At 67.2% G+C, this 55,919-nt stretch carries 48 protein-coding genes and 1 pseudogene (1 of these 49 cut by a window edge); 23 read left to right on the top strand and 26 right to left on the bottom strand.

What is annotated here, in order from left to right:
• Positions 1-62 carry the 5' end (the start) of an IclR family transcriptional regulator gene (locus tag A9Z05_RS22730; RefSeq protein WP_069620052.1) on the bottom strand. The gene continues 667 nt to the left of window position 1, outside the view, so the window shows 62 of its 729 coding nt (coding positions 1-62); the start codon lies at positions 60-62; the stop codon falls past the left edge of the window.
• Positions 63-375: 313 nt separating this feature from the next.
• On the opposite strand from A9Z05_RS22730, the gene A9Z05_RS22735 reads away from it, so the two are divergent.
• The gene (locus A9Z05_RS22735; protein ID WP_069620128.1) at positions 376-1,431 is read left to right on the top strand and encodes a porin; all 1,056 of its coding nucleotides are present in this window, start codon (positions 376-378) and stop codon (positions 1,429-1,431) included.
• A gap of 63 nt (positions 1,432-1,494) precedes the next feature.
• Here the strand turns inward: A9Z05_RS22735 and A9Z05_RS22740 are convergent, their stop codons facing one another.
• From A9Z05_RS22740 to A9Z05_RS22760, 5 genes are all read right to left on the bottom strand, one after another.
• Positions 1,495-2,643 (bottom strand): porin, encoded by a 1,149-nt coding sequence (locus tag A9Z05_RS22740; RefSeq protein ID WP_069620053.1) that lies wholly within the window; start codon positions 2,641-2,643, stop codon positions 1,495-1,497.
• Positions 2,644-2,839: 196 nt separating this feature from the next.
• Positions 2,840-3,403 (bottom strand): cytochrome b, encoded by a 564-nt coding sequence (locus tag A9Z05_RS22745; RefSeq protein WP_069620054.1) that lies wholly within the window; start codon positions 3,401-3,403, stop codon positions 2,840-2,842.
• A gap of 151 nt (positions 3,404-3,554) precedes the next feature.
• Positions 3,555-4,919 (bottom strand): aspartate aminotransferase family protein, encoded by a 1,365-nt coding sequence (locus A9Z05_RS22750; RefSeq protein WP_069620055.1) that lies wholly within the window; start codon positions 4,917-4,919, stop codon positions 3,555-3,557.
• Between the two features lie 62 nt (positions 4,920-4,981).
• Positions 4,982-6,424, bottom strand: a complete 1,443-nt coding sequence (locus tag A9Z05_RS22755; protein WP_069620056.1) for an aldehyde dehydrogenase — start codon at positions 6,422-6,424, stop codon at positions 4,982-4,984.
• Between the two features lie 265 nt (positions 6,425-6,689).
• Positions 6,690-8,129, bottom strand: coding sequence for an APC family permease (locus A9Z05_RS22760; RefSeq protein WP_069620057.1), 1,440 nt, complete (start codon positions 8,127-8,129; stop codon positions 6,690-6,692).
• A 92-nt stretch (positions 8,130-8,221) separates the two neighbouring features.
• On the opposite strand from A9Z05_RS22760, the pseudogene A9Z05_RS38460 reads away from it, so the two are divergent.
• A pseudogene (locus tag A9Z05_RS38460) lies at positions 8,222-8,422 on the top strand (RNA-guided endonuclease TnpB family protein); the annotation flags it as partial.
• A gap of 125 nt (positions 8,423-8,547) precedes the next feature.
• On the opposite strand, the gene A9Z05_RS22765 reads toward A9Z05_RS38460, so the two are convergent.
• Positions 8,548-9,492 (bottom strand): helix-turn-helix domain-containing protein, encoded by a 945-nt coding sequence (locus A9Z05_RS22765; protein ID WP_043887960.1) that lies wholly within the window; start codon positions 9,490-9,492, stop codon positions 8,548-8,550.
• Positions 9,493-10,068: 576 nt separating this feature from the next.
• On the opposite strand from A9Z05_RS22765, the gene A9Z05_RS22770 reads away from it, so the two are divergent.
• On the top strand, positions 10,069-11,397 hold the full coding sequence (locus A9Z05_RS22770) for an MFS transporter (RefSeq protein ID WP_069620058.1): 1,329 nt from the start codon (positions 10,069-10,071) through the stop codon (positions 11,395-11,397).
• Positions 11,398-11,448: 51 nt separating this feature from the next.
• Here A9Z05_RS22770 and A9Z05_RS22775 read toward each other — a convergent pair whose 3' ends face one another.
• Positions 11,449-12,150: a FadR/GntR family transcriptional regulator gene (locus A9Z05_RS22775; protein ID WP_034209092.1), complete on the bottom strand. Its 702-nt coding sequence runs from the start codon at positions 12,148-12,150 to the stop codon at positions 11,449-11,451.
• Positions 12,151-12,383: 233 nt separating this feature from the next.
• Here A9Z05_RS22775 and A9Z05_RS22780 point away from each other — a divergent pair, with 233 nt between their 5' ends.
• Genes A9Z05_RS22780 through A9Z05_RS22820 form a run of 9 tightly spaced genes read left to right on the top strand, consistent with a single transcriptional unit; the run spans position 12,384 to position 21,957 of the window.
• Positions 12,384-13,928, top strand: a complete 1,545-nt coding sequence (locus A9Z05_RS22780; protein WP_069620059.1) for a sugar ABC transporter ATP-binding protein — start codon at positions 12,384-12,386, stop codon at positions 13,926-13,928.
• Positions 13,921-14,952: an ABC transporter permease gene (locus A9Z05_RS22785; protein ID WP_069620060.1), complete on the top strand. Its 1,032-nt coding sequence runs from the start codon at positions 13,921-13,923 to the stop codon at positions 14,950-14,952. Before A9Z05_RS22780 ends, A9Z05_RS22785 begins: the two co-directional genes overlap by 8 nt.
• Positions 14,953-14,990: 38 nt before the next feature.
• Positions 14,991-15,938 (top strand): ABC transporter substrate-binding protein, encoded by a 948-nt coding sequence (locus A9Z05_RS22790; protein ID WP_069620061.1) that lies wholly within the window; start codon positions 14,991-14,993, stop codon positions 15,936-15,938.
• 30 nt (positions 15,939-15,968) lie between these two features.
• Entirely contained in the window at positions 15,969-16,985 is a 1,017-nt protein-coding gene (locus tag A9Z05_RS22795) for an aldo/keto reductase (RefSeq protein ID WP_069620062.1), read from the top strand.
• Positions 16,982-17,857: an amidohydrolase gene (locus tag A9Z05_RS22800; protein ID WP_069620063.1), complete on the top strand. Its 876-nt coding sequence runs from the start codon at positions 16,982-16,984 to the stop codon at positions 17,855-17,857. Before A9Z05_RS22795 ends, A9Z05_RS22800 begins: the two co-directional genes overlap by 4 nt.
• Before the next feature lie 22 nt (positions 17,858-17,879).
• Complete coding sequence (locus A9Z05_RS22805) at positions 17,880-18,890, top strand: zinc-binding alcohol dehydrogenase family protein (protein ID WP_069620064.1); 1,011 nt, start codon at positions 17,880-17,882, stop codon at positions 18,888-18,890.
• Positions 18,891-18,921: 31 nt separating this feature from the next.
• Complete coding sequence (locus tag A9Z05_RS22810) at positions 18,922-20,103, top strand: D-mannonate oxidoreductase (protein WP_069620065.1); 1,182 nt, start codon at positions 18,922-18,924, stop codon at positions 20,101-20,103.
• On the top strand, positions 20,100-21,623 hold the full coding sequence (locus A9Z05_RS22815) for a UxaA family hydrolase (protein WP_069620066.1): 1,524 nt from the start codon (positions 20,100-20,102) through the stop codon (positions 21,621-21,623). Before A9Z05_RS22810 ends, A9Z05_RS22815 begins: the two co-directional genes overlap by 4 nt.
• Before the next feature lie 55 nt (positions 21,624-21,678).
• On the top strand, positions 21,679-21,957 hold the full coding sequence (locus A9Z05_RS22820; RefSeq protein WP_069620067.1) for a hypothetical protein: 279 nt from the start codon (positions 21,679-21,681) through the stop codon (positions 21,955-21,957).
• A gap of 62 nt (positions 21,958-22,019) precedes the next feature.
• Here A9Z05_RS22820 and A9Z05_RS22825 read toward each other — a convergent pair whose 3' ends face one another.
• Together A9Z05_RS22825 and A9Z05_RS22830 are read right to left on the bottom strand one after the other, a co-directional pair.
• A complete protein-coding gene (locus A9Z05_RS22825) occupies positions 22,020-23,981 on the bottom strand; it encodes a phosphatase PAP2 family protein (RefSeq protein ID WP_069620068.1) in 1,962 nt (653 codons plus the stop codon).
• A gap of 182 nt (positions 23,982-24,163) precedes the next feature.
• A complete protein-coding gene (locus tag A9Z05_RS22830) occupies positions 24,164-25,750 on the bottom strand; it encodes a methyl-accepting chemotaxis protein (protein ID WP_069620069.1) in 1,587 nt (528 codons plus the stop codon).
• A 356-nt stretch (positions 25,751-26,106) separates the two neighbouring features.
• On the opposite strand from A9Z05_RS22830, the gene A9Z05_RS22835 reads away from it, so the two are divergent.
• The gene (locus A9Z05_RS22835) at positions 26,107-27,924 is read left to right on the top strand and encodes a methyl-accepting chemotaxis protein (RefSeq protein WP_069620070.1); all 1,818 of its coding nucleotides are present in this window, start codon (positions 26,107-26,109) and stop codon (positions 27,922-27,924) included.
• 153 nt (positions 27,925-28,077) lie between these two features.
• Here A9Z05_RS22835 and A9Z05_RS22840 read toward each other — a convergent pair whose 3' ends face one another.
• From A9Z05_RS22840 to A9Z05_RS22850, 3 genes are all read right to left on the bottom strand, one after another.
• Positions 28,078-29,256, bottom strand: coding sequence for a fumarylacetoacetate hydrolase family protein (locus A9Z05_RS22840; RefSeq protein WP_069620071.1), 1,179 nt, complete (start codon positions 29,254-29,256; stop codon positions 28,078-28,080).
• Between the two features lie 32 nt (positions 29,257-29,288).
• A complete protein-coding gene (locus A9Z05_RS22845; RefSeq protein WP_069620072.1) occupies positions 29,289-31,070 on the bottom strand; it encodes an IlvD/Edd family dehydratase in 1,782 nt (593 codons plus the stop codon).
• 188 nt (positions 31,071-31,258) lie between these two features.
• The gene (locus tag A9Z05_RS22850; protein WP_084044394.1) at positions 31,259-32,296 is read right to left on the bottom strand and encodes a LacI family DNA-binding transcriptional regulator; all 1,038 of its coding nucleotides are present in this window, start codon (positions 32,294-32,296) and stop codon (positions 31,259-31,261) included.
• 298 nt (positions 32,297-32,594) lie between these two features.
• On the opposite strand from A9Z05_RS22850, the gene A9Z05_RS22855 reads away from it, so the two are divergent.
• Positions 32,595-33,941 carry an MFS transporter gene (locus A9Z05_RS22855; RefSeq protein WP_069620074.1) on the top strand — a complete coding sequence of 449 codons (1,347 nt, stop codon included), beginning with the start codon at positions 32,595-32,597 and terminating at the stop codon, positions 33,939-33,941.
• A gap of 177 nt (positions 33,942-34,118) precedes the next feature.
• Here A9Z05_RS22855 and A9Z05_RS22860 read toward each other — a convergent pair whose 3' ends face one another.
• Positions 34,119-35,285 (bottom strand): pyridoxal phosphate-dependent aminotransferase, encoded by a 1,167-nt coding sequence (locus tag A9Z05_RS22860; RefSeq protein WP_069620075.1) that lies wholly within the window; start codon positions 35,283-35,285, stop codon positions 34,119-34,121.
• Positions 35,286-35,337: 52 nt separating this feature from the next.
• Between A9Z05_RS22860 and A9Z05_RS22865 the strand changes: the two genes are divergently transcribed.
• From A9Z05_RS22865 to A9Z05_RS22875, 3 genes are all read left to right on the top strand, one after another.
• Complete coding sequence (locus A9Z05_RS22865; RefSeq protein ID WP_256122073.1) at positions 35,338-35,988, top strand: GntR family transcriptional regulator; 651 nt, start codon at positions 35,338-35,340, stop codon at positions 35,986-35,988.
• A gap of 277 nt (positions 35,989-36,265) precedes the next feature.
• A complete protein-coding gene (locus A9Z05_RS22870) occupies positions 36,266-36,832 on the top strand; it encodes a TetR/AcrR family transcriptional regulator (RefSeq protein ID WP_069620077.1) in 567 nt (188 codons plus the stop codon).
• 49 nt (positions 36,833-36,881) lie between these two features.
• On the top strand, positions 36,882-37,850 hold the full coding sequence (locus tag A9Z05_RS22875) for a quinone oxidoreductase (RefSeq protein ID WP_069620129.1): 969 nt from the start codon (positions 36,882-36,884) through the stop codon (positions 37,848-37,850).
• A gap of 409 nt (positions 37,851-38,259) precedes the next feature.
• Here A9Z05_RS22875 and A9Z05_RS22880 read toward each other — a convergent pair whose 3' ends face one another.
• Positions 38,260-38,835, bottom strand: a complete 576-nt coding sequence (locus A9Z05_RS22880; RefSeq protein ID WP_069620078.1) for a DUF308 domain-containing protein — start codon at positions 38,833-38,835, stop codon at positions 38,260-38,262.
• Between the two features lie 12 nt (positions 38,836-38,847).
• Positions 38,848-39,231, bottom strand: a complete 384-nt coding sequence (locus tag A9Z05_RS37020) for a hypothetical protein (RefSeq protein ID WP_176730231.1) — start codon at positions 39,229-39,231, stop codon at positions 38,848-38,850.
• Between A9Z05_RS37020 and A9Z05_RS22885 the strand changes: the two genes are divergently transcribed.
• Positions 39,130-40,605 carry an HD domain-containing phosphohydrolase gene (locus A9Z05_RS22885; protein WP_069620079.1) on the top strand — a complete coding sequence of 492 codons (1,476 nt, stop codon included), beginning with the start codon at positions 39,130-39,132 and terminating at the stop codon, positions 40,603-40,605. The genes A9Z05_RS37020 and A9Z05_RS22885 overlap by 102 nt on opposite strands.
• A 122-nt stretch (positions 40,606-40,727) precedes the next feature.
• Here the strand turns inward: A9Z05_RS22885 and A9Z05_RS22890 are convergent, their stop codons facing one another.
• The 9 genes from A9Z05_RS22890 to A9Z05_RS22930 all read right to left on the bottom strand — a co-directional run bounded on the left by A9Z05_RS22890 (position 40,728) and on the right by A9Z05_RS22930 (position 49,312).
• Entirely contained in the window at positions 40,728-40,997 is a 270-nt protein-coding gene (locus tag A9Z05_RS22890; protein ID WP_256122074.1) for a hypothetical protein, read from the bottom strand.
• Between the two features lie 158 nt (positions 40,998-41,155).
• Positions 41,156-41,464 (bottom strand): EthD family reductase, encoded by a 309-nt coding sequence (locus tag A9Z05_RS22895; RefSeq protein ID WP_069620081.1) that lies wholly within the window; start codon positions 41,462-41,464, stop codon positions 41,156-41,158.
• Between the two features lie 60 nt (positions 41,465-41,524).
• Complete coding sequence (locus A9Z05_RS22900; RefSeq protein WP_069620082.1) at positions 41,525-43,006, bottom strand: MFS transporter; 1,482 nt, start codon at positions 43,004-43,006, stop codon at positions 41,525-41,527.
• A 50-nt stretch (positions 43,007-43,056) separates the two neighbouring features.
• On the bottom strand, positions 43,057-43,653 hold the full coding sequence (locus A9Z05_RS22905) for a TetR/AcrR family transcriptional regulator (RefSeq protein ID WP_069620083.1): 597 nt from the start codon (positions 43,651-43,653) through the stop codon (positions 43,057-43,059).
• A gap of 132 nt (positions 43,654-43,785) precedes the next feature.
• Positions 43,786-45,258 (bottom strand): NAD-dependent succinate-semialdehyde dehydrogenase, encoded by a 1,473-nt coding sequence (locus A9Z05_RS22910; RefSeq protein WP_069620084.1) that lies wholly within the window; start codon positions 45,256-45,258, stop codon positions 43,786-43,788.
• A gap of 113 nt (positions 45,259-45,371) precedes the next feature.
• Positions 45,372-45,863 (bottom strand): Lrp/AsnC family transcriptional regulator, encoded by a 492-nt coding sequence (locus A9Z05_RS22915; RefSeq protein WP_006749694.1) that lies wholly within the window; start codon positions 45,861-45,863, stop codon positions 45,372-45,374.
• An 85-nt stretch (positions 45,864-45,948) separates the two neighbouring features.
• On the bottom strand, positions 45,949-47,349 hold the full coding sequence (locus A9Z05_RS22920; protein ID WP_069620085.1) for an aspartate aminotransferase family protein: 1,401 nt from the start codon (positions 47,347-47,349) through the stop codon (positions 45,949-45,951).
• 163 nt (positions 47,350-47,512) lie between these two features.
• The gene (locus A9Z05_RS22925) at positions 47,513-48,439 is read right to left on the bottom strand and encodes a glyoxylate/hydroxypyruvate reductase A (RefSeq protein WP_069620086.1); all 927 of its coding nucleotides are present in this window, start codon (positions 48,437-48,439) and stop codon (positions 47,513-47,515) included.
• 12 nt (positions 48,440-48,451) lie between these two features.
• Entirely contained in the window at positions 48,452-49,312 is an 861-nt protein-coding gene (locus A9Z05_RS22930) for a GNAT family N-acetyltransferase (protein ID WP_069620087.1), read from the bottom strand.
• A 22-nt stretch (positions 49,313-49,334) separates the two neighbouring features.
• On the opposite strand from A9Z05_RS22930, the gene A9Z05_RS36390 reads away from it, so the two are divergent.
• From A9Z05_RS36390 to A9Z05_RS22955, 5 genes are all read left to right on the top strand, one after another.
• Positions 49,335-49,727 (top strand): hypothetical protein, encoded by a 393-nt coding sequence (locus tag A9Z05_RS36390; RefSeq protein WP_141723466.1) that lies wholly within the window; start codon positions 49,335-49,337, stop codon positions 49,725-49,727.
• 51 nt (positions 49,728-49,778) lie between these two features.
• On the top strand, positions 49,779-50,447 hold the full coding sequence (locus A9Z05_RS22940) for a haloacid dehalogenase type II (RefSeq protein ID WP_069620089.1): 669 nt from the start codon (positions 49,779-49,781) through the stop codon (positions 50,445-50,447).
• 175 nt (positions 50,448-50,622) lie between these two features.
• Positions 50,623-52,161 carry a methyl-accepting chemotaxis protein gene (locus A9Z05_RS22945; RefSeq protein WP_069620090.1) on the top strand — a complete coding sequence of 513 codons (1,539 nt, stop codon included), beginning with the start codon at positions 50,623-50,625 and terminating at the stop codon, positions 52,159-52,161.
• Positions 52,162-52,855: 694 nt separating this feature from the next.
• Positions 52,856-54,439: an ABC transporter substrate-binding protein gene (locus A9Z05_RS22950; RefSeq protein ID WP_069620091.1), complete on the top strand. Its 1,584-nt coding sequence runs from the start codon at positions 52,856-52,858 to the stop codon at positions 54,437-54,439.
• Positions 54,440-54,518: 79 nt separating this feature from the next.
• The gene (locus A9Z05_RS22955; protein ID WP_069620092.1) at positions 54,519-55,472 is read left to right on the top strand and encodes an ABC transporter permease; all 954 of its coding nucleotides are present in this window, start codon (positions 54,519-54,521) and stop codon (positions 55,470-55,472) included.
• A 183-nt stretch (positions 55,473-55,655) separates the two neighbouring features.
• Here the strand turns inward: A9Z05_RS22955 and A9Z05_RS22960 are convergent.
• On the bottom strand, positions 55,656-55,919 hold a 264-nt coding region (locus A9Z05_RS22960), incomplete at its 5' end, for an ABC transporter permease (protein WP_141723467.1).

Here is a 55,919-nt window from a genome sequence, read left to right on the forward strand (position 1 = left end):
ATCGACGTCGCGGACGAAGAGAAGACGTCGAGGATGGACAGCATTTTGGTGAGGCTCGACATGACGTAATCCGGGATCAGACGGCTTGCGGCTATGGAACGTGAACGACGAATGCGGTTTCGGGTTGCCGCGCTGCGGCACGGCATGCAGCGCCGCGGGCGACAGGCCGTAGTCTAACTTAAGTCGTGCGGGCGGCTACCGGAGCCGCATCCGTGCATGCGCGGCAAGCGCGCGGGCCGCGTCGACGTGGTTCGTTTCGACATCCATTGATATGGATTCCTATTTTAAACGATGAAATCACACTGGATCGACGTTGCTGCCGCGCCGGTCGGTTCACGCGCGCATCGGCCGGTGAAATTCGATGAGGAGAAGCAGATGAAAGGGTGGTTCCGGATGGTGGCATGGTGCGGCTGCGGTGCCGTCGCACCGGCGTTCGCGCAATCGAGCGTGACGTTCTACGGCTCGCTGGACACGGGCGTGACCTATACGAGCGACGTGGCGTCCGCGCCACGTGGCGGGCGTCAGCTCGCGTTGCAGGCCGGCGTGTCGCGCAACGACGTGTGGGGCCTCACAGGCAGGGAGGATCTCGGCGGCGCCAATTTCGCGGTGTTCCGGCTCGAAAGCCAGTTCCAGACCTCCGACGGCGCGCTGACCGTGCCCGGCTCCGCGTTCAGTTCGCAAGCCTACGTCGGGCTCGGCGGCGACTGGGGGACCGTGACGCTCGGGCGCCAGTTCGACTTCGTCGGCGATCTCATGCCGGCCTTCGCGACTGGCGCGAACACGCCGGCCGGCCTGCTCGCGTGGGGTTTGCCGGCGAACGCATCGGCGGGCGGTGCGCTCGACAACCGCGTGTGGGGCGTCCAGGTGAACAATGCGGTGAAGTACGTGAGCCCGACATTCGGCGGTGTGGCGTTCGGCGGCCTGTGGGGGTTCGGCAACGTGCCCGGCACGGTCGCGCGCAGCAGCGTGCAAAGCGCGATGCTGTCCTACACGCGAGGCGCGTTCAGCGCCGCGCTCGCTTATTTCGGCCAGCACGACGTGACGGCCGGCGGCAATCTGCGCAATGTCTCGGGTGGTGCCGGCTACAACGTCGGGCCGTTTCGCGTCTTCGGCATGGTGTCGGACGTGCGGATCAGCGCCGCCGCGCCGCTGCGGGCCACGACCTACGACGCCGGGCTGACCTATTCGGTCACGCCGTCGTTGCAACTGGGTGGCGGCTTCCAGTACCAGCAGCGCGGCGGCGACATCGGCTCGGCCAACCAGATCACGTTGAGCGCCGACTATTCGCTGTCGAAACGGTCCGGCCTTTACGTGGTATTCGCACGCGGGCACGACAGTGCGTATGGCGCACAGGTCGAGGCGGCGCTCGGCGGGGCGGCGACCGGCTCGACGCAGACCGCGGTTCGGCTCGGCCTGCGGCATCAGTTCTGACGACGCGCGAAAAACACGGGCTGCCGGGTACGCCGCGCGCGAGCCCGTGTTTTTCCGCCACGTTCAGAACCGATGCATCATCCCGACGCGCAACGCCAGCTGGTTGCGGCCCGACGATTGTCCGGCCGTGCCGAGCACGTGCGCGTAGTCGAAGTCGGTGCCGGTATGGCCGGTTGCATGCTGGTACGCGCCCTGGATGTACGTCGAGGTCCGCTTGCTCAGATCGTAGTCGAGCATCATCGATGCCTGGTGCCAATTCGGCGACGCATCGCCCGCCGCCGTCGCGACATGCGCATGCGTGTACGTATAGGCGGCGCCGAGCCAGAAGTCCGGCCGGAAGAAATACTGGCCGCTGACCTCGAAGTTGTCGAATTTCCACGCGTTCTGCGAGCCTGCCGCCGGCTGGTTCGCGAAGTACAGATTCGACTCGGGGTGGGTCACGTCGACGTGCGAATACGCGGCGGACAACGTCAGCTTGTCGCTGAACTTGTACGATGCCCCGGCGTCGATGTTCTGCTGCGAGCGGCCGCTGAAGACCGTATCGTCGCTCGACAATGCACCGCCCGCGGTTGCGCCGCCGTTGTTGGCCTTCAGGTACGCGACGGCGGCGGAGAACGCGCCCGCCTGGTACTGCACAGCGGCGCTGTAGACGCGGTTCCGCGCGAAGCCGCCCGCCTGGTTGGCGAGTCCGTAGAGCACTTCGCCCTTGAAGCCGGCGTATGAGGGCGACACGTACTTGACGCTGTTCTGGATGCGGTAGTCCCAATCGGCGTTGTCGTTGTCGTACGGGTGCGCGCCGAAGTCGCCGAGCCAGTTGCCGGTGGCCGTGAACGGGCTCCACATGTCGAGCGTGGGGTCGTACTGGCGGCCGAACGTGAGCGTGCCGAACCGGTCGGAATCGAGCCCGACGTAGGCTTGCCTGCCGAACATCCGCGACGTCACGCCGAGCGCGCCGGTGCTCGCATTGAAGCCGTTCTCGAGCTGGAACAGCGCTCTCAGCCCGCCGCCGAGATCCTCGGTGCCTTTCAGCCCCCAGTTGCTGCCGACGGTATCGCCGCTGACCATCTGGTAAGCCTTGCTGCCGCCCGCGTTGCTCGTGAAATTGACGCCTTCGTCGATCAGGCCGTACAGCGTCACGGTGCTTTGCGCATGGGCCGTCAGGCCGAATCCCATGGCGCTCGCGGCCGATACGGCCGCCATCATCTTCTTCATCGTCGATCTCCAGGTGTGGACGGCCCACGCGGCGCGGCGCGGTTTCCGACGGCGTGCGTCGGCACCGGACGCGTGCAGCGTGTCCGCTTGTAGTTAGTAAAACGAAATATGAAATTTGAAGAAAGGAGGCCCGCCGCGATCGCGGCGGACCGAATACGGAACCTCGCCGGGCGCGCGGTTCCGCGTGGCGGCGGCGTTACAGCATCCGCCGCAGCACGTCGTTTTCCGGGTTGCGGTCGAAGAACCGGTGTTTCAGCGCGCCAAGCACATGCAGCACGATGAGCGCGAGCAACGTATAGGCGAGCGTTTTGTGCAACCACTGAAACGCCTCGAACCAATGGTCGTTCTTCGGCAACAGCTCGGGTACGCGGAAAAAGAAGAACGGCACGCCGTCGCTCTGCGTATACGTGCTGGACATCGAATAGCCCATCAGCGGCACCACGATCGCCAGCGTGTACAGCAGGTAGTGGCCGATCCTGGCGAGCGTGCGGTCGAGCGTCGGCAGCGTGGAAGGCAGCGGCGGCAACGGTTTCATCGAGCGAATCGCCAGTTGCGTGACGACCACCAGCAGCGTGAGCACGCCGAACTCCTTGTGCGTCGGGTAATACCAGTCGAACTTGGCCGGCAGGTTGTCGTCGAGCCGGACCATCGTCCATCCGGTCCAGAGCTGCGCACCGATCAGGATCGCCCTGACCCAGTGCAGCAGCCGAAGTGCGAGCGGGTATTTCACCACCGTGTATGCAATGGCCTGGTTTTCCATTTGACTTGTCTTCCTTTGAAACGACACTGCGACAGGCGGGACGCCGACCGTCTATTTCGACGTACCGCACCGATCTTCGTCGAACCGAGGCCGGATGGCGACGCGCACGAGCCTTCGGCGAAAAGTCCGTGCGCCGGGCGGGTTCGCGCGCTCAGGCGATCGCCAGCGAATCCGCGCAGCATTCCTGCAGCGCTTCGCGCAGGGTCACCGCGATGAAGTCGGCTTCGTCCTGCCGCAGTGTCAACGGCGGCGACATCACGACCTTGTTCGCGATCGCTCGGACCAGCACGCCGCGCCTGCGTGCGGCATCGGCCACGCGGGCGGCGAACCCCTGGCCCGGATCGAGCGGCGTGCGGCTGGCCTTGTCGGTCACCAGGTCGAGCGCCAGCATCAGCCCCTTGCCGCGGACGTCGCCGACGGTCTCGAAGTCGGCCTTCAGCGGCAGCAACTGCTCGAGCAGGCGCTGGCCGACCCGCGCGGCATTGCCCGGCAGATCCTCGGCCTCGACGATGTCGAGCACCGCGAGCGACGCGGCGCACGCGAGCGGATGCCCGCTGTACGTATAGCCGTGCATGACCACGTGCGAGAAGCCCGCGCCATGCTCGATCGCGTCGGCGATGCGCCCGTTGTACAGCGTCGCGCCAAGCGGCACGTAGCCGGCGGAAATGCCCTTGGCGACGCACAGGATGTCGGCGGCGACGCCCCAGCCGCGGCTGCCGAGCAGGCTGCCGGTGCGGCCGAAGCCGGTGACCACCTCGTCGGCGATCAGCAGGATGCCGTTGCGGTCGCACACGGCCCGCACGCGCGGCCAGTAATCGGCTGGCGGGACGATCAGGCCGCCCGCGCCCTGCACCGGCTCGGCGACGAACGCGGCAATGGTCTGCGGGCCGTGGAACGCGATCGTTTCCTCGAGTTGCCGGATGCAGTGCTCGACGAGCTGGTGCGGATCGTCGCAATTCCACGGATTGCGATAAAGCCACGGCGTGTCGAGCAGCACGCAGCCGGGCAGCAGCGGACCGTGATTGTAATGGTAGACGCCGTTGCCGCCGATCGACGTGCCGCCCATGTGCACGCCGTGATAGCCGTTGCGCAGCGACAGGAATTTCGTGCGCGACGGCTCGCCCGCGGCGACCCAGTACTGGCGCGCCATCTTGAGCGCGGTCTCGATCGCGTCGGAGCCGCCGCTGCCGAACATCACCCGCTGCATGTCTTCCTGCGCGAACATCGCGCACAGGCGGTCGGCCAGATCGTAGACGCGCGGATGGGCGACGCCGTCGAAAGTCTGGTAGTACGACAGCTCGTCCATCTGGCGCGCGATCGCGCTTTTCACCTCCGGCCGGTTATGGCCGACGTTGACGTTCCACAGTCCGCCGACGCCGTCGAGCATGCGGTGGCCGTCGACGTCGTACACGTAGTTGCCGTCGCCGCGCGCGATGATCACGGTGGGGGTCGTATGTCCGGCGGCCGCCGAGCTCATCGGGTGCCAGAATCGCTTTTGACGCTTTTGATAGTCCATGGTGTCTCTCGTCTCTCTTACGAAGTGCTTGAACAGATGGCGGCGCGGTGTGCGCCGCGGGATCACAGGGCTGCGGTGACGATCTTTTCCTCGAGGTACGAATCGAGCGCGGCCTTCGACAGGTCGCGCCCGATCCCGCTTTGCTTGGTGCCGCCCCACGGCAGGCGTGCGTCGATCGGGCTCCATGCATTGATCGCGACCGCGCCGACGTCGAGCCGCTCGGCGACGCGGTGCGCGGTGCCGACGTCCTGCGTCCACACCGAAGCGGACAGGCCGAACGGCGTGTCGTTGGCGATGCGAATCGCGTCGTCCTCGGTCTCGAACGGCATCACCATGCCGACCGGGCCGAACACCTCGTCGCGGGCGATCCGCATGCCCGGATGGACGCCGCCCAGAATCGTCGGGCGCATGAAGCAGCCGCGCGGCGGCACCTGTTCGTCGCCGGCAAGCATCACCGCTCCTTCGGCGAGCGCGCCGTCGACGAGCGCACGCACGCGCGCGAGGTGACGCGGATTGATCAGCGCGCCCATCTGCACGCCGGGCTCCGATGGCGGACCGATGCGCATCGCCCGGGCCGCGTCGGCAAGCCGTTCCTCGAGTGCCTGGGCGATCGAGCGGTGCGCGAGCACGCGCGAGCCGGCCGCGCACGTCTGTCCCTGGTTCGCGAACATGCCGGCCATCAGCGACGGAATCGCGCGGTCGAGATCGGCATCCGCGAACACGATCTGCGCGGCCTTTCCGCCGAGTTCGAGCGTGACGCGCTTGAAGGTCTTGGCAGCCACGCCCGCGATCGCGCGGCCGACTTCGGTGCTGCCGGTGAAGCTGATCTTGTTCACGAGCGGGTGCGCGACCAGCGCGGCGCCGACTTCCGCGCCCACGCCGTGGACGATGTTGACGACCCCGGCGGGCAGGCCGGCTTCGCAGACGAGCTCGCCGAGCCGGGCGACGGCCAGCGGCGTGTCCTCCGACGGCTTGATGACCACCGGGCAGCCGGCCGCCAGCGCCGGCGCGAGCTTCCACACGGCGATCATCAACGGCGCGTTCCACGGGATGATCAGACCGGCGACGCCGACCGGCGCACGCCGCGTGTAGCTGAGCGTCGGGCGGCCCATGAAGCCGTCGGTCGGAATCGTGCGGCCCTCGAGCTTGTCGGCCCAGCCGGCGAAGTAGCGCAGCGTGTCGATGCACATCGGGAGATCCATCATGCGCATCTCGGCGAGCGGGCGCCCCTGTTCGACGGCCAGGCATTCCACCAGTGCGTCAAGGTCGCGCTCGACCAGGTCCGCCAGCCGAAGCAGCCAGCGAGCCCGGGCCGAGCCGCCCGCGCGTGCCCACGCGTCGCCGTGCAGCGCGGCGTGTGCGGCACGCACCGCGCGATCGACGTCTTCGGCGGTCGATGCGGGCACGGCGGCAACATGGTCGCCGGTCGCCGGCGCCAGCTTTTCGAAGGTACGGCCGGCCGCTGCGTCGCAATGCCTGCCGTCGATCAGATTCTGAATTTTCATCGTGGTGTTCCGTGTTTCCCAGGGGCGAATCGTCGGGCCGAACGGGTGAGGGCGATGGCAACTGCCCGTGGTCCGGCTTCGACGTCGCATTCACTGTATGTCGATGAAAACGCGCGCCTTGTCCGCTATCGGCAATCGTTGAGGCGCGATCGGGATAGGGAATACCCGTGCCGGCGCGACGCATGGCGCGTCGCGTCGGCAGCGGGAAATGCGCGGGGAGTGAACAACGAGACGACGGTGCGGCGCGGCACCGTCCGGGCAGCGACTACTGGGCGGCGCGCCCGAGTTCGCGATACAGGTCGGGGTCGCTGCGCTTCAAGCGCAGCGCGGCGCGGATGCCGAGCGCGCCGACGGCGACGAGGAAATACGGAAACATCGCGACGAAGGTCGAATCCGATCCGCTCAGCACGGACAGGTTGCGCACGACCAGCACGAGGCACGCGCCGAGCGCGATCACGCTGACGAGCGGCGCGATCAGCCGGTGCACGACGCCGGCGTCCCGATGATCGCGCGCGAAGAACACGATCACCGACGCCGCCACCAGGATCTGCACCGCGATGATGCCGATCGTGGCCAGCGCGCTCATCCACGAGAACACGACCGCGAACGGATCCAGGCGGAACGCGGCCGATCCGGCGATGGCCGCGAGCGCGATCAGCGTCTGCACCTTGCCGGCGACGTCCGGGCAATGATGCACGGGGCACGTATGGCCGAGCTTGCGCCACAGCACGCGTTCGCGGCCCATCGCGTAGAAATAGCGCGTGATCGTGTTGTGGAACGACAGGATGGCCGCGAACAGGCTCGTGACGAGCAGCACGTTCATCGCGTCCGTCGCGATGCCGCCGAGCAGCCGGCCGCTGACGGCAAACCAGAGATTGGCCGGATCGCGCGCGGCCTGCGCGGCGATCGCGTGCTCGCCCCAGGCCTCGACGATCGCCCACGACGACAGCGCGTAGAACGCCATGATGAGGATCACGGCCAGGTAGGTGGCGCGCGGAATCGTGCGCTTCGGGTCGCGCGCCTCCTCGGAGAAGATCGCCGTCGCCTCGAAGCCCATGTACGAGCCGAGCACGAATACGAGCGCGGTGCCGAGCCCGGGCGCGAACACCATCGCGGGGCTGAACGGTTTCGCGCTGAAGCCGCCGGCGCTCGCGCCGTGCACGACGATCGCGAGATCGAGCAGCATCACGATCGCGATTTCGCCGATCATCAGCATGCCGAGCAGCCGGCCGCTGAACTCGATGCGTCGCGCGCCGCAGAAGTGGACCGCGACGACGCACGCGAGCGCGAACGCCCACCACGGCACGTCGACGCCGTAGTGCCGCTGGATGCTGTCGTTCAGGAAGAAGCCGAACATGCAGTAGATCGCGATCTGCACCGCGTTGTACGCGACGATCGCGACGAATGCGCCGCCCACGCCGGCGGGGCGTCCGAGCCCGTTCGCGATGTACGCGTAGAACGCGCCCGCATTGGAGATGTGTCGGCTCATCGCGGCATAGCCGATGCTGAAGATCAGGTACATGACGCCCGCCAGCACGAATACGCCGGGCACGCCGGGGCCGTTGCCGAGCGAGAACGCGGCGGGCGTCGCGCCGACCATCGCGGTGAGCGGCGCGGCCGCGGCAACGACGAAGAAGACGATATGGGAGAGTCCGACGGCGTTCTTGCTGAGCCCCGCTTCGGACCGGGGTGACGATTCGTTCATCAGAATTTGCTCCGGGAAACTCCGCCATTGATGGCGGGAAGGAAAGGCGTGCGGTTGACAGGCAGCGTCTTCCACGGGTCAGGATCACCGGCATGATCCTTGTCTGCCGCTACCGGGTGAAATCGCTCAACGGACTGCTCAACAAGCAGAGCCGTGCGGTGAACTACGTCCGGAACTGCTGCAATGACACGCAGAAGCACGCGCGCAAGTGGAGCAAGAAGTAGCCGCCGGGATTCGATCTGAACACGGGTGTGCGCCTGGACGGCCGCTCGATGCGGTGCAGCGCGCATGCGCGCAGGGCCGACGACAAAAATTTACGGTGCCGAAAAAACGGGCGTTGTCCGTAATCGGCAATCCGCATGCGCGGGAGCGGCAGGGGATTACCCGGATGCGACGCCGCCATGCGGTTGTCGCGCACTCAGCTCAGGCGCGGCGTGTGCGACGGCAGCTCGTGGAAATGCTGCTGGTAGTACGCGGAGAAGCGCCCGAAGTGGCAAAAGCCGAATTGCGCCGCCGCGTCGCCGATCCGCATCGTGTCGGGCGTCGTCATCAGGAAGCGGCGCACGGCGTTCAGCCGGATCGAGCGGAGATAGGCGGTCGGCGTGGTGCCGACCACGTTCTGGAAGCTGTATTGCAGCGTGCGGCGGCTGATCCGCAGGTGGTGACAGAGATCGATCACCGTCGGCACGTCGTCGGATTCCAGTGCGATTTCCTGGCTGCGGCGCACGATGTAGCTTTGCGTCGATGCCGACGGCAGTGCACCCGCATCCGGATCGTCGGACTGCACGAGATCGAGCAGGATGCCGACGACACTGTGCGCGAGCACGCGTTCGTCGAACGCATCGCGCGCGGTGAGCGAACCGCTGTCGAGCGCCTGGCCCAGCACGCGTTCGAGGCCGTCCAGTGCGCTGCGGTAGCGCGCGGGCGAGATCGGCAGCACCGGCTGCTTCAGGATGCGGGCGGGCAGGTTCGCGAGTTCGTCCAGCTCGCGATCGGCGGTGAGCGTGCGGTCGATCGTGAACGCGAGCACCTCGGTGTCGCACGGCAGATGGGCGACGAACTCCTCGCCGCCGCGCAGCGTCAGCAGGCTCGGGCGCTCGACGGTGCGCCCCTGGACCACCGGCGCGACCGCACTGGCGATGGGCAGCGCGAAGCAAAGCCGGTCGCGCGGCGCGAGGCCGTGCTGCATCACGCGCTGGTTGATGCGTTCGCGAAAGACGTGAAAGCGCTGGGCGGCGACCTGGCGCAGCGTGGTCGTCGCGGTGCCCGGACTGATCTGGTCGTAGTGCTGCGACCAGTTCACGATCGCCTGGGAATGGAGGAACACATCCGAGAAGCACAGTGTTTCAGCGCGCAGGTTCATGGCGTGGCGAATGCATTCCGTTTCAAATTCGATGCCGGCCGAAGCCGGCTCATGCTGCGGGCGCGGGCAACGCGACCGCGCCATGCGCGCGCCACCCGGACGGCTTTCCGAAGGCGCGTGCGACACCGTCAGTCCTGCCGACGATCATATCCAGAAAAAAACACTGCGTGACGCGATCGAAAAGCCCGCGGGTGCTTGTCGAGCGAGCACCGTGCGGAAGGCGACGGAGCGTAACCGAACCGAAAGAAATTCGGGGGCAGCTATGTCGACAAACGACTGTTGTTGGCAATCGTATTTTTATGAATCTCATTATAAGGGATTAAGTTTATTTTTGAGGTGGGGTTTACACATGGCGGCGCGCGTGACCTGGTAACGCGGGCTGCACGGTCAAGGCGATCGAGCAAGATCGAGGTTTGATTACAAAACTGACGAATGAAGGCCGGCAGCATGGCGCAGGCGACACCCAAAGGCTTCTCTCATGTTAACTACCAATAAATCCCGAAATACGGGATTTGTATAATTGCCCCGCAACGCCTCGCTTGTTCGTGACGCATGTCCACATACCGGGAGCAGTCCATGTCCGAGTCACCCCCTGCCTTGTTGTATCGTCGGATCGCGCTGCGCGTGATTCCGTTTCTGTTCGTCTGCTACGTGATCAACTTCATCGATCGCGTCAACATCGGCTTCGCCAAGCTGCAGTTCCTGCAGGACCTCGGCTTGAGCGAAGCCGTATTCGGCTCCGCGACGGCCATCTTCTTCATCAGTTACGCCGCATTCGAGGTGCCGAGCAATCTAGTGCTGGCGCGCATCGGCGCGAGCCGCACGCTGATGCGGATCATGGTGCTGTGGGGCCTGTGCACGGTAGCGCAGATGTTCGTGACCGGCAGCGTGTCGCTGTACGTGGTGCGCTTTCTGCTCGGCGCCGCCGAGGCCGGCTTCTTTCCGGGCCTGATCCTGTACCTGTCTTACTGGTTTCCGGATGCGGTGCGCGCCCGTGTCAACAGCGTGCTGCTGCTCGCCGTTCCGGTCGCGGGGATGATCGGCGGGCCGTTGTCCGGCTGGATCATGGCGCACCTGCAGGACACGATGGGGTTGCGCGGATGGCAGTGGCTGTTCCTGATCGAGGGGTTGCCGGCGATCGCGCTCGGGCTGGTTGCGCCGCTGATGCTGAGCGACCGGCCGGAACGGGCGGCATGGCTGTCGCCTGCGGACCGGCAGGCGCTCTTGCGCGATCTGGACGCGGAGCGGGCGTCGGCCGTGGTCGGCCATGACCGGGCGGGCGTGCTCGACATCGTTCGCAACGCGCGTGTGCTGGGGCTTGCGGCGATCTATTTCTGCGTCTACGTCGGGATGGGAACGGTGACGTTCTGGTCGCCGACGGTGCTGAAGGCGGCCGGGGTGGCGAGCGTCAGCGGAATCGGTTGGTTGTCCGGACTGATTTCCGTCTTCACGATGATCGGCAACGTGGCGATCGCATGGAGTTCCGACCGATCCGGCGAGCGCCGCTGGCATACGGTGGCCTGCATGCTCGTCACCGCGTGCAGCCTGCTGCTCCTGCGCTTCTCGGTCGGCCATGTAGGGATCACCGTGGCCTTGCTTGCGATTGCGCAGCTGTGCGCGTTCACCGTGCCGATCGTGTTCTGGACGATTCCGGCTGCCCAGCTGACCGGCCGGGCGGCGGCCGCGGGCATCGCGGTGATCAGCATGCTGGGTTCGCTCGGCGGCGCGTTCAGTTCGTGGCTGGTCGGCGTCCTGTTCGCACGTACCGGCGCGCCGTATGCCGGGTTCGCGGTGGTCGCGGGGCTGCTGGTGGTCGGCTCGGTGCTGGTGACCAGCCTGGTGCCGCGCACGCTGCCGTCGCGCCGCACGGCGAGCGAGCGGGCGGCGTTGCAGGGCGTCGAATAGCGCGTGGGCGGGGCTGCGCGCTCGCCGGCGCGTGCCCGCGCCCGCGCACGCTCAATCCGGATCGGCTTTCAGCCCACCCTCGATCCACCGCGCTTCGGACGCGCGAAGGTGCGCGCGAATGGCCGTCTGGGCCGCGATCGGATCGCCGGCCTGCAACGCGAGGAGCACGTCCTCGTGCTCGCGCACGGCGGCGGTCCACGTCTGCGGATTCTCCGCGTGGCCGCGCATCGCGGTCGCGATCGGGTCGTGGCGGCTGTCGAATAGCTCGCCGACGAAGCGGGTGAGCACCGAATTGCCGGCGGCTTCCGCGATCAGCATGTGGAACTGCCGGTCGGCTTCGACCGGCGATTTGCCGGCCTCCGCGAGCCGCTTCATGCGCTGCACCGTGCGGCGCAGGCGCTCGAGCATCGCGGCCGTCATCCGTGCGGCGGCCAGCGCGGCGACGCTGCCTTCGACGGCCGCGCGAGCCTGCATCAATTCCGACGGACTGTCGCCGAGCGTGGCCATCGGGCCGACAGCGTCGGCCGCCGTGTCGCGGACATACACGCCGGAGCCCATCCGGATCTCGATCTGGCCGCCGATTTCCAGCGCGATCAACGCCTCGCGAAGCGATGGGCGCGATACGCCGAGCGTCAGCGCCAGCTCGCGCTCCGGCGGTAGCCGCTCGCCGATCGCGAATTCGCCCTGACGAATCAACGCGACGATCTGGGCCGCGACCGATTGGTAAAGCCGCTTGGGTTCTGTCGATTTCATCCGATTGATAGGGATCAATGCGCTTTCGGCGCAAGCGCGTGTCGCGGAGTCTATCACGCCTCCGGCTTTGCCCCGTGTGGCGGCGGGTTCATCCGGATGTCGGGGTTTCCACTATTGGTAAGATCAGATGGAGATAGCTAAATTGGCTTGACCAAGATGGGTTTGATTGCTGTAATTCATCCAAATTGGACTGACCGGATAGTGCCGCGGTCGATCCATCCCAAGGAGACGCAATGGCAATGCCTCGCAATCTGCCCGGTCAGGCCGCGCACGACGAAGCGGACCGGGAGATCCTGCGCCTGGACGGAATTCGCAAGCGCTTCCCGGGCGTCCTCGCGCTCGACGGGATTCGCCTCGACCTGCGCCGCGGCGAGGTGCATGCGGTGTGCGGCGAGAACGGCGCGGGCAAGTCGACGCTGATGAAGATCATCAGCGGCCAGTACCTGCCCGACGACGGCGTCGTTCACTATCGCGGCGCACCGGTGCGGTTTCGTTCGGCATCCGAAGCGCAGGCGGCGGGCATCGCGATCATTCACCAGGAACTCAATCTCGTCCCGCACCTGAGCGTGGCGGAGAACCTGTTCCTCGCACGCGAGCCGCGGCGCGGGCCGTTCGTCGATGCGAAGCGCATGAATGCGGATGCGGCGCGCTGCATCGCGCGCATCGGTCTGAACGTGGCCCCGACGACGAAGGTCGGCGTGCTGTCCATCGCGCAGCAGCAAATGGTCGAGATCGCGAAGGCGCTGTCGCTCGACGCGCGCGTGCTGATCATGGACGAGCCCACGTCGTCGCTGACGGAAGCGGAAACGGCGCAGCTCTTTCGCATCATCGCGGAACTGCGCGCCGACGGCGTGGCGATTCTGTATATCTCGCACCGGCTCGACGAAATGGCGCAGATCGTCGATCGCGTGACCGTGCTGCGCGACGGGCGCCACATCTCGACGGACGATTTCGCCGACGTGAGCATCGACGACATCGTCGCGCGCATGGTCGGACGTACGCTCGACGACGCCTATCCGTCACGGCAGTCGGTGCCGACCGACGACGTGCTGCTCGACGTGCGGGACCTGCGCCGCGATGGCGTGTTCGGGCCGGTGTCGTTCGCGCTGCGCCGCGGCGAGATCCTCGGTTTCGCGGGATTGATGGGCGCCGGGCGCACCGAGATCGCCCGCGCGATCTTCGGCGCGGATCGTCCCGACGGCGGCACGATCGCGCTGCACGGCCGGCCCGTGACGATCCGCTCGCCGCGCGAGGCGATCCGGCACGGCATCGCGTATCTGTCGGAGGACCGCAAGGAGGAGGGGCTCGCGCTGTCGATGCCCGTCGCGGCGAACCTCACGCTCGCGAACGTGCGCGGCATTACATCGCGCTTCGGGTTCCTGCGCTTCGACGACGAGCTCGACGTCGCGCGCCGCTACGTGCAGGACCTCGCGATTCGCACGCCGTCCGTGCACCAGCGCGTGCGCAACCTGTCCGGCGGCAATCAGCAGAAGGTCGTCATCGGTAAATGGCTGTACCGCGGCTCGAAGATCCTGTTCTTCGACGAGCCGACGCGCGGCATCGACGTCGGTGCGAAGTTCGCGATCTACGGGCTGATGGACCGGCTCGCCGCCGACGGCGTCGGCGTGGTGCTGATCAGTTCGGAATTGCCCGAACTGCTCGGCATGACCGACCGGATCGCCGTGTTTCACGAAGGTCGATTGACCGCGGTTCTCGACACTCAACACACCAGTCAGGAGGAGATCATGCACTACGCGTCGGGGCGTTCCCATGCTTGAAATGACATCCGATCGAAGCCAGGCCGACGAGCGGGCGGCGCGACAGCGGCGACGCGACCTGATCCAGAAGTTCGCGGCGCTGGGCAGCCTCGTCGTGCTCGTGTCCGCGTTCTCGATATCGAGCGCGGCGTTCTTCTCGGTCGACAACCTGATGACGGTCGGCCTGCAGGTCACATCGATCGCCTATCTGGGCGTGGCCGCCACCTGCGTGATCATCACGGGCGGCATCGACCTGTCGGTCGGCTCGGTGCTCGCGCTGGCCGGCGTGTGCGCGGCGCTGCTGGTCAAGGCCGGCGTGCCGGTGCCCGCGGCGATGGCGGCCGGCATCCTGGTCGGCGCGCTGTGCGGGCTCGTCAACGGCGTCTGCGTGACGCAGATGGGCCTGCCGCCGTTCATCGCGACGCTCGGCATGATGCTCGTCGCGCGCGGCATCGCGCTGCAGATCACCGGCGCCCGGCCGGTATCAGATCTCGGCGACGCGTTCGGCGCGCTCGGCAACGGCGCGCTGCTGAGGATCTCGCGCATCGGCGCGGACGGGTTCCCCGATACGACCTTTCCCGGCATCCCGTATCCGGTCGTGATCATGGTCGTGCTGTTCGTCGTGGTGTCCGTGCTGCTGTCGAGAACGTCGCTCGGCCGTCATATCTACGCGGTCGGGTCGAACGCGGAAGCGGCTCGGCTGTCGGGCGTGAACGTGCAGGGCGTGAAGCTGTTCACCTACGTGCTGTCCGGCGCGCTCGCGGGCGTGACCGGCTGCGTGCTGATGTCGCGGCTCGTCACCGGGCAGCCGAACGAAGGCGTGATGTACGAGCTCGACGCGATCGCCAGCTCGGTCATCGGCGGCACGTCGCTGATGGGCGGCGTCGGCACGATCTCCGGCACGGCGATCGGCGCGTTCGTGATCGGCGTGCTGCGCAACGGCCTGAACATGAACGGCGTATCGAGCTTCATCCAGCAGATCATCATCGGCGTCGTGATCCTCGGCACGGTGTGGATCGACCAGTTGCGCAATCGCCGGCCCTGACCGGCAGCAGTCCCTACCCACGAGAAGCGGAGCGAGACATGAACAAATCCATCCTGCCGGCGGTATCGGCGTGCGTGTTCGCGGTATGCAGCAGCGGCGCGTATGCGGCCGGCGGCGAGATCGCGGTGATCGTCAAGACGGTCAATTCGAATTACTGGCAGAACGTGCAGAAGGGCGCGAAGTCGGCGCTCGACGGCGCCAAGGGCTACACGATGACGTTCCAGGGCCCGGCGGCCGAGTCCGACATCAGCGGACAGGTCAACATGGTCGACAACGCGGTCACACGTCACGTGGCGGGCATCGTGCTCGCGCCGTCCGATCCCGATGCGCTCGTGCCCGCGATCAAGAAGGCGTGGGAAGCGCACATTCCCGTCGTGCTGATCGACTCGGCGATCGCGGACGCGGGCAAGCCGTACTACCAGGCGTTCCTGTCGACCGACAACGAGAAGGCGGGCGCGCTGTGCGCGAAGGCGCTGATCGACCGCGTCGGGCAGTCCGGCAAGATCGCGATCATGTCGTACGTGCCGGGCGCGGGGTCCGAGGTCAGCCGCGTCGGCGGGTTCCGGAAATACATCGAGAGCCATTCGAAGCTGCAGATCGTCGGCCCGTACTACTCGCAATCGCAAATGGCGACCGCGCTGAACCAGACGACCGACGTGCTGTCGGCGAACCCTGACCTGAAGGGCATCTTCGGCGCGAACGAGCCGACTGCGGTCGGGATGGGCCGTGCGCTGAAGCAGTCGGGCAAGGCGGGCAAGGTGGTGGCGATCGGGTTCGACGGCAACGAGGACCTGCAGGGCTTCGTGCGCGACGGCACCGTGCAGGCGATCGCCGTGCAGGGCTCGTGGCAGATGGGGAATCAGGGCGTGCGCACGGCGCTCGACGTCATCGAGCGCAAGCCCGCGCCGAAGCTGATCGATACCGGCGTCGTGATGGTCGACAAGCAGAACCTCGATTCGCAAGCGGCGAAGAACGTCTTGTACTGATTCCTTTTCCCCCGCATCCAGTCACGCCTCATGAACGCAAACGATACGCGCATCTTGCCGCGCAGCGGGCTGACGGTGTCCGTGCTCGGCCTCGGCTGCTCGCAGCTCGGCGGTCTTTATCGGCCGATGTCGGGTGCCGACGCCGCCGCGCTCGTCGACGCCGCGTGGACGGCCGGCCTGCGCTATTTCGACACCGCGCCGTATTACGGCTACACGCTGTCCGAGCGGCGCGTGGGGGCCGGGCTCGCCGCGCGCGAGCGCCGCGCGTTCACGCTCAGCACGAAGGTCGGGCGGCTGATGCGCGCCGACCCGAGCGTACAGCCGGGCGACGACGGCTGGGCCGAGCCGCTGCCGTTCCGGCCGGTCTACGACTACAGCTACGACGGCATCATGCGTTCGCACGACGACAGCCGGCAACGGCTCGGGCTCGCGCGCGTCGACATGCTGTACGTGCACGACATCGGCGCGATGACGCATGGCGATCGTCACGCGCACTACTGGGAACAGTTGACCCGCGGCGGCGGGTTTCGCGCGCTCGACGCATTGCGCTCGGATGGCGAGATCGGCGCGTTCGGTCTCGGCGTGAACGAATGGGAAGTCGCGGCCGACGCGCTGAACGAAGCGGCGCTCGATGCGGTGCTGCTCGCCGGCCGCTATACGCTGCTCGAACAGACGGCGCTCGCACCGCTGCTCGACGCGTGCGCCCGTGACGGGACGGCGATCGTGATCGGCGGCGTGTTCAATTCCGGCCTGCTCGCCGGCAACGGCAAGTTCGACTATGCGGACGCGAGCGCCGACGTGATCGACAAGGCGACGCGGCTCGGCGCGCTGTGCAACCGCTTCGACGTGCCGCTTCCCGCCGCTGCGTTGCAGTTTCCGTTCGGCCATCCGGCCGTCGTGTCGTGCGTGGTGGGCGCGCGCAGCGTGGCCCAGTTGAAGCAGAACATCGATTGGTTCGAGCGCCCCGCGCCGGCCGAGCTGTGGGATGCGCTGCGCGACGAAGGTCTGATCGACGCGCACGCGCCGGTGCCGGGAGCACGCGCATGACCGCACGGATCGACGCTCATCAGCATTACTGGCGAATCGGTGCGCGAGCCGGCTGCTGGCCGCCGGCCGAACTCGATGCGATTCACCGGGACTTCGGCCCGGCCGATTTGGCACCGCTGCTCGATGCGGCGCGCATCGATACCACCGTCCTCGTGCAGTCGCTGCCGAGCGAAGCCGATACGCGCTTTCTGCTCGATCTCGCGGATGAAACGCCGACCGTCGGCGCGGTGGTCGGCTGGGTCGACCTGAAGGCCGACGACGCACCGGCCCGAATCGCGGCGTTTGCATCCGCGCCGAAGGCGCGCGGTTTGCGACCGATGCTGCAGGATCTGCCCGACGACGCGTGGATCGACGATCCGCGGCTGGATCGCGCGGTCGCCGCGATGCGCAAGCATGCGCTGGGTTTCGATGCGCTGGTGATGCCGCGCCATCTCGATGCGCTGCATGCGTTCGCGCGACGCCATCCGGATCTGCCGATCGTGATCGACCACGGCGCGAAGCCGTTCGTCGAGCGCGGCGAATTGCAGCCGTGGCTGTCCGCGATGAGCCGGCTCGCGCGCCTGCCGAACCTTCACTGCAAGCTGTCCGGCCTCTGGACGGAGGCCGGGCCGACGGCCGGCCCGGATGCCGTACGCGCGCGCACGCGGCCGTATGTCCACGCGCTGGCCGAGTTGTTCGGGCCGACGCGCTTGATGTGGGGTAGCGACTGGCCGGTGCTGCGGCTGGCGTCGGCGTGCGGCGGCTATGGCGAATGGCTGGCCGCGTGCGAGGACGATTGTGCGCGGTGGCTCGGCGCCGCGGCGCTGGACGGCCTCTTCGGCGGCAACGCGCGCCGCTTCTACCGGATCGATACCGCACGCCACGACGAATGAACCAGAACGAAAGGAAACCGACATGCTCAGCGTGATTTGCGAATCCCCCGGCGTGCTGCGCGTGCAGCATCGCGAACCGCCCGTGCGCGGCAGCGGCGAAGTGCTGTTGCGCGTGCAACGGGTCGGCATCTGCGGCACCGACCTGCACATCTTCACCGGCAACCAGCCGTACCTCGACTATCCGCGCGTGATGGGTCACGAGCTTTCCGCGGTCGTCGTGGAGGCCGAGCCGGAGTCGGGGCTCGGCGCCGGGGACGCGGTATACGTGATGCCGTATCTGTCGTGCGGACACTGCGTCGCATGCCGTCACGGCAACACGAACTGCTGCGTGAACATCAAGGTGCTCGGCGTGCATCGCGACGGAGCGTTGACCGAATATCTGAGCGTACCCGCGCAGTTCGTTCACAAGGCCGACGGCATTTCGCTCGACCAGGCGGCGATGCTGGAATTTCTCGCGATCGGCGCGCATGCGGTGCGGCGCGCGGACGTCCGCGCTGGACAGCGCGTGCTGGTCGTCGGCGCCGGGCCGATCGGCATGGCCGCGATGATCTTCGCGAAGCTGCGCGGCGCCGATGTCACGTGCCTCGACACGCGGGCCGACCGGCTGGCGTTTTGCCGCCAGCATCTGGCGGTCGATGCGGCGGTGGAGGTGGGGGAAGGCGACGCGGCGCGTCTCGCAGCGTTGACGAACGGCGAGTATTTCGATGCGGTGTTCGATGCGACCGGCAACCTCGATGCGATGAATCGCGGTTTCGAATTCGTCGCGCACGGCGGCAAATACACATTGATCTCGATCGTGCGTGGGCACGTCGCGTTTTCGGATCCCGAATTCCACAAGCGCGAAACCACGCTGCTCGCGAGCCGTAATGCGACGGCCGAGGATTTCGCGACGGTGCTCGACGCGATGCGTGCAGGGCGCATTCCGGATCGCGCGCTGAACACGCACCGGATGCGGCTCGAGGAGGTGCCGGACGCGCTGCCGCGTTTGCTGGATGCGGGGCAGACCGTCGTGAAGGCGCTCGTCGAATGCTGATCCAGCGAATCCGGCACGCGGGGCGCCCACGATGACGCCGCCGATCCTGCAGTTCGGCACGAGCCGCTTCCTGCTCGCGCACGTCGATCTGTTCGTCTCCCAGGCGCTGGATGACGGCAACGCGATGGGCGGCATCGGCATCGTGCAGACGACCGGTCATCCGTCCAGCCGCGCCCGCATCGACGCGTTGCGCGCCACCGGTCGCTATCCGGTACGGATTCGCGGGCGCGACCGCGGCGGCGTGGTCGACGAAGTCGTCGAGTGTCACGCCGTGCATCGCGCATGGGACGCCGAGCGCGACTGGGCGGAGATACGCGGCGCCGCGATCGAGACGGTGCGCGTCATCGTGTCGAATACCGGCGACGCAGGCTATCGTGCCGATCCGCGCGACACCGTGGACCTGCTGGCCCAGCCCGGGCACGCGCCGCACGGTTTTCCGGCGAAGCTGCTCGCGCTGCTGCATGCGCGCTGGCAGGTGCGGCCTGATGACGGCGTTTCCGTCCTGCCTTGCGAACTGGTGACGGACAACGGCGACACGCTGCGCGACATCGTGCTGGGCCTCGCACATCAGTGGCGGCTGCCCGACGCGTTCGCCGACTATCTGCGCAACCGCTGCATCTGGGTCAACTCGCTTGTCGACCGCATCGTGTCCGAGCCGCTCGATCCGGTCGGCGCGATCGCGGAGCCCTACGCGCTATGGGCGATCGAACGGCGGGTGGGCATGGCGCTGCCGTGCCGGCACGCGCAGATCGTCGTCACCGACGATCTGCGCAGCCACGAGCGCCTGAAGCTGTTCTTCCTCAATCTCGGACACAGCTGGCTCGCGGAGCAGTGGCTCGCGGCCGGGCGCGATGTGTCGGAAACGGTGCTGGACGCGATGAACGATGGGCAGCTGCGCGACGGTCTCGAGGCCGTGTGGCGAGACGAAGTCGCGCCGGTATTCGTTGCGCTGGGCTTGCGGGAAACGGCGGAACGCTACGTCGACAGCGTGCGCGAGCGCTTTCTCAATCCGTTTCTCGCGCATCGCATTGCCGATATCGCGGTCAACCATCGCGAGAAGGTGGCGCGGCGGATCGAGCCGTTGCTCGCGCTCGCGGATTCGCTGGCGCTGCCGGCCGAACAGCCGCGGTTGCGGCAACTCGTCGCCCGCTATGAGCCGGTGGCCGGCGCTTCGGCGGCCGGCATCGCAACCACAGGGAGAAGACCATCGTGAAGCAACCGGCAATCGTGATCCTTCACGGCAACGACAACGTCGCCGTCGCGCTCGACGCGCTGGCGCCGGATGTGCCGATCGACGTGCGCGGTGCACCGTTGCGACTGGCGGATGCGGTGCCGGCCGGGCACAAGGTCGCCACAGCGCCGATCGCGCGCGGCGGCTCGATCATCAAATGCGGGCAGCCGATCGGCGTCGCGCTGCGCGACATCGCTGCGGGCGAGCACGTGCACGTGCACAACGTCGGGATGCCCGATCGGCATGCGCACGGCGACGGGCCTGTCGGCGGTGCGCACGACGTCGCGACGGATCGCCGCGATACCTTCGACGGATTCGTGCGGCCCGACGGCAGCGTGGGGACCCGCAACTACGTCGGCGTGATTGCGAGCGTCAACTGTTCGGCGAGCGTCTGTCATGCGATCGCCGATGCATACCGGCACGGCGCGCTCGATGCGTTCGGTCACGTGGACGGCGTCGTCGCGATTACCCATCAGAGCGGCTGCGGGATGTCCGCGACCGGGGACGGCATCGAACTGCTGCGGCGCACGCTCGTCGGCTATGCACGGAACCCGAATTTCGCCGGCGTGCTGCTCGTCGGCCTCGGCTGCGAGGTCAACCAGGTCGGCGCGCTCGCGGAACGGCTCGACGCGGCGGCGCCCGGCACCGTGCGCACGCTGGTGATCCAGGACGAGGGCGGCGTGCGCGACACGATTGCCAAAGGCGTGTCGATCGTGCGCGAATTGGTGGAGGCGGCCGACGGCGCGCGTCGGAGCACCGTGCCGGCAGCGCGGCTGACGGTCGGCCTGCAATGCGGCGGCTCCGACGGCTACTCGGGCATCACCGCGAACCCGGCGCTCGGCGCGGCCGTCGACTTGCTGGTCCGCAACGGCGGCACCGCGATTCTGTCCGAGACGCCCGAGATCTACGGCGCCGAGCATTTGCTGATTGCGCGGGCGGCGTCGCGCGACGTGGCCGAGCGCCTGCTCGGCCGGCTGCAGTGGTGGGAGCGCTACGTCGCCGACAACGGCGGCGAAATGAACAACAACCCGTCGCCCGGCAACCTCGCCGGCGGCATCACGACGATTCTCGAGAAATCGCTCGGCGCGGTGTCGAAGGGCGGCCGCTCGCCGCTGCGCGCGGTCTACGACTATGCGGAGCCGGTGCGGCAAGCCGGGCTCGTGTTCATGGACACGCCCGGTTACGACCCGGTGTCGGCCACCGGGCAGATCGCCGGCGGCGCGAATCTCGTGTGCTTCACGACGGGCCGCGGTTCGGTGTTCGGCTCGAAGCCGGTGCCGACGATCAAGATCGCGACGACGAGCGGCCTGTTCGAGCGGATGCAATCGGACATGGATTTCGACAGCGGCGGGATCGTCGCCGGTTCGCTTTCGGTCGGCGAAGCGGGCGAGCGGCTGTTCCGGCTGATGCTCGACGTCGCGTCAGGACGCAGATCCCGCAGCGAGGACAACGGCATCGGCGAACGCGAGTTCGTGCCGTGGCTGCGCGGCGCGGTCATGTGACGCTCGACGCGGCATGCGGCCGCGTGCGCAATTGGACAGCGAAGGAGAAGCCGCGATGGAAACCCGCATGAGCGAGCCGACGATCGGCGAAACCGGTCACGATGGCGTGCTGTCGGAACTGGAGAAGGGCTTGCTGGGCGAGGCGCTGAGGTTGCTCGCCGAGACGCGCGCGCGTGCGCTGGAACTCTGTGTCGAGGTCAGCCGGCGGCAGGGCGGCGCCGCGCCGGACGTCCACGATTTCAACCTGCCGACGATCATCGAGCTGCAACGGCGCTTCGGTACGCGGCCTCGCCCGGACGGCGCCGGTATGGCCGCCGCCGGTCGCCTCGCGTAGCGCAAGCCGAAGCCGAAGCCGCCCGTAGGCGGCGCCGTCGCAGGATCGATCTTCGCTGCCGGTTACGCTGCCGACAGCGTGATCGACACGCCCGTCGCGGTGTAGACCGGCGTGGCCTTGAACCCGTCGACCGTCACCGTCGCGAACTTCGCGGCAGCCGCCGCGCCGTCGATCAGCGCGATCGTGTCGCCGGCCTTCGGCGCGTAGCCGTTCACGAATTTCACGTGCAGCGTGCCGCCCGCGACGGTGAGCGGCCCGCCCACGCGCAGCCGTCCGCCCCCGTTGCCGTCGATGTCGAGTTCGAGCGTCGTGTTGTCGAGCTGCGTGTAACGGGTGGCGATCGTCACCGGCGCGGCGGCCGCGATCCGCACGCTGCCGCCCGAGCCGACGTACACGTCGCCTTTGCCGAACGCCGTCGGCGACGCGGCCGCCAGCGTGCCGCCGCTCACCTGGGTGCCGCCCGTGTAGGCGTTGTTGCCCGCCAGCGTCAGCGTGCCGCTGCCTTGCAGCGTCAGCTTGCCGGCGCCCGCGACGTCGTTGCGCCACAGGTCGGCGGCATTGAGCCCGCCCTGCGACGCATCCATCGACACGATCACGTTGCCGTTGAACGCGCCGTAGCCGTCGGCCGCCGCGAACAGGTTCAGGCGGCCCCAGCCTTCCGCGTCGTCCATGACCGGATAGCCGGACGGCAGTTCGGTCGTCTTCAGCACGACGCGCCGCTGGTCGGCGCTCAGGTACGGAAAGCGCGTCTGCAGCAGAATCTCCGCGCCCTTCGGCACGACCGGCGGCGCGTTCGTCGATTCGATCGCGCCGAAGCCGAACGTCATGCGGCGCAGGAACGCGGCCTTGTTCGTCGTGTAGTCGGCGAACCGGTCGGTGGCCGCCGTGCCCGAGTGCGCGAATGCGGAGAACGTCGTCGCGCTCGTTCCCGTCAGTTGCTGCAGCGTCTGATGGGCTTGCGTGTAGGCAGCCTGCGCATCGCCGGCGTACGCGGTCAGGTTCGCCGCGCTGACGGCCAGCGCGAGCATGCGGCCGCCGATCACGTCGAGCGGCGAGTGCATGCCGGCGAGAATCCGGTTCTCGCCCAGTTCGAGGCCGCGGCTGACCATTTCCTGAAAGCGTTCCGGCACGAGCCACGCCATCGTCGTCGCATCGCGCACAGCCTCGGCCGTGTGGCCGCTGATGAAGCCGCCGTCGGTCGCGGGCGTCGTGCTTTCGGCCGGCACGAGCGTCGGCGCGACGACCACGCTCGTGCTCCAGCGGTACGGGCGTGCGTATTTGAAGAAGCGCTTCGACGGTTCGGTCGACGCGTTGTTGCCCATTTCGTTGAGCAGGTCGACGACCTTCCCGAAGCCGGCGTTGCCGCTGCTGCTGCCGACGCCGACGTTGTTGCCGGTGTCGTTGTACAGCACGGTGGTTGCATCGGCGGGCACGCTGGTGATGCTGGTCGTCTGCTGGGCCGCGGTGCGCCACGCGGCGGTGAGCGGGCCCATGCCGTCGGTCACGCTGTATCCCTTGCCGCGCCGGTCGTCGTAGTACGCGGCATCGGCCTGCTGCGTCGTACGGGCGGTCGTCGCGTTGATCACGTACTGCACGTTGGCCGACAGCACCGCATCGTTCAGAATCGTGCCGCACGCAACGCCGCTGTTCGGCAGTCCGGAGCAGGTCGACGGCGAGATGGCTGGGAACGGGCCGTTCGCGGGCGCGGTCACGCCCGCGTCGACCAGCATCGTCGACGGTTGCCACAGATCGAGGAAACGGCTCAGCACGCGCACCGCGGCGTTGGTCGACAGCGTCGCATAGCGCGCATCGCCGCGCTGGTTGGTCGCGACGTTGTCGACGAAAGCGGGCGCGCTCGGGATCGGCGCGCTGTCGACGAAGCCTGGGTCGGCGGGCGGCGCCGGAACGGCCGCGGCGATCGTGGCGGTCGACGCGACGTCGTCGCCGCCGCCGCACGCGGCCAATACGATCGCACTCGACAATGCCGCGACGTGCAGCGGGAAACGGCTTCGTGACGCAAACATGCAAGACTCCATCCTGAGGGTAGAAGACGGAGGATTGTGGTGAGCGATCGTGACGCGGTCGTTACGGAATTGTTTCGCGTCGTATGCGGCTGCTGGAAATTCCCACTATTTGGTTAATTTCCGGTACTGAACATGACGGACGCCGGAATTCATGTGTCGTCCGTCATCGTCAGGAGGGCGGCCTACGCGCCTACCCTGCGCGCATCCAGCCGGAACAGCGAGACGGCCTCGGCAAGCCGGTTTCCCTGTTCCTCGAGCGACTTCGACGCGGCGGCCGCCTGCTCGACGAGCGCCGCATTCTGCTGGGTGACCTCGTCCATTTGCGTGATGGCGAGATTGACCTGCTCGATGCCGCGGCTCTGCTCGCTCGACGCCGCGGCGATCTCGCCCATGATGTCGGTCACGCGCGAGATCGCATGCGTGACCTGGCTCATCGTGTCGCCCGCGTTGTTCGCGATATGCGAACCGTCCTGGATTTTCCGGACCGATTGCGAGATCAGCTCGCGGATTTCCTTCGCGGCGCTCGACGAACGCTGCGCAAGACTTCTGACTTCGCTCGCCACCACCGCGAAGCCGCGACCCTGTTCGCCGGCGCGGGCGGCCTCCACGGCCGCGTTGAGCGCGAGAATGTTGGTCTGGAACGCGATCCCTTCGATGATCCCGGTGATCTCGGCGATCTTGGCGGAGCTCGCGCTGATGTCGGTCATCGTGTCGACCATCAGGCCGACGGCCGTGCTGCCGCGCTGCGCGACCTCCGATGCGTTGTTGGCCAGGCCGCTTGCCTGTTGCGCATTGTCGGCGTTCAGGCGCACGGTGGATGTCAGTTGCTCCATGCTCGACGCGGTTTCCTGCAACGACGCGGCCTGCTGTTCGGTGCGGGACGACAGGTCCTGGTTGCCGGACGCGATTTCGCCGGCCCCTGTCGCGACGTTGCCCGATGCGGTACGGACTTCCGAGATCAGGCGGATCAGGTTCGCCTGCATGTCGCGCATCGAAGCCAGCACGCTGCCGGCCGGCGCGGCGCCGGTCGTGGATTCGGCGCCGAGATCGCCGGCGGCGATATGGCCGGCGATGTCGCTGAGCACGGCGGGCTCGGTGCCCAGCGCGCGCAGCAGGCCGCGGGTGATGAAGAGGCCCGAGATCGCGGCCGCGGCGGCGGCCGCGATGCAGATGGCGATCAGCATCAGTCGGCGCGACGTATAACGGTCGTCCGATTCCTTCACCAGTTGGTCGGCCCGCGAGCGCGAGTACTTCGCATACGTGTCGGTGGCCGCGACAAGCTGCGCCAGCAGCGGTCGACACTGTTCGTTGATCATCGTGATCGCCTGATCGCGCCGGTTGTTCGCCGCCGCGTCGACGATGGCGCGCGCCACGGGGCCGTACTGCGTCTCGACCGCCCCGATTTGCCGAACCAGTTCGCGAGACTTGTCGGACGCGCCGCTTCCCTCGCGGACCGCATTCGTCAGTTCGCTCATCAGCATGCCGACTTCGCGGTCGGCTTGCAGCGCCGCTTCCTTCTCTATGTCCGCATCGCGCGGGCTGGCCGCGAGGACCTGGTTGCGGGCGGCGATCGCGCGCCGGTCGACGGCGAAGCGAATCTTGTCCGCCAGGTTCGCGCGGGCGTTGGTGCCGTTGACGTAATTCTCGAAGGCATCGTTTGCGTTGCCGAGCGAGATGATGCCGAGGAGCGAGACGAGCACGACCAGGCACGTAAGAATCCCGAAAGCCATGATCAGCTTCGTGCGAACCGTTAATCGTCGATCATTCATAGGAGGAATCTCGTTGTGAATATAAAATAGATTTCCTGATTAACGGAATGGTGAACGAACAGTTTAGGACCGGCTCTCCGGGGCAATCGTTTGCGGGTTGCCTGACGTCAAAAAAATCCGGCAGCGCTCCGCATTCGTCACGCCCAACGGACCAACGGCTCCGTTTTCTCACGCCGCGACCGGTTTCCGCGTTCGCGCTTCGCGCGACAGCGCGCCTTGCGGCCCCCTGCGTGCCCGTGCCGGTCGCCGTCCTTCCGGCATCGCTCAACTTCCCGCCGACGCTGCCGTTAAACGGATCAGGGTCGCTCTTTTCAGCGATCCATTTCAATCACGCGGTAACGGAGACCGAAGTCATCATGCTGTCATCAATTCGCGCACGGATACTGGCGACGTGTGTCGCCATCGTAGTGACGGCGCTGGCCGTAACCGGGGGGCTCGTCTATTACGTCGTCAAGACCCACAACGACGAGGCCATCGACCAGAATCACAAATCGATCCTCGCCGGCCACGCGCTGGCGATCGACGAATGGGTGGCCAGCCGGTCGCGCGAAACCCAGGCGCTCGCGGACACGATCGCGATCGGCGAGGGCGACCCGGTCCCGGCGTTGAAGCTGCTCGGCAAGTCGGGCGGCTTCGAGGTGCTGACGCTCGGCCTGCCGGACAAGACCGCATTCTCGAACGTACCGCTTGCCCCCGGCTACGATCCGACCGCGCGGCCCTGGTACAAGCAGGCCGTCGGCGCGGGCCATCTGGTCGTGACGGCGCTCTACCGCGATGCGACGAGCGGCAAGCCGGCCGTCGCGTTCGCGGTGCCCGTGGTGCGCGACGGCGCAGTGAAGGGCGTACTGGCAGCCAGCCTGTTCATGGAGAACGTGAGCTCGATCGTGACTTCCGTTCACCCGACACCGGCGAGCTTCGCGTTTCTGGTGGACAAGGGCGGTCGCGTGATCGCGTCGGCCAAGACCGACCTGATCATGAAGCCGGCCACCGGTCTGTCGCCCGAACTCGATGCCGATCGCCTCGGCGCGCTGCAGGCGGCGTCCGCGCCGGTCGCGGTCGATATCGACGGCGCCGCCAAGCTGATGCGCGCACGACCGATCGCCGGCACCGACTGGTCGCTGGTGCTCGCGCTCGACAAGGGCGACGTGACGGCCGGCATGCGCGCGGTCGCGACGACGACGCTGCTGGCGATCGTGATCGTCGCCGGCATCGCCGCCGCGCTCGTCGGCGCGATGACGAACGCGGCCTTCAAGCGCATCCTGATGGTGCGCGACGCGCTCACGGACGTCTCGAGCGGCAGCGGCGACCTGACGAAGCGCCTGCCCGCCGACGGCGCGGACGAAGCCGCGCAGATCGCGCGAGCGTTCAACGCGTTCGCCGAGAAGATCAGTGCGATCCTGCTGCAGATCCGCGCGTTCAGCACGTCCGTCAACCTCGCGAGCGCCGAGATCGCCCAGGGCAACCAGGATCTGTCGGCCCGCACCGAACACGCTGCGTCGAGCCTGCAGGAAACGGCCGCCGCGCTCGAGGAGATCGCCGGCACGGCCCGCAATTCGGCCGATGCGGCGAGCCAGGTGAACCGTCTGGCGGAATCGGCGTCGGATGTCGCGCTGCGGGGCGGCACGGTCGTGCGCGACGTCGTGTCGACGATGAACGACATCACGCAGGCGTCGGCAGAGATCGCCAACATCGTCGGCGTGATCGACGGCATCGCATTCCAGACCAACATTCTCGCGTTGAACGCCGCCGTCGAGGCGGCCCGCGCGAACGAGCACGGCCGCGGCTTCGCGGTCGTCGCCGGCGAGGTGCGCGCGCTCGCGCAGCGCAGCGCGCAGGCCGCGCGCGAAATCAAGCAGCTGATCCACTCGTCGGTCGAGAAGATCGAGGGCGGCTCCGGGCTCGTCCAGACGGCTGGCGCGACGATGGACGAAATCGTCGACGGCGTGCGCAACATCACGAGCGTGATCGCCGAAATCAGCGTCGCCGCGAAGGAGCAGAGCACGGGGCTCGAACAGGTGAATCAGGCGGTGTCGCAGCTCGACGATACGACGCAGCAGAACGCGGCGCTCGTCGAGCAATCGGCGGCAGCCGCGACGTCGCTGCGCGAGCAGGCGGCCCGGCTCGCGCAGACGGTCGGCGAATTCAAGCTGGCGGAGCGTGCGGTGGCGGCGTGATGGTCGGGTTAACCGGGCCGGCGAGCGGCGGCTTCGTCCGCTGCACCGCGGGAGCAGGATGGCGCCGCGCGGCCGATCCGCGGAGGCGCCGCTCACGCCGTGGCCGACTGCGGTCGATCACGGGCGGGCAGGCCGGTATCGCTGCCGTTCCGTTCAGGCAAGCAGCCCGCGTGCCCCCAGATTCGCATACAGCGCACGCACGCCGAAGGTCCACGGCGCGATCTCCGTGCAAAGCCGCACGGTATTGACGAGTGCGCCGAGCGCGGGCGTGGAGATCGTCACGCGGTCGCCGAGGTGATGCGTGAATCCGCCGCCGGGCGCGTCGCGATCCTGGATCGGCGAGAACATCGTGCCGAGGAACAGCATGAAGCCGTCCGGATACTGGTGATGCGCGCCGCAGGTCTGTGCGACGAGGTCGGCGGGGTCGCGGCTGATCTCCCGCATGTGGCTGACGCCGTCGAGCACGAAGCCGTCGTCCGCGCCGTCGACGCGCAGCGACACGCTGCATTGCCGCACGCTATCGAGCGTGAAGCCGTCGTCGAACAGCCGCACGAACGGGCCGATTGCGCACGAGCCGTTGTTGTCCTTGCATTTGCCGAGCAGCAGCGCCGACCGGCCTTCGATGTCGCGCAGGTTCACGTCGTTGCCGAGCGTCGCGCCCACCGGCCTGCCGTCGCTGGCGACCGCCAGCACGATCTCCGGTTCCGGGTTGTTCCACACCGACACGGGCAGCAGTCCCACGTCCGCGCCGAAGCCGACCGCGGACATCGGCTGCGCCTTGGAGAACACCTCGGCATCCGGGCCGATGCCGACTTCCATGTATTGCGACCACGCGCCGCGGCGCTCGAGTTCCGCCTTCAGGCGCAGCGCGGCTTCCGAGCCCGGCACGATCTTCGACAGATCGGTGCCGATGGTCGCGGCGATGGTGTTGCGTACTTCCCGCGCTTTGGCCGGATCGCCACCCGCCTGTTCCTCGATCACGCGTTCGATCAGGCTGACCGCAAAGGTCACGCCGCACGCCTTGATCGCCTGCACGTCGCACGGCGCGAGCAGGTGCGTCGCACCCGGCCTGCCGTCCAGCGCCGCCTGCAACAAGGGCTCGACGCGGCCGAGCGATTCGCCGGCAGCGGTGCGCGCGACGGCGAGTGCATCGGCGCGGTCGAACAGGTCGGCGGTGGTCGGCACGGTGCGCGTGATGTCGAACACTTCGCCGCCGCGTACGGCGACGACGCTCGGGCCCGCGTGGGCGCCGTCGTGCCGCCAGACACGGCCGATCAGCAGCGCGTGGTCGAGGTCGTGCGGCAGGCAGTCGGAAACGGAAGGAATACGCATGATCAGCTCGGCAAGAGTCGGGGGCGGTTGGGTCAGTGCGAATGGCGCGGATTGCCGCGCTGCTCGATCACCTTCAGGTACAGCGTGGCCGGTTCGAGGCAGCCGCCGGTGGACAGCTGGCCGACGAAGCGGCGATAGAGTTCCTGCCACGGCGTTTGCGCCTGCGGCACGGTGAAGCTGGCGGTTTCGCGGCGGCGCGCGAGTTCGTCCTCGTCGACGAGCACGTCGACGCTGCGGCGATTCAGGTCCACGCGCACGCGATCGTTCGTGCGCAGCAGCGCGAGGCCGCCGCCGACCGCCGCCTCCGGCGACACGTTGAGAATTGACGGGCTGGCCGACGTACCGCTCTGGCGTCCGTCGCCCAGGCACGGCAGCGACGTCACGCCGCGCTTCACCAGCTCGGCGGGCGGCGCCATGTTCACGACTTCCGAACTGCCCGGGTAGCCGACCGTGCCGCAGCCGCGGATGACGAGGATGCAGCGCTCGTCGATGTTCAGCGCGGGATCGTTGATGCGCGCGTGGTAATCCTCGGGGCCGTCGAACACGATCGCGCGCGCCTCGAACGTATTCTCCGCACCCGGCTCGGAAAGATAGGTGCGGCGGAACGCGTCGCCCACCACCGACATCTTCATGATCGCGCTGTCGAAGAAGTTGCCCGACAGCACCATGAAGCCGGCGCCGTGCTTGAGCGGCGCGTCGGGCGTACGGATCACGTCGCGGTCGGCGTCCTGCGCGGTGTCGGCGATCTCGCCGATCGCGCGGCCCGATACGGTCAGGCAGTCGCGCCGCAGCAGACCGGCCGCATCGAGCTGGCGCAGCACCGCGGGGACGCCGCCGGCGCGGTGGAAGCTTTCGCCGAGGTATTCGCCGGCCGGCATGCAGTTCACGAGCAGCGGCACGGCTTCGCCCAGGCGCTGCCAGTCGTCCAGGCTCAGTTCGACGCCCATGTGGCGTGCAATCGCGATCAGGTGCGGCGGGCAATTCGTCGATGCGCCCAGCGCGGAGGCCACGACGATCGCATTCTCGAATGCCGCGCGCGTCATGATTGTCGACGGGCGAAGGTCTTCGCGAACGAGCTCGACCGCGCGCTTGCCGGTCGCGTAAGCCATCTGGCCGCGTTCGCGATAGGCGGCGGGAATGCTCGCGCAGCCGGGCAGCGACATGCCCAGCGCCTCGGCGAGGCTGTTCATCGACAGCGCGGTGCCCATGGTGTTGCAATGGCCGATCGACGGCGACGAAGCCGTGGTCAGCTGCATGAAGCCTTCGTAATCGATCTCGCCGGCCGAGAGCAGGTTGCGCGCATGCCAGATCACCGTGCCCGAGCCGACCCGCTTGCCGTCGTGCCATCCGTCGAGCATCGGGCCACCCGACAGCACGATCGCGGGCATGTCGACGGTGGCCGCGGCCATCAGGCATGCGGGCGTGGTCTTGTCGCAGCCGGTCGTCAGCACCACGCCGTCCAGCGGAAAACCGTGCAGCACTTCCACCAGCCCGAGGTAGGCGAGGTTACGGTCGAGCGCGGCGGTGGGCCGGCGGCTCTGTTCGGCCAGCGGATGCACGGGGAACTCCATCGGAATGCCGCCCGCGTCGCGGATGCCTGCCTTGGTGCGTTCGGCCAGTTCGATGTGGTGGCGGTTGCACGGCGCGAGGTCGCTTCCTGTCTGCGCGATGCCGATGACAGGACGGCCCGACTGCAGTTCCTCGCGCGTCAACCCGTAGTTCATGAAGCGCTCGACATAGAGCGCGGTCATGTCTGCGTGCGCGGGGTCGTCGAACCATTCCTGGCTGCGCAGGCGGCGAGGGGTATGTGACATGGCAGGCTGTCTCCTGAGGGGCCTTTTTCATTTTGCGTGCCGGATGATACCGGTAACATCGCTTGGATGTTAGCACGGGTTTTTTGCGTCGCGGAAGGGATTTCGTGCGCGCGTGGCGAAGGCGTGGAGCGCGGGCCGGTACGAAGCCGCGCGCGACGCGCCCCCGGATGCGCGCGGCCGGCGGCTTGTCAGGCGCTTTCGCGCGCGATGATCGTGTAGTCGATGCGAATGCTTTTCGACTCGGTTCGCTCGCCGCCGTCGCGCGCTTGCAGCGCCGCCAGCAACGCTTCGCCGGTGCGCAGCCCGATGCCGTACGCGTCGACCGACACGGTCGTGATGGTCGGGTGGCAGCATGTCGCCACCTCGAAGTTTCCGAAGCCGGCCACGGCGATGTCGGCAGGCACGGCGAGCCCGCGCCGGTGACACTCCATGATCGCGCCGAATGCCGACATGTCGCTCACGCACATCACCGCGTCGGTATCGGGCCATTGCTCCAGCAGCGCCGCCATCGCGGGGCCGCCGTGGCTCATCGTGATCGGCGATTCGCCCAGCCGCACGACGCGCGGTTCGCCCAGGCCCAGCGCCTTGATCTCCGCCTGGTAGCCCTTGAGCCGGTCCAGGCCGCGGCGATCCAGTTCGCTCGCGCCGACCAGAAAGCCGATGCGCCGGTACCCGCGCTCGGCCAGGTGGCGCACCATCGCACGGGCGGCGCGCACGTTCGAGAAGCCGACGGCGGTGTCGATCGGGCGCGTGGGCAGGTCCCACATCTCGACCACCGGAATCGCCGAGCGCTCCAATACCTTGCGCGTCGCATCGGTGTGCTGCGATCCCGTCAGCGCGATGCAGCGCGGCTGGTGTCGCAGCATCGACCGGACGAGCCGTTCCTCCCGTTCCAGGTCGTAGTCGGTATCGCCGAGCAGCAGTTGCAGACCATGCGGCTCGAGCGCATCGGTCAGGCCGCGCACGGTGTCCGAGAAGTTGGAGCTCGACAGCGACGGCACCAGCACCGCGACGAATTCCGAGCGCCCCGACGACAGCGCACCGGCGGCGGCATCCGCCACGTACCCGAGCTGCTCGATGGCCTCGCAGACCCGTGCGCGCGTCTCGGCGGCCACGCTGTGGCCGGCGAGCACGCGCGACACCGTCATCTTCGATACGCCGGCGAGGCGCGCTACGTCTGACATGCGGGGCGGCCCGGCGGGCCGGACGGCGGTGGGACTGGGCATCGGAATCGCGATCGGGAGAAGGCCGGAAAGGCTACATCATACCGGTGCGGCATACCGCGCAGGCACGGTCGCGGCGCGCCCGTCGCCGTGATGGCCGCACTAGGGAAACCACGCGTCCGGCGGGACTTGTATGCGTGTATCGCCGCATGCTACCTTCGAATTTGTTACCGGTATCAGCATACCGATCGCTCCCGTCGCCTCGTCGGCTTTTTTTTGCCACGGAATGTTATCGGTAACATCGATGCGTCAAGCGCACTCGCCGGTACGAAGAAGATCGACACAATCAGGAGACAGACCGATGCCATCCCTTACGCAGGCCGCTGCCGCACCGGCCGCGGCCGACTCGTCCGAAGACGCCCTTTACCGCAAGGTCATGCGGCGCATCCTGCCGTTGCTGCTGCTCTGTTACGTCGTGGCCTACCTGGACCGCGTCAACGTGGGCTTCGCGAAGCTGCAGATGCTCGACGACCTGAGTCTGAGCGACGGCGTCTATGCGCTCGGCGCCAGCATTTTCTTCTGGGGCTATTTCCTGTTCGAAATGCCCAGCAACCTGCTGCTGCACCGCTACGGCGCGCGTTTCTGGATCGCGCGGATCATGATCACGTGGGGCATCGTGTCGTCGTCGATGGCGTTCATCGTGCCGCTCGCGCAGTTCTTCCACGTACAGACCGCCACGATGTTCTACACGCTGCGCTTCCTGTTGGGGCTGTGCGAAGCGGGGTTTTTCCCGGGCGTCATCCTGTACATGAACTACTGGTTCCCGGCGCGGCGCCAGAGCGTGGCGATGTCGGGCTTCCTGGTCGCGATCCCGCTGAGCCTGACGCTCGGCAGCGTGGTGTCCGGCTGGCTGATGGAGCAGACGCACGGCCTGTCGGGCATGAGCGGCTGGCAATGGATGCTGCTGCTCGAAGGGCTGCCGTCGATCGTGGTGGCGTTCATCGTGCTGGCCTGCCTCGGCGACGGCCCGCAATCGGCGAAGTGGCTGTCCGCCGACGAAAAGGCGGTGCTGTCGCGCAACCTTGAATCCGAGGCCGCGCACAAGTCGCACAGCATCGGCGCCGCGCTGCGCAGCCCGCGCGTCTGGCTGCTCACCTTCATCCTGCTGACGTTCAATACCGGCTTCTACGGGCTGGCCTTCTGGCTGCCGTCGATCATCCGCGCGTCGGGCGTGCACAGCCCGTTGCATATCGGCGTGCTGACGGCCATTCCGTACCTGACGGCGATCTTTGCGATGGTGTGGAACGCGTCGCACTCGCGCAAGATCGGCGAACGCCGCCTGCACGCGGCGATTCCCGCGCTGATCGGCGGCGTCTTCCTGATCCTGAGCGCGGCGTTTGCGCACAACGTGGCGCTATCGATCGTATTCCTGACCATCGCCACGTGCGGCATCCTCGCGCTGATGCCGATCTACTGGACCTTTCCGGGGCAGATCCTGTCCGGCACGGCCGCGGCCGCCGGCATCGCGCTGATCAACTCGGTGGGGAACCTGTCCGGCTTCACGGGCTCGATGATCACCGGTGTCGCCAAGCAAATGACCGGCAACATCAATAACGGCACCTATGCGCTGGGCGCTTGCCTGCTGGTCAGCTGCGTGCTGATCGCGTCGATTCCGCGCGATATCCTGCGGCCGCCGGCGGGGCGGTAGGGCGTCCGCGCGACGTTACGTCCGGCCGGGGCTGCGACATCGCGCTGCCCCGGCGGCGGATGCGTCACGTCATTTGGATTGATCTCGCGTGAGTTCGCTCGACCATCACGGACGGAATTCCGGATACGTCCCGCCCCCGACGACCTATGCGCGGCTCCGCCTTCTCGTGAGCGGCCGTCAGGCGTCTTCCAGCGCGAAGCGCACCTTGTCCCCGAGCGTGCGCAATCGCTCGACCGGTTCGTTCGCGAACACGAAGCGGATATACGCGTCGCCGTGGGCAACGCCCCATCCGGTCATCGCCGTCGCACATACGCCGTGGCGCAGCAACCGCTCCGACATCCGCGATCCGGTCAGGCCGAAATCGGACACGCGCAGCAGCATCGACCAGCCGCCCGCCGGCATGCCGAACGGGAGCCCCGACAGTTCGGCGGCGACCGTATCCCGCCGCCTCTCGAGTTCGCTCACGTAGCCACGCAGATCGGCTGCGGAATGTTCGAGCGCAACCGCCGCAGCCTCCTGGGCGATGCCGACCGGCACCACGACGTTCGCGAGCGACACGGCCACGAGATCCGGAATCAGCCATTCCGGCGCGACGATCCAGCCGACCCGCCAGCCAATCATGCGCAACTCTTTCGACGCCGCGCCGACCGTGACCGTACGCTCGGCCATGCCGGGCAGGCCGGCGGGATGGATCACCGTGCGTCCATCGAAGAGCAGCCGTTCCATCGCGCTGTCGAGGATCAGCAGCAGATCGTTCTGCACACAGAGGCTCGCGATCAGTTGCCAGTCGGACGCATCGAAGAAGCCGCCCGAAGGCATCGAAGGGGACATCAGCAGCATGGCTCGCGTTTTCGGGCCGATTGCTGCCCGCAGCGCGGCGTGGTCCAGCTTCCATTCGCCGTCCGGCGTGAACGCGAACGGGACTTGCTTGGGCACACCGCCGGCGAGGCGGATGCGGTTCAGCAGACCCGCGTACGTCGGATCGGTGACGATGACTTCGTCGCCGATTTCGACGGTGGCGAGCAGCGTGTTCAGAATGCCGGAGAGTCCGCCCGCCGACACCACCACCTGGTCGGCAGTGAAGCGCTGCCCCGACAGCGTCGACACGTGGGCGGCAGCGCTCGCGCGTAGCCGATCCTGGCCGACGAATGGCAAATAGGAATTGGCCGAGTCTCGCAGGATGGCCTCTCGGGTGAAGGCGAGCGCCTCTGCAGTAGGTGGGATGTCGGTGTCGAGATTTTCGAGTCGCAAAAGGTCGACGTCGGCGTGATCGGCGATCGAACCCATGCGATCGACGCCAATCCCGGCAATGTGCTGCAGACGGACAGGGCGGTGGTGGCGCATCGAGCCTCCGGTTTGTTACAATTTAATAGATAATATATGCATGGTGGTCGGCATGAACTTTGAAGTCAAGGACGATCGCTCGCTGGCCGATCGGATCGCCGTCGCATTGGCGGACCGCATCATCTCGGGCGTCATCGCACCGGGGGAGTGGCTGCGTCAGGACCACATCGCAGCAGAGTTCGGCGCGAGCCATGTGCCTGTACGCGAGGCGTTCAGACGGCTGGAAGCGCAAGGGTTGGCCGTGGTGGAACCGCGACGGGGCGTGCGGGCGGCGCCGCTCGAGCCGGCGGACGTGCTTGAAATGGCGAAGATGCGTGCGGCTTTCGAGGCGCTGGCGCTCCGTGAGGCGATTCCCGCGCTCGACGCAGGGGCGCTGGAGGAGCTCGATGCGATCCTCGATCAGGAGTCGGCGGCGCATGGGATAGCCGTGCTCGGTACGCTGAACCTGAGGTTTCATCGCGCATTGACCGCGCGGTGCGGGATGCCGCGCCTCGTCGCCGCGATTGGGGACATGCATCGGGCCAGCTCACGGCATCTGTATGCGACGTGGCAGCAGCTTGATTGGCAGGGTCGCTCGAATGACGAGCATCGGAACATCGTTCGGGCGATACGCGAGGGTGATGTGGACGCAGCGTGTGCGGCCTTGTCAGCGCATATTCTGGCCGCGGGAGATGCGCTGGCTCAGGCGTTGGATAGGCGGTAGGGAGGCAGGTCGGGCCGGGGCGCATCAAGCGGTTCAAAAGGCCGGCTTTCGGAATGGCTGGCGTTTTCTCCTCGGTGGCTATAGTCGACCGCGTCCGGCGGCATTCGGCCAGTAGTTGTTGCCCCACTTCTCACCGCCATCGAACGGATCTACGTCACGCGGGAGTACGGGCCAAGCGGCGCAAGGTTAGCCTGCCATTGCCCGAAACATTACCTTATTTGACTGTTTGTTCCAGTATCGATAGAATGGTTCACGGCTATAAACAAAGAGTCCGATCATGGCTAGAAATAAAGAGTTCGATATTGACCACGTCCTAGATGCCGCAATCGACGTCTTTCGCTCGCATGGCTATGCAGGCACCTCAGCCGGCATGTTGGTCGAAGCAATGCGGATCGGTCGACAAAGTTTGTACGACACATTTGGCGACAAGTGGGGACTCTATTGCGCTGCAGTAAAGCGATATGGCGATATCGAACGTCAGGCACATCTTGACGCGCTGAACGAAGGTCACAAGGCCATCGATGGCTTGCGCGCGATGATGAATCGCGTCGTGCGTGAGGCCCGTCAGTCCTGTTTGGGTGTGGTTTCAATCTGCGAGTTCGGAGACTCGGACCCGGAACTGACCAAATTGCGCGAAGGGGTCGGCAAATTTTTGCTTGAGTCGCTGACACAAAAGGTGCGGGAAGCTCAGGCACAAGGGGACGTTTCGCGGGACGTAGACGCCAAACAAGCTGCAAGCTTCCTGTTTGCAAGTATCGCGGCTATTCGGTTGTCGGCGCGTGGAGGCGCCACCGATCCGGAATTGGCATCACTGGGCCAGTTGGCGATGCGGGTCTTGATGTAAAAATTTTTTGCCTTTTAATGGAACGATCATTCTAGTATTGGAGGGTGTCATGAGAGCGGTGGTGATGAATGGCGTCGGCGACGTAGACATGCTCGAGTATGTCGAGCGAAATGATCCGATTCCTGGTCCGGGTGAAGTGCTGGTCGGCATCGCTGTGGCCGGCGTGAATTTCATGGATATTGGAATTCGCCAGGGAATGGCCTGGACCAACGTGCCCAATCCTAAAATAATTGGCGTGGAAGGCGCGGGACGTGTGCTGGCACTAGGCGAAGGCGTGTCCGATCTTGAGGTCGGTCAGCGTGTGGCTTGGGCATATGCGCCAGGCAGCTATGCGGAAAAGGTCGTGCTGCCGGCGGCAGCGTTAGCACGGGTGCCGGACGACATTGACGACCGTGTCGCGGCGTCGCTCATGATGAATGGCTTCACTGCCAGTCATTTTGCCACCGACTTCTATCCGATCCAGCAGGGCGATGTTGCACTGGTGCATGCCGCCGCCGGTGGCGTAGGTTCGTTGCTGGCTCAAATCATCAAGTTGCGCGGTGGTACAGTCATCGGTCGTGTTTCGTCGGAATCCAAGGTTGCGGTAGCTAAAGCAGCTGGTGCGGATCATGTAATTGTGGATCGCGCGGGCAATTTCGTGGATGCCGTGATGGACATTACTGGAGGCGACGGCGTGCATGTGGTGTACGACGGCTCGGGACCGACGACATTCCAGGCGTCGCTTGATGTGTTGCGCTATTCAGGTACCTTGTGCTGGTACGGACCGGTTCTGGGAGCTGACACGACGATAGAGCTGTTCCGGTTACCTAAGAGCATCAAGATCGGTTATGCCTCTTTCGCGGACCATATTCGAACCCCGGAGTTGCTGCGTTCGCATGCAGCGCAGCTGTTCAGTTGGGTGCGTGAAGGGAGGCTCAATGTACACAATGGCGGCGTATATGCATTGGCAGATGCGGCGCAAGCTCAAGCCGATATGTGGAACCGTAAGACTTCTGGCAAATTGCTGCTTATTCCATGATGTGACCGGCATGAGACCCCCGAGCAGCGCGCATACTGACCGGGGCGTCGGCGAAACGTCAATTCGTTGACTCGCAACGGCATCTGACATTCGACGCTAGGGTGGTGCGAAGGGCGACAACGCGCCTGTGAGCTGCCTCACAGTCGCCAACATTCCGACGGCAGGAGAGCCGATGACTTGCCGTCGAGCAACGATACTGAATGACCGTTCCGCTCCGATATCCGCCCTTGGGCGTACCGTGGCATGAGCGATAGCAACGGGTCGTTCAGGACCGTTCGCGATCGCAAAACGAGCCCTGTTTTCACTACTACGATCGTCCGCAAGAGTTCATGCTTTGCACAACGCGCGGCCTTGACCGTAAGCATGGCGACGGCGCTTGTAGCGTGACATCTTCATTCCGACCGACGGCTCACGACACCCTGCGCCGCATCCCCCGCACCTGCAGCCAAATGGCGGATATCAGGAAGTAAAGCGCACCTACTCCCGCATAGCCGGCGATCTTGACGATCGCCGGCGGCATCGGCGCATGGCTTTGGACAATGAAGAACAACCCGGCCAGCGCCGATTGCGCGCCGCTCAGCACCATCACCCACTGCGCACCGGCGTGCTTCCATCGCCGCACGGCGGTGCCGAGTTGCAGCGCGCCGGAGAGAATCGCCCAGACGCCGAACACCGCGAGCACCGCGGCCATGCCCGCGTTCAGCGCCGGAAATACCGCCAGTGTCGTGACGGCGCTGATCGCAACGTTGACCGCCTGCGTGCGGTTTGCCGCCATCCCGCCGCTGCGGGACAGGTCGACGAAATTGGCGAGCGCATCCCAGGCCGGATAAACGACCAGCAGGACCGCCGCGCCGGCCTCGCTCTGCCGGCCGACGGAAAACGCCAGCGCGACCCAGATCAGCGAGAACACCGCCCGGGAAAAGTAGTATCGTTTCAGCCAGTGTTCGTCGGCAGGGGCGTGGAATTCGGGGTAGCGATCAGTCATTTGCACTCCTTTTTACATTGAATCGTCGTTCCGGCCGGCATGCAGAATTTCCGCCACGCGGATTCGGATGCGGCGCCGACCGGATCTCCAGTGCGCCGAGTATCGCAATCGTCCGCGCTTGCCGCCATCGGTCAGATGTCCGATGGCGAAGCCCGCTGCCGGTTGCCTGCACCGATACCGGCGGACATCGCGCCCGCCCGGCTCCGGCGCGCCGCAGCCGCGCATGCTCATGCACGCCGCGACGCCGTCGCGTATGATCGTTTTCCCATCCCCGCGAATGCCTCCGCCCACCCGATGCCCGACGCCGAAGCCCGTCACACCCCGCTGCGCATAGTCGACGCCGTCCGCGCGCTGGCCTTCATCGGCGATCTCAGCATGGGCCAGCCGACCGACCATTCGCCGCGCACCGGGTGGCTGGCGGCGCAGCTCGCGCACGCGGCACGATTCGATGCATCGGTCTGCGACACGGCCCGCGAGGTGGCGCTGTTGCGCTGGTCGGGCTGCACGGCGAACGCGGCGGGCTTCGCGCAGATATTCGGCGACGACGTCGCGATTCGCGCGGCGATGCTCGCGAACCGGGCCGGCATGGCCGAAGCGATCGGCGGCGCGGGTGTCGCGCTGATCCCGCTCGCGCAGATTCATTGCGAAGTCTCCGGCGAGGTGGCGCGAATACTCGGTCTGTCCCGCGCGACGGAAACCGCGCTGCGGCACATTTTCGAAACCTGGGACGGCAACGGGCTGCCTGCGCGGCTCGTGCGCGAACAGGTGCCGCCCGCCGTGTCGATCGTCGCACTGGCCGGCGATCTCGACGTGTTCAGCCGCACGTACGGCATCGAACGGGCCCTCGAATTGATCGGCCAACGCGCGGAGTCGCGCTATCCGGCCGTGCTCGTCGAGACGGCTGCGCGCGACGCACCGCGCTGGCTGGCAGCGCTCGAACACATGGCGCCCGTCGACGTGGACGCCGCATTGGCCACGCCGGACATGCAGGGCGCGACGTCCGCTGAATTGATTGCGGACGTCATCGATCTGAAATTGCCGTGGATGACGGGTTTTTCGCGTTCGGTCGCCGCGACGGCGGCCGCGTGTTACGGCCGTCTGTCGCCGGACGAGGCCGCGCGCGAACGCGTGTACCGCGCCGGCCTGATTCATGGCATCGGCAGGGCTGCGGTGCCGAACGACGTGTGGAATCTGCCGACGCGGCTGCCTGCGAGCGCGTGGGAAAAGGTGCGACTCGTGCCGTACTGGACCGAGCGCGCGGGCAGGCAGACCGGTGCGCTCGGCGAAGCCGCGGTGCTTGCGTCGTATGCCTACGAGCGGCTGGACGGCTCGGGCTATTTTCGCGGCGCGCGCGATGCGGCGCTGACGCTGGAAGCGCGCGTGCTGGCGGCGTCGCTGGCGTGGGTCGCGTTGCGCTCGGCGCGTCCGTGGCGCGCGGCGCTGAGCGATGCGGCCGCCGCCAGCCAGTTGCAGGAAGAAGCGGCGTGCGGCCGGCTATGCGGCGAAGTGGTGGCCGCGCTCGTGACGGGCGGGGCGCCCGTCCCCCGGCGTATCGTCACGGGCACGTCGGCCGCTGGCCCGCGCCTGTCCGCACGGGAAATCGACGTCCTGCGGGCGATTTCCCGCGGCGCGAGCAACAAGCAGGTCGCGCAGGCGCTCGCGATGAGTCCGAGCACGGTGCGTACCCATGTCGAGAAGGCGTTCCGCAAGCTCGAATGTTCGACGCGTGCCGCGGCGACTCTCAAGGCGTCGGCGTTGGGGCTGCTCTGACGCGCTCCGCGACGCGGATTCGCTTTCGTGTGTATGCGAACCGCCGGTCGGGCCGGGGCGACCTTTGACGCTCCGCCCGTCCGGTGGTTTATCCCGCGTATCGAAGATGGCGGTTGCACCATTCAAGTCGACCAGTCGTTCATCCGTTTCCGGCGATCCGGGGCTCTTGCATCGGTGTCGGCCCAACCGTACCCCAACGCCGCGATTGCGAAGTAGACGGCACCGACGGCTTCGGAGAAAAGCAGCGCGCCGGCCAGCGCCGTTCGCGCCCCACCCGAGATCGTTCGCATCGGCGTGCCGGCGTGCTTCCCGCGATGCACTGCGGCGCCGATCCGAAACAGGCCCGACACGATCGCGAGCACGCCGAACGAATGCGGCAGGCCGCTCGCCAATGCAACGATGAAGATCTGACGTACCGACATTGCAGTGATCCCCCGGCCGAGTATTCGCGTGACGGTTGCCTATCCTGACACCCGATCGTTCGCGGCGCTATCGGACAAGTGACCGATGGCGCCGGCCGAAACCGATGCATGGCGGCACGCGATCGCCGCTACGACACGGGCGAGAACACATCCGCGATGTGCCGATCGGGTTCGATATCGGTGAACGCATCGATATCGGCCATCACATCTGCCGTCTCCGGGGCAGCGAACGCACCATCCAGCGCCGCGCCGTCCTTGAAGCGGCACATCGCGACGACGATCAGTTCGCTATCCCCACGTGCCGGGAAGAACGCGTCGATGTAGTCGAGCCCGTACGGCTTCCAGGATTTCTCCACCAGCGGAATGTGTTGCTCGACGTAGTAACGGGAATCGAATCGCGTGCCCGCGGCTCGGCGATAGGAAACGACGAAATACATGCAGAACCTCCGGGTCGGACTGCTACGGCGATGAATGTCGCTACGGGCGAATACGGCGGATTACGACCGTTCGCGTTCGGCGCCGAATACCGGCCGGGCGGCAGCCCGCCTCGACGGGTGCGCGGCGGGCGCGCGTGCGAGCGAGATACCCAGCGCGGCGCCGACGGCGAGGAACACCGAGATCGACAGCAGTGCGACGATGAACGCGTGCGCGATGGCCGCCGGCTCCTGGTGCGTGCCGAGCGTCGTATAGAAAATGCCGCCGATGATCGCCACGCTGAGCGACGTGCTGACCTGCAGCGTCGAGCTGGCGATGCCGGCGATCATGCCGGACAGCGCCGGTGCGACGCGCCCTGTCACCATGCGCATCAGCGTCGGCAGCGCGAGCCCTTGTCCGAAACCGATAACGAAGAGAACGACGGCGAGCGGCACGGCAGCGAGCGGCATCCCGATCGGCGTTACATTGATCAACCACGCGAGGCCGACGAGCCCGACGATCTCCAGCCCCATGCCGAACGGATTGACGTAAGCGCCGATGACACGCGAGCAGAAAGGCGTCGACAACGGGCCGAGCAGGAACCCGACGCCGAACGGCAAGAACACGAGGCCCGCGCTCAGCGCGTCGACGTGCAACGCATTCTGCAGATACACCGAGAACAGCAGGAAGAACGCGCCGATCGAGTACAGCAGCAGCGCGATCAGCAACGCGCGGCCCAGCCCTGGTGCGCGCAGCGCGGCCGGATCGAGCAGCGGTGCGCCGCCGCGGCGGCCGAGCCGGCGCTCGTAGCGCCAGAAGAACCCCGCGAGGGCCGGCGCCGCGAGCAGCGACACCCATGCCCATACGGGCCAGCCTGCTTCGCGCCCCTCGATCAGCGGCACGATCAGCGCGCCCAGCGTCAGCATCGACAGCGCGGTGCCGCCGAGGTCGAGTTTGCGCGCATGCTGCTCACGCGTTTCCTTCAACAGCGGAATCCCGAACAGGACGACCAGAATCGCCAGCGGCAGGTTGACGAGGAAGATCGTGCGCCAACCCAGATTCAACAGATTCAGCGAGATCAGGATCCCGCCCAGCGCCTGCCCGACCACGGCGGCGAGGCCGAATACCGCGCCGTACAAGCTGAGCGCGAGCGGCTTTTCCGATTCCGGAAAGATTGCCTGGATCGAAGCGAGCGCCTGCGGCGCCATGATCGCGGCCGTTACGCCCTGCAACGCGCGGCCGACGATGAGCGTCCACGGCGAACTCGCGAGGCCGCACAGCGTCGAGGCGATCGCAAAGCCGATCAAGCCGAGGAAAAACACGCGACCGCGGCCGAACAGGTCGCCCAATCGCCCGCCGGTGATCAGCGTCACCGCGTACAGGCCCGCATACGATGAAATGACGAGCTGCTCGGCCGACGACGACGCGCCCAGTTCCGCGCGGATCGACGGCAGCGCGACGTTGACGATGAAGAAATCCAGCGGCGGCAGGAACGCGCCGACGAGCAGGACCGAAAACATGGCCCAGCGGCGCGGGTCGGGTGATACGGGGTCATTCCTTGACATGGACGGCTCTCCATACGGAACCATTTGGTTCCAAATTGGGTAAAAAAATATCAGTCGAGGATGCGCATCGTGCGGTCGACCAGCGCGAGCACGTCGGGTTCGGACATACCGGTTTTCCCCAGCACGCGCATGCCTTCGATCTGGCAGACGAGCAAACGCGCCAGCACCTGTTCGTCCTGCTCGGGGATCTCGCCGCTCGCCTGGCCACGGACGATCGCGCCGGCATAGAGTTGCTGCAGCCGCCGGTACAGGCGGCCGGTGCGTTCCGCGACATCCGCGTCGCGCGCGGCCAGTTCGGTGGTCATCGCGACCGCGAGACAGCCCCGTCGGCCCGCCTCGCCGACGGACAGGCGCGCATAGCGCAACAGCGACTCGCGAATCGCATCCTTCACAGCGCCGGGTTGCGACAGGATGTCCGCGGTTGCCTTGAGCCCGTCGGCCATATACAGGTCGAGCGCCGCCAGCAGCAGCGCCTTCTTGTCGCCGAACGCCTTGTACAGACTCCCGCGCGACAGGCCGGTGCCGGCCATCAGGTCGGGCAGGGACGCGCCTTCGTATCCGCGATCCCAGAAAACGTCCATCGCGTCGCGCGCGGCATCGTCAAGTTCGAATTCGCGGGGACGGCCCACGCCAGCCGGATTTGCCATTGATCGGTTTCGCAAACGATGCGGTGCCTGAAGTTGGATTCATTATATGGACCGATCGGTTCCGATGTCAACGCGTGTATGTCGACCGGGCGGGGCGATGGCCGTCCTCGCGGACGGCCCGGATTCATCCGATCAGTCCAGCCCGCCCTGGCACAGATACTTGATCGACAGATAATCGTCGAGCCCGTAACGCGAGCCTTCGCGGCCATAGCCCGATTCCTTCACGCCGCCGAACGGCGCGGCCTCGCTCGCGAGCGCGCCTTCGTTGATCCCGACGATGCCCGTTTCGAGCCGTGCCGACACGCGCGCGATGCGCCGCACGTCCTGCGTGTAGAAATACGCGGCGAGCCCGAACGGCGTGTCGTTCGCGGCATCGACCGCTTCGTCCTCTGACTCGAAGCGAAACAGCGCGGCGACCGGGCCGAAGGTTTCCTCGCAGGTCAGCTGCATGTCGGCGGTGGCATCGGCGAGCACCGTCGGCGCGTAATAGTTCGCGCCGAGTTCGGTCAGGCGCTTGCCGCCCGTCAGCACGCGGGCGCCGCGTTCGACCGCATCGCCGACGTGCCGCGCGATCTTGTCGACCGCGCGCGCGTTGATCATCGGGCCGATCTGCGCGGCCGGGTCGGTCGCCGGCGCGACCTTCAGCGCGGCGACGCGCGCGGCGAGCTTCTCGGCGAACGCGTCGTAGACGCCGGCCTGCACGTACACGCGATTCGGCGACACGCACGTCTGCCCGCCGTTGCGGAACTTGGCCGCCATCAGCCCGTCGACCGCGGCATCGAGCTCGGCGTCGTCGAACACGATGAACGGCGCATTGCCGCCGAGCTCCAGCGACAGCTTCTTCAACGTCGCCGCCGATTCGCGCGCGAGCAGCTTGCCGACGGGCGTCGAGCCGGTGAACGTGATCTTGCGCACGCGGCCGTCGGCGAGCCAGTCGGCCGCGGCTTCGACGCCGCGTTCGCGCGACGCGGTAATCAGGTTCAGCACGCCGGCCGGCACGCCGGCTTCCTGCGCGAGAAACGCGAGCGCGAGCGCGGTCAGCGGCGTGTCCTCCGCCGGCTTCGCGACGACCGTGCAGCCGGCCGCGAGGGCAGGCGCGATCTTGCGCGCGATCATCGCGAGCGGGAAGTTCCACGGCGTGATCGCGGCGACGATGCCGATCGGCTCCTTCACCGCGCTGAGCCGCTTGCCGCGCTGCTGCTGCGGGATCAGGTCGCCGTACGTGCGCGTCGCTTCCTCGGCGAACCACAGCACGTACGACGCACCGTACGCGACTTCGCCGCGCGCTTCGGCAAGCGGCTTGCCCTGTTCGCGCGACATCAGCTTCGCGAGATCGTCGGTGTGCGCGACGATCGCCGCATGCCATGCACGCAGGATCGCGGCGCGTTCGCGCGCGGGCGTCGCGCGCCACGCGGGCAGCGCGTGGGCCGCCGCATCGGTCGCCGCGTGTGCGTCGGCGGCGCTGCTGTCGGGTGCGTGGGCAACGGTCTCGAGCGTGGCCGGATCGGTGACGGCGAAGCGGCGGCCGTCGAGCGCATCGCGCCACGCGCCGTCGATCAGGTTGGCGGTGCGAACGAGTTCGGTTCGGGACAGCGTAAGCGGCATGACAGGTCCTTGAGTGAAGCGGTTCGGCGACAACGACAACGACGGTGGAGCGGGCGTGCGACGACCCCGCGCGGACAGCGGGCTGCCGCGTGACAGGGTGCCGCGCCGGTGCGTCAGTGACGTTCGCCGAACAGCGATTCGAGCGGGTAGTGCCGTTTGACGAACGGCGACTTGATGATCACGTAACTGAAATACTTCTCGATGCCGATGTTCTGCTCGAGCAGCCCTTCGACGATCGTCTGGTAATGGCTCACGCTGCGCGTGATGAACTTCAGCAGATAGTCGTAGCCGCCGCTTGCAAGGTGGCATTCGACGATCTCGTCGACGTTGCGGATCGCCGCGACGAAGCGGTCGAAATCCTCGCGCCGGTGGTCGGCCAGCGTGACCTCGGTAAACACGACCTGCACGTCGCCGAGTTTCTCGAGCTGGATGTGCGCGCCGTAGCCGCCGATGTAGCCGGCCTTCTCGAGCCGCTTCACGCGGATCAGGCATGGACTGGGCGACAGCCCGACCGCATCGGCCAGCTCGACGTTGGTCATGCGGCCGCGCTTTTGCAACTGGGAGAGGATGCGCAGGTCGATGCGATCCAGCTTGCTGTCCGTCATGTTCACGTGAGAAGGCAAAAATGGAATGTCCGGTTACTTTAGAGTCGAACGATGGCGGCCACAAGCCCGGCTTTCCCTTGGCCGGTCAGGCGGGCTGCGCGTGCGCGGCGTCGAGCGCGCGCTGCACGCCCGCGTCGGCCAGCACGTCGTCGAGCGTCTTGCGCACGCGTTCGAACAGCAGGTCGAACTCGCCCGCGGTGAAGCTCAGCGCCGGCGCGAAGCCGAGCACGCCGTCGCCGAACGCGCGGAACACCACGCCGTTCGCGTACGCGGCGGCCGCGATCTTGTCGGGCACGTTCAGCGCCGGGTCGAAGCGCGTCTTGTGCGCCTTGTCGGCCACCAGTTCGAGCGCGCCGAGCAAGCCGACCGAGCGGGCGTCGCCGACGAGCGGATGCGCGCGCAGCGCGTCGAGCCCCGCGGCGAAGCGCGGCGCCAGCGCCTGGCCGTTCGCGAGCAGTCCGCCTTCGTGATAGAGCTTCAGCACCTCGAGGCCGATCGCCGCGCTCACCGGATGCGCGGAATACGTATGGCCGTGGCCGACCACCGGCGAATCGGCGCGGTCGCCCGCGATCCCTTCGTAGATTTCGTCGGACATCAGCACCGCGCCCATCGGCGCATAGCCGGCGGTCAGGCCCTTCGCGACGGTCATCAGGTCCGGATCGACCTGTTCGGCCTCGCATGCGAACAGCGGGCCCGTGCGGCCGAAGCCGGTGATCACCTCGTCGGCGACGAACAGGATGCCGAGGCGCCGGCACGCGTCGCGCATCGCCTTCAGCCAGCCGGCCGGCGGCACGATCACGCCGCCGGAACCCTGCACGGGCTCGCAGAAGAATGCGGCGACGTTGTCCGCGCCGAGTTCGGCGACCTTCGCTTCGAGTGCGGCGACCGACGCGGCGATCAGCGCCTGCGGATCGTCGCCGAGCGGATGGCGGTACGGGTAGGGCGACGGAATATGGTGCTGGTCCGCGCGCGGCAGGTCGAAATGACGGTGGAACGCCGGCAGCGCGGTGAGGCCGGCGCCGACCGACGACGAACCGTGATAGCCGCGTTCCAGCGCGATCATCTGCTTCTTCGACGGGCGGCCGGTCGCGTTGAAATAATGCGTGATGAAACGGATCGCGGAATCGACCGCGTCCGAACCGCCGAGCGTGAAGTACACGCGGTTCAGCGACGGCGGCGCGAGCGCGGCGAGCCGTTCGGCGAGTTCGATCGCCGGCTGCGAGCCGAAATGGAAATAACCGGTCGCGTAGGGCAGCTTCGCCATCTGGTCGGCGGCGGCCTTCACGATGCTGTCGCGGCCGTAGCCGACGTTCACGCACCACAGGCCCGAGAACGCGTCGAGCAGCGTGTGACCCGCGGCGTCGCGCAGGAATACGCCGTCCGCGGATTCCAGCACGGTGACGCCGCGCGCCTCGTGCGCACGGTAATTGACGACGGGGTGGATCAGATGTTGACGATCGGCTTCGATCAGCGCGGCTTGGTTCATGGGAAGGCGGGACTCTCGTCAGGTGTCAGCGGTGAGTTCATGCTAACGGGCGAGAAATCCGCATGCGTCTTCAATTTGCGGCCCGAAACGTATGCGCGCGGCGTTTGTGCGGGGCGCTTCGGCATTTTCTGCTGCGCGCCCGGCGGGCCGGGCGCGCGTCAGGTCAGTAGCCGCGCGTGCGATCGACGACGCCGATCATCGGCTGGCCCGCGCGATGGCGCGCGAGGTTCGCGAGCACCGAGTCGACCGCGGTGTCCGGCCGCGTCGCGCTGGCGATGTGCGGCGTGATGCGAATGCGCGGGTGCGTCCAGAACGGATGGCCGGCCGGCAGCGGTTCGGGATCCGTCACGTCGAGGATCGCGCTGTCGAGGCGGCCGCTCGCGAGCGCCGCGAGTAGCGCGGCTTCATCGAGCTGCGGGCCGCGCCCGACCTGCACGAGCGATGCGCCGGCCGGCAGCGCGTCGAACACACGTGCGCCGAGCAGTCTGCGCGTGCTGTCGGTGAGCGGCAGCAGGCAGATCAGGACGTCGGTGCGGGCGAGGAACGCGTCGAGCCCCGCATCGCCCGCGTAGCAGTCGACGCCGTCGAGCGTGCGCGGCGTGCGGCTCCAGCCGGCGCACGGGAAACCGAAGCGCCGCAGCGTGTCGAGCACGGCCTGGCCGAGCGTGCCGAGCCCGAGCACGCCGACGCGCCGCGCCGCGGCCGCGCGCACGGGATGCTCGCGCCACACCTGGTCGCGCTGCTGCGCCGCATAGTCGAACAGGTCGCGATGGATCGTCAGCACGGCCTGCGTCACGTATTCGACCATCCCTTCGACGATGCCCGGCTCGATCATCCGCACGACGGGGATATGCGAGGGCACGCGCGACAGGTCGAACTGGTCGATGCCGGCGCCGACCGAGAACACGACCTCGAGATTCGGCAGCAGCGCGACCGGATCGTCCGGCGGCTGCCATGCGGCGAGATAGCGGACGGCTTCGGCGTCGCCGAGGTCCGGCCAGATCCGGAACGGCAGATCGGGCGCCTGTTGCGCGAAGCGCGCCGCCCACTGCGCGCCGCGCACCGGGTCGGCCTTGTAGAGAAAGCTCATCGTGCGCTCCGCTCAGCCGAGCGCCTGGTTCACGATCGCGAACGCGCGCAGCGCCGGGTCGCGGGCAGGCGTCGCGCCGCGCGCCATCGCGACGACGGTGTCGACGCGCGGCAACCCGAGACCCTGCAGCCAGTCGGACAGCCCGCTGTCGCCCGGCACGTCGAGCCGCACGAACATGCCTTCGTGCAGCGCGAGCCAGTGGCTGATCAACGCCTGCGCGCGCAGCGCATCCGGCGCGACCACCGGGCCGATCACGTGGCCGCGGCCGAACCGGCGGAACAGCGCGAAGCCGAGCAGTTCGCCGTCGCGGTCGAGCGCGATCCCGTTCGCGACGTCGAGCAGCGCCTCGATCACCGCACCGCGTTCGTAGCCGGCCGCGCGCGACGCGAGCGCGGCGAGACGCGGCCCGTCGTTGGTGCCGAGCGGGCGCAGGCGCTCGCCGGGCGGCAGCGAGATCAGCGGAGGCTGGAACGCGGCGCCCTGGTGCTGATCGATCGTATCGATCACGTCGAAGCCGAATTTCGCGTACAGCGGCTCGCCCGCCGGCGTCGCATGCAGAAAAATGGTCCGCGCGCCGAGGCTGTCGACCACGCGGGTCATCAGCTCGCGCCCGATGCCGCAGCCCTGGCGCTCGGGCGACACGATGACCATGCCGAGCGACGCGTGCGATTCGCCGAAGCGCCAGCCGAGCGCGGTACCGACGACGCCGGTTTCGTCTTCGGCGACGAAGCCGCCGCCGAGCTGGAACGCGAAGCGCCAGTCGTCGAGCCGGTGCGGCCACTTGACCGCCTCCGACAGTCGATGGGCGGCGGGCAGGTCGGTTTCGGCGAACGGACGATAGATGAGCGTGCGGGAAGGATTGAGGTCGGACACGCCTGACTCCGGATGGGTGGGAATGATCCGTTCACTCTGCCAGCGCGGTGGCGGCACGGATAGGACGATTCGCCTGTTTTCCGGCGGCGGCGGGCGCGCCCGCGAGATCGATGCAAACCGGCTCGATCGGCGCGAACGAACGCGCGGATCGTGCCGGCGCGGCCGGTCAATCCGGTCACGCGTGCTGTGGAATGCCACTACGATCGATGCACGGCGGCACTGCCGCCTGCCGAAGGGCCGCACCGGCAGGCGAGCCCGCCGCGGTAGCGTGGCGCCCATCGGCTGGCCCCGCCGCGCCGCGCCCGATCGCGCCGCAGATCGTGCTGCATGTGGCGGGCAACACGCGGCGATTCTGCGTTTTGAGCGGCGCCGAATGATGCGCGAACGACTTTTTGCCCTGATTCAATTTCGTTAAACCCAGCCCATCCCCGGCCCTGCCGGGGCTTCACACCGACAGGACCTGACCATGATCCAGTTTGAACCGAAGTACATCACCTTCGACTGCTACGGCACGCTGACCCATTTCCGGATGGCCGAGACGGCGCGCGAAATCTATGCGGACCGGCTGTCGCCGGCCACGATGGAGGCCTTCGTGCGCGCGTTCGCCGCCTATCGGCTCGACGAGGTGCTCGGCGCGTGGAAGCCGTACCGCGACGTCGTCGTCAACGCGGTCCGCCGCACCTGCGCGCGGCTCGGCGTGAAGTTCGACGAAGCCGAGGCCGAGCTTTTCTATCATGCGGTGCCGACGTGGGGCCCGCACCCGGACGTGCCGGCCGGGCTGTCGCGGCTGGCGTCGAAGTACAAGCTGGTGATCCTGTCGAACGCGATGGACGACCAGATCATGAGCAACGTCGACAAGCTCGGCGCGCCGTTCCATGCGGTGTTCACCGCGCAGCAGGCGCAATCGTACAAGCCGCGGATGCAGGGCTTCGAATACATGTTCGACAAGCTCGGCTGCAAGCCGGAGGACGTGCTGCACGTGTCGTCGAGCCTGCGCTACGACCTGATGACGGCCGAGGATCTCGGGATCAAGCACAAGGCGTTCGTGAACCGCGGCCACGAGCCGGGCACGCCGTTCTACAACTATTACGAAGTGTCGGACATCGGTCAGCTCGCGACGCAGCTCGGGCTGTAAGCCGGCTGCGCTGGCCGATCCATCGAGCGCCGGGGCGCAGCCGTGATGCCGTCGCGTCCCCGGTGCGCGTTCGTTCAGCGCACGAAACGAGGGTAATTACCGATATCGAGTGATTCAAGGTGGGGCCGCCCGGGCCGATATATGTACCGAACGGTTAATATTTCGAGGCCCCCGCATGAAGTTGTCCACCAAACTGCTGATGCTCGTCGCCGCGGCGCTGCTCGGCGTCGTCCTGCTCGCCGCGTTGTCGCTGCACACGCTGCGCGACGCGCTGATCGACAGCCGCCGCGAAGAGATCGTCATTCTGCTGACCAAGGCCGAGCATCTGGTCGATTCGTATCGCGCGATGCAGACGAGCGGCACGCTCACGCAGGAGCAGGCGCAGCAGCAGGCCAAGGCCGCGCTGGCGGCGCTCAACGCGAATTCGAAGAGCTACTTCTGGGTCACGACGTCCGACGGCGTCAACCTCGTGCACCCGAACGCGAAGTTCATCGGCACGCGCGCGAAAGGCAACCGCACGACCAGCGGCATGACCGACAGCGAGGCGTACCGCGCGGGGATGGCGCAGGCGCATTTCGCGCTCGTCGACGTGCTGATCAAGCGCAGCCCCGACGCGGACCTGGAGCCGAAGCTGCAGGGCGTGGTCGCGATTCCGGACTGGAACTGGTGGATCGGCACCGGATTTTTCTACGACGACATCAACGCGGCGTTTGCGCGGCTCGCGATGGTGCTCGGCGCCGTCGCGCTCGTCATCGCCGCGGCGCTCGCGGCCATCGCATGGGGCGTGCTGCGCAGCGTCAGGCGCACGCTCGGCGGCGAACCCGCGCATGCGACGCAGATCGCCGCCCGTATCGCCGCCGGCGAACTGGACGTGCAGTTCGATACCGCGCACGCCGCGCCCGGCAGCCTGCTCGTCGCGCTGGGCAACATGAAGGCGCGGCTGACCGACACCATCGCCGAGATCCAGACCACGACCCACTCGATCGCCACCGGCACCGGCGAGATCGCGCAAGGCAACCTGGATCTGTCGCAGCGCACGGAGCAGCAGGCCGCGTCGCTGCAGGAAACGGCGGCGAGCATGGAGCAGATCACGTCCACGGTCAAACAGAACGCCGACAACGCGCGCCAGGCGAATGCGCTCGTGGCCCAGGCCAAGGATGCGACCGAACTCGGCGGCGCCGCCGTGCAGGCAGTCGTCGAAACGATGCGGCAGATTTCGGACGGGTCGGTGCGGATCGCCGACATTACCGTCGTGATCGAAAGCATCGCATTCCAGACCAACATTCTCGCGCTCAACGCCGCGGTGGAAGCCGCGCGGGCCGGCGAGGAGGGGCGCGGGTTCGCCGTCGTCGCATCGGAAGTCCGCTCGCTCGCGCAACGCAGCGCCGCGGCCGCGAAGGACATCAAGGGATTGATCGACGCGTCGGTCGAGCGGGCCGGCAGCGGCAGCCGGCTGGTCGAGACGGCCGGCGAGCGCATGACGGAGATCGTCCGGTCGATCGACCGGGTGGCCGACATCATGGGCGAGATTTCGGCGGCATCGGCCGAGCAAAGCACCGGCATCGAGCAGATCGGGCTGGCGGTCGCGCAAATGGACGAAGTCACCCAGCAGAACGCCGCGCTCGTCGAGCAGGCGGCTGCGGCCGCCTCGTCGCTGGACGAGCAGGCGGCGCGCCTGCGGGCCGCCGTATCGGTATTCCGGCTCGCTGCGTGACGGCTTCGCGCCGTCCGCCCGCGGCTGGCGCATCATCCTACCTCCCGCGCGCCACGCCGGCGCCCGCCCGGCGTGACGCGCCGACATGCCGGTGACCCACGCGTCGCCACACGAGGGCGCGGCGCCTGACGGCTGCATGGGCCCGGTTGCCGGCCAGTCCCGTCATCTTCCCGTTTTCCCGCGAAGCCGTTCCGATCGAGCGGCATTCCTCTGAACTTTCCTGCGCGACGCACCGTCGCGATCCCCACCGTCGACGCCCGTGCATGCGGCGATCTGCCGCAATGCACCGCTCGTTTCAGCCGTCGTCGGCATGCGGACACGCATTCGACACAAACGTGCGGTTTGCGTGAGCCAAACGCGCGCCGGATGCCGAACGGGCAATTTTGTCGGCGCAATCTGCGGCGGCAGCGGCCTTACGATTTCCTGCATCGACACGGGTTCGGCAGCCGCCGCGACACGCCGCCGGGCCAACGGCGACACGTGCGCGCACGCAGCAATTCATGCTGCGCGGGCGGCTCAAAACGGTCGATTCGTATCGTGCGGGCCGCCCGAATCGCGACAAACCGCATTTTGGCGATGCTTAAATGAATTGCATGTGTACGACGTCGAGCCCGCCACCAGCAAGCGGGCGCGGCGCGATTGAACAACCACGCTGGACCCTTGGACCCACTTCCCACAGTCAGGAGCAGTTCGGATGAGCGACGATATCGACAAAGACGGCAAGGGCGGCTTCACGCGCCGCGACATGATGAAGGTCATGGCGGCGGGCGGCATGATGGCCGCCGGCGCCGGCGGACTGCTGATGACCCCCGACTCGGCGTTCGCCGCACCCGCGCCGAAGCGCGGCGGCAAGATCCGGGTCGCGAACGAATCCGGCTCGACGGCCGATACGCTCGACCCGGCCAAGGGCTCGACGGGCGCGGACTACACGCGCTTCTTCATGTTCTACAGCGGCCTCACGCAGCTCGATGCGAGCCTGACGCCGCAGATGAACCTCGCCGAGTCGCTGCAGACGACCGATGCGAAGACCTGGATCATCAAGCTGCGCAAGGGCGTCACGTTCCACGACGGCAAGCCGGTCGGCCCGGCCGACGTGGTGTATTCGCTGATGCGACACAAGAACCCGGCCACCGCGTCGAAGGTCAAGACGCTTGCCGAACAGTTCGCGGATGCGAAGGCGACCGGCCCCGACGAAGTCACGCTGACGCTCGCGAGCGCGAACGCCGATCTGCCGGTGATCCTCGCGACGCCGCAGCTCGTGATCGTCAAGGACGGCACGACCGACTTCTCGACCGGTATCGGCTGCGGCCCGTACAAGCTGAAGTCGTTCAAGCCGGGCGTGGCGACCATCGGCGTGCGCAACGACAGCTACTTCAAGCCGGGCCGGCCGTATCTCGACGAGATCGAGCTGATCGGCATCAGCGACAGCGCCGCGCGCCTGAACGCGCTGCTGTCGGGCGACGTGCACCTGATCAACGCGATCGATCCGCGCTCGACGCAGCGGGTCGCGTCGACGCCGGGCTACGCGCTGAAGGAAACCAAGTCGGGCCTCTATACCGACCTGATCATGCGCAGCGACAACCCGATCGTCTCGAATCCCGATTTCGTCGAAGGGATGAAGTACCTGTTCGATCGCGAACAGATCCGCTCGGCGGTGTTCCGCGGCTACTCGGTGATCGGCAACGACCAGCCGATTCCGCCGGGGCATCGCTACTTCAACGCATCGCTGCCGCAGCGCGCGCACGATCCGGACAAGGCGAAATTCCTGCTCCAGAAAGCGGGGGCGCTCGGCGCGACGCTGCCGCCGATCTATGCGACGTCCGACGCGAACGGATCGATCGAAATGGCCGTGCTGCTGCAGCAGGCGGGCCAGAAGATCGGGCTGAACCTGCAGGTCAACCGCGCGTCGCCCGACGGCTACTGGTCGAACCACTGGATGAAGCACCCGCTCACCTTCGGCAACATCAACCCGCGCTCGAGCGCCGACGTGCTGTTCACGCAGTTCTTCAAGTCGGATGCGCCGTGGAACGAGTCGGGCTGGAAGAACGCGAAGTTCGACCAGTTGCTGCTCGCCGCGCGCTCGGAAACCGATGACGCGAAGCGCAAGCAGATGTATGGCGACATGCAGGTGATCGTGTCGCAGCAGGGCCGGGTCGGCATTCCGGCGTTCATCAGCTTCCTCGACGGGTACGACAAGCGGCTCGCGGGCCTCGGTTCGATCCCGACCGGCGGGATGATGGGCTTCATGTTCGCCGAGAACGTGTGGTGGAACGCATGACGTCGTGGCTGGCCGCCGTCGCGCGGCCGGTGCGGGCCTCCGCGCCGGCCACGCGCGGTTTTTTCGGGAGGGTCGCTCCATGAACCGAATTCTCATCGGGCTGATCGGCCGGCGCATCGCGGTCACCGCGCTGACGCTGCTGATCGTGTCCGCGATCATCTTCACGATCACGAACCTGCTGCCGGGCGACGCCGCGCAGGCCGCGCTCGGCCAGTCGGCGACGCCGGAGACGGTCGCCGCGCTGCGCCAGCAGTTCGGTCTCGACATGCCGGCGCACGAGCGGTACGTGCACTGGCTCGCAGGGCTGTTGCACGGCGATTTCGGCCGGTCGTTTTCCGGCGACATGCCGGTGTCGGAGCTGATCGGCGGGCGCTTGCCCAAGTCGCTCGCGCTGGCGGCGATCACGACCGCGGTGTCGGTGCCGATCGCGCTGCTGCTCGGGATCCTCGCGGCGGTCAAGCGCGAGTCGGTGATCGACCGCGTGATCAGCCTCGGCACGCTGTCGCTCGTCGCGACGCCGGAATTCCTGATCGCGACGGTCGCCGTGCTCGTGTTCGCGGTGAAGCTGCACTGGCTGTCCGCGCTGTCGTACAGCGGCCCGATCGAAAGCCTGCACGATTTCCTGCGTGCGTATGCGATGCCGGTGCTGACGCTGTGCGCGGTCGTGATCGCGCAGATGGCGCGCATGACGCGCGCCGCGGTGATCGAGCAACTGAGCGCGTCGTACGTCGAGATGGCCGTGCTCAAGGGCGCGAGCCCCGCGCGCGTCGTGCTGCGCCATGCGTTGCCGAACGCGATCGGTCCGATCGCCAATGCGATCGCGTTGAGCCTGTCGTATCTGCTCGGCGGCGTGATCGTCGTCGAGACGATCTTCAACTATCCGGGCCTCGCGAGCCTGATGGTCGACGCCGTCAGCAATCGCGATTTCCCGCTGGTCCAGGCCTGCACGCTGATCTTCTGCGTCGCTTACCTGACGCTCGTGCTGTTCGCCGACCTGTGCTCGATCGTGTCGAACCCGCGACTGCGCACCTGAGTGTTTCGTTTTCCTTCCGAGATGCCGCCCATGCAACCGATCGAACCCGTACAACGCAGCAGCGCGCTGCCGCCATCCGGCGACCCGCCCGACGGGCGGGTCGCCGGATGGCGGCAGCGCGCTGCTGCGTTGTACGGGTTCGATCGGTTGCATGGGCGGCATCTCGGAAGGAAAACGAAACACTCAGGTGCGCAGTCGCGGGTTCGACACGATCGAGCACAGGTCGGCGAACAGCACGAGCGTCAGGTAAGCGACGCAGAAGATCAGCGTGCAGGCCTGGACCAGCGGGAAATCGCGATTGCTGACGGCGTCGACCATCAGGCTCGCGAGGCCCGGATAGTTGAAGATCGTCTCGACGACGATCACGCCGCCGAGCAGATACGACAGGCTCAACGCGATCGCATTGGCGATCGGACCGATCGCGTTCGTCAACGCATGGCGCAGCAC

The organism is Burkholderia sp. A2, assembly GCF_001729305.1.
Lineage (GTDB): Bacteria > Pseudomonadota > Gammaproteobacteria > Burkholderiales > Burkholderiaceae > Burkholderia > Burkholderia sola.

What these genes read in the sequence shown, in the direction of transcription:
- A9Z05_RS22875 (WP_069620129.1), top strand. Translation starts at nt 36,882, where the DNA reads ATGAGAGCGGTGGTGATGAATGGCGTCGGCGACGTAGACATGCTCGAG.
- A9Z05_RS22745 (WP_069620054.1), bottom strand. Translation starts at nt 3,403, where the DNA reads ATGGAAAACCAGGCCATTGCATACACGGTGGTGAAATACCCGCTCGCA.
- A9Z05_RS22895 (WP_069620081.1), bottom strand. Translation starts at nt 41,464, where the DNA reads ATGTATTTCGTCGTTTCCTATCGCCGAGCCGCGGGCACGCGATTCGAT.
- A9Z05_RS22755 (WP_069620056.1), bottom strand. Translation starts at nt 6,424, where the DNA reads ATGAAAATTCAGAATCTGATCGACGGCAGGCATTGCGACGCAGCGGCC.
- A9Z05_RS22795 (WP_069620062.1), top strand. Translation starts at nt 15,969, where the DNA reads ATGAACGCAAACGATACGCGCATCTTGCCGCGCAGCGGGCTGACGGTG.
- A9Z05_RS22855 (WP_069620074.1), top strand. Translation starts at nt 32,595, where the DNA reads ATGCCATCCCTTACGCAGGCCGCTGCCGCACCGGCCGCGGCCGACTCG.
- A9Z05_RS37020 (WP_176730231.1), bottom strand. Translation starts at nt 39,231, where the DNA reads ATGGTCGGTCGGCTGGCCCATGCTGAGATCGCCGATGAAGGCCAGCGC.
- A9Z05_RS22790 (WP_069620061.1), top strand. Translation starts at nt 14,991, where the DNA reads ATGAACAAATCCATCCTGCCGGCGGTATCGGCGTGCGTGTTCGCGGTA.
- A9Z05_RS22760 (WP_069620057.1), bottom strand. Translation starts at nt 8,129, where the DNA reads ATGAACGAATCGTCACCCCGGTCCGAAGCGGGGCTCAGCAAGAACGCC.
- A9Z05_RS22845 (WP_069620072.1), bottom strand. Translation starts at nt 31,070, where the DNA reads ATGTCACATACCCCTCGCCGCCTGCGCAGCCAGGAATGGTTCGACGAC.
- A9Z05_RS22940 (WP_069620089.1), top strand. Translation starts at nt 49,779, where the DNA reads ATGATCCAGTTTGAACCGAAGTACATCACCTTCGACTGCTACGGCACG.
- A9Z05_RS22865 (WP_256122073.1), top strand. Translation starts at nt 35,338, where the DNA reads ATGAACTTTGAAGTCAAGGACGATCGCTCGCTGGCCGATCGGATCGCC.
- A9Z05_RS22920 (WP_069620085.1), bottom strand. Translation starts at nt 47,349, where the DNA reads ATGAACCAAGCCGCGCTGATCGAAGCCGATCGTCAACATCTGATCCAC.
- A9Z05_RS22805 (WP_069620064.1), top strand. Translation starts at nt 17,880, where the DNA reads ATGCTCAGCGTGATTTGCGAATCCCCCGGCGTGCTGCGCGTGCAGCAT.
- A9Z05_RS22740 (WP_069620053.1), bottom strand. Translation starts at nt 2,643, where the DNA reads ATGAAGAAGATGATGGCGGCCGTATCGGCCGCGAGCGCCATGGGATTC.
- A9Z05_RS22950 (WP_069620091.1), top strand. Translation starts at nt 52,856, where the DNA reads ATGAGCGACGATATCGACAAAGACGGCAAGGGCGGCTTCACGCGCCGC.
- A9Z05_RS22780 (WP_069620059.1), top strand. Translation starts at nt 12,384, where the DNA reads ATGGCAATGCCTCGCAATCTGCCCGGTCAGGCCGCGCACGACGAAGCG.
- A9Z05_RS22915 (WP_006749694.1), bottom strand. Translation starts at nt 45,863, where the DNA reads ATGACGGACAGCAAGCTGGATCGCATCGACCTGCGCATCCTCTCCCAG.
- A9Z05_RS22830 (WP_069620069.1), bottom strand. Translation starts at nt 25,750, where the DNA reads ATGAATGATCGACGATTAACGGTTCGCACGAAGCTGATCATGGCTTTC.
- A9Z05_RS22765 (WP_043887960.1), bottom strand. Translation starts at nt 9,492, where the DNA reads ATGAACCTGCGCGCTGAAACACTGTGCTTCTCGGATGTGTTCCTCCAT.
- A9Z05_RS22820 (WP_069620067.1), top strand. Translation starts at nt 21,679, where the DNA reads ATGGAAACCCGCATGAGCGAGCCGACGATCGGCGAAACCGGTCACGAT.
- A9Z05_RS22885 (WP_069620079.1), top strand. Translation starts at nt 39,130, where the DNA reads ATGCCCGACGCCGAAGCCCGTCACACCCCGCTGCGCATAGTCGACGCC.
- A9Z05_RS22810 (WP_069620065.1), top strand. Translation starts at nt 18,922, where the DNA reads ATGACGCCGCCGATCCTGCAGTTCGGCACGAGCCGCTTCCTGCTCGCG.
- A9Z05_RS22835 (WP_069620070.1), top strand. Translation starts at nt 26,107, where the DNA reads ATGCTGTCATCAATTCGCGCACGGATACTGGCGACGTGTGTCGCCATC.
- A9Z05_RS22850 (WP_084044394.1), bottom strand. Translation starts at nt 32,296, where the DNA reads ATGCCCAGTCCCACCGCCGTCCGGCCCGCCGGGCCGCCCCGCATGTCA.
- A9Z05_RS22900 (WP_069620082.1), bottom strand. Translation starts at nt 43,006, where the DNA reads ATGTCAAGGAATGACCCCGTATCACCCGACCCGCGCCGCTGGGCCATG.
- A9Z05_RS22785 (WP_069620060.1), top strand. Translation starts at nt 13,921, where the DNA reads ATGCTTGAAATGACATCCGATCGAAGCCAGGCCGACGAGCGGGCGGCG.
- A9Z05_RS22750 (WP_069620055.1), bottom strand. Translation starts at nt 4,919, where the DNA reads ATGGACTATCAAAAGCGTCAAAAGCGATTCTGGCACCCGATGAGCTCG.
- A9Z05_RS22945 (WP_069620090.1), top strand. Translation starts at nt 50,623, where the DNA reads ATGAAGTTGTCCACCAAACTGCTGATGCTCGTCGCCGCGGCGCTGCTC.
- A9Z05_RS22860 (WP_069620075.1), bottom strand. Translation starts at nt 35,285, where the DNA reads ATGCGCCACCACCGCCCTGTCCGTCTGCAGCACATTGCCGGGATTGGC.
- A9Z05_RS22800 (WP_069620063.1), top strand. Translation starts at nt 16,982, where the DNA reads ATGACCGCACGGATCGACGCTCATCAGCATTACTGGCGAATCGGTGCG.
- A9Z05_RS22870 (WP_069620077.1), top strand. Translation starts at nt 36,266, where the DNA reads ATGGCTAGAAATAAAGAGTTCGATATTGACCACGTCCTAGATGCCGCA.
- A9Z05_RS22910 (WP_069620084.1), bottom strand. Translation starts at nt 45,258, where the DNA reads ATGCCGCTTACGCTGTCCCGAACCGAACTCGTTCGCACCGCCAACCTG.
- A9Z05_RS36390 (WP_141723466.1), top strand. Translation starts at nt 49,335, where the DNA reads ATGATCCGTTCACTCTGCCAGCGCGGTGGCGGCACGGATAGGACGATT.
- A9Z05_RS22925 (WP_069620086.1), bottom strand. Translation starts at nt 48,439, where the DNA reads ATGAGCTTTCTCTACAAGGCCGACCCGGTGCGCGGCGCGCAGTGGGCG.
- A9Z05_RS22955 (WP_069620092.1), top strand. Translation starts at nt 54,519, where the DNA reads ATGAACCGAATTCTCATCGGGCTGATCGGCCGGCGCATCGCGGTCACC.
- A9Z05_RS22770 (WP_069620058.1), top strand. Translation starts at nt 10,069, where the DNA reads ATGTCCGAGTCACCCCCTGCCTTGTTGTATCGTCGGATCGCGCTGCGC.
- A9Z05_RS22775 (WP_034209092.1), bottom strand. Translation starts at nt 12,150, where the DNA reads ATGAAATCGACAGAACCCAAGCGGCTTTACCAATCGGTCGCGGCCCAG.
- A9Z05_RS22735 (WP_069620128.1), top strand. Translation starts at nt 376, where the DNA reads ATGAAAGGGTGGTTCCGGATGGTGGCATGGTGCGGCTGCGGTGCCGTC.
- A9Z05_RS22840 (WP_069620071.1), bottom strand. Translation starts at nt 29,256, where the DNA reads ATGCGTATTCCTTCCGTTTCCGACTGCCTGCCGCACGACCTCGACCAC.
- A9Z05_RS22880 (WP_069620078.1), bottom strand. Translation starts at nt 38,835, where the DNA reads ATGACTGATCGCTACCCCGAATTCCACGCCCCTGCCGACGAACACTGG.
- A9Z05_RS22905 (WP_069620083.1), bottom strand. Translation starts at nt 43,653, where the DNA reads ATGGCAAATCCGGCTGGCGTGGGCCGTCCCCGCGAATTCGAACTTGAC.
- A9Z05_RS22825 (WP_069620068.1), bottom strand. Translation starts at nt 23,981, where the DNA reads ATGTTTGCGTCACGAAGCCGTTTCCCGCTGCACGTCGCGGCATTGTCG.